38 protein-coding genes (2 of these 38 running past the window's edge) are annotated in these 57671 nt (G+C 70.5%); 23 read left to right on the top strand and 15 right to left on the bottom strand.

The annotated features are described in order from the left end of the window. From WME79_RS37490 to WME79_RS37480, 3 genes are all read left to right on the top strand, one after another. Positions 1–612: the 3' portion of an ATP-binding protein gene (locus tag WME79_RS37490; RefSeq protein WP_437525051.1), read on the top strand. 2136 nt of this gene lie to the left of the window's left edge; only the last 612 of its 2748 coding nucleotides appear in the window; the start codon falls outside the window, past its left edge; the stop codon is at positions 610–612. A 400-nt stretch (positions 613–1012) separates the two neighbouring features. Next, positions 1013–2269 carry a hypothetical protein gene (locus tag WME79_RS37485; RefSeq protein ID WP_437525050.1) on the top strand — a complete coding sequence of 419 codons (1257 nt, stop codon included), beginning with the start codon at positions 1013–1015 and terminating at the stop codon, positions 2267–2269. Positions 2270–2381: 112 nt separating this feature from the next. Next, positions 2382–3650 carry a hypothetical protein gene (locus WME79_RS37480; RefSeq protein WP_437525048.1) on the top strand — a complete coding sequence of 423 codons (1269 nt, stop codon included), beginning with the start codon at positions 2382–2384 and terminating at the stop codon, positions 3648–3650. A 204-nt stretch (positions 3651–3854) separates the two neighbouring features. On the opposite strand, the gene WME79_RS37475 is transcribed toward WME79_RS37480, so the two are convergent. After that, positions 3855–5456, bottom strand: a complete 1602-nt coding sequence (locus tag WME79_RS37475) for an ATP-dependent DNA ligase (protein WP_437525046.1) — start codon at positions 5454–5456, stop codon at positions 3855–3857. Between the two features lie 775 nt (positions 5457–6231). Between WME79_RS37475 and WME79_RS37470 the strand changes: the two genes are divergently transcribed. Beyond that, entirely contained in the window at positions 6232–7269 is a 1038-nt protein-coding gene (locus tag WME79_RS37470) for a D-alanine--D-alanine ligase (protein WP_437525044.1), read from the top strand. 84 nt (positions 7270–7353) lie between these two features. Here the strand turns inward: WME79_RS37470 and WME79_RS37465 are convergent, their stop codons facing one another. From WME79_RS37465 to WME79_RS37440, 6 genes are all read right to left on the bottom strand, one after another. Continuing rightward, positions 7354–8004 (bottom strand): hypothetical protein, encoded by a 651-nt coding sequence (locus tag WME79_RS37465; RefSeq protein ID WP_437525042.1) that lies wholly within the window; start codon positions 8002–8004, stop codon positions 7354–7356. Between the two features lie 146 nt (positions 8005–8150). After that, positions 8151–8879, bottom strand: coding sequence for a ferritin-like domain-containing protein (locus WME79_RS37460; RefSeq protein WP_437525040.1), 729 nt, complete (start codon positions 8877–8879; stop codon positions 8151–8153). Next, a complete protein-coding gene (gene tssC, locus WME79_RS37455; RefSeq protein WP_437525039.1) occupies positions 8876–10186 on the bottom strand; it encodes a type VI secretion system contractile sheath large subunit in 1311 nt (436 codons plus the stop codon). Before tssC ends, WME79_RS37460 begins: the two co-directional genes overlap by 4 nt. 68 nt (positions 10187–10254) lie before the next feature. After that, on the bottom strand, positions 10255–14331 hold the full coding sequence (locus WME79_RS37450; RefSeq protein WP_437540019.1) for a kelch repeat-containing protein: 4077 nt from the start codon (positions 14329–14331) through the stop codon (positions 10255–10257). Positions 14332–14409: 78 nt separating this feature from the next. After that, complete coding sequence (locus tag WME79_RS37445) at positions 14410–14895, bottom strand: hypothetical protein (protein WP_437525037.1); 486 nt, start codon at positions 14893–14895, stop codon at positions 14410–14412. 154 nt (positions 14896–15049) lie between these two features. Next, positions 15050–17428 carry an alpha-amylase family glycosyl hydrolase gene (locus WME79_RS37440; protein ID WP_437525035.1) on the bottom strand — a complete coding sequence of 793 codons (2379 nt, stop codon included), beginning with the start codon at positions 17426–17428 and terminating at the stop codon, positions 15050–15052. A 386-nt stretch (positions 17429–17814) separates the two neighbouring features. On the opposite strand from WME79_RS37440, the gene WME79_RS37435 reads away from it, so the two are divergent. From WME79_RS37435 to WME79_RS37420, 4 genes are all read left to right on the top strand, one after another. Next, the gene (locus WME79_RS37435) at positions 17815–22977 is read left to right on the top strand and encodes an AAA family ATPase (RefSeq protein ID WP_437525033.1); all 5163 of its coding nucleotides are present in this window, start codon (positions 17815–17817) and stop codon (positions 22975–22977) included. A gap of 91 nt (positions 22978–23068) precedes the next feature. After that, positions 23069–23455, top strand: coding sequence for a hypothetical protein (locus WME79_RS37430; RefSeq protein WP_437525031.1), 387 nt, complete (start codon positions 23069–23071; stop codon positions 23453–23455). Between the two features lie 71 nt (positions 23456–23526). Then, positions 23527–23685: a hypothetical protein gene (locus tag WME79_RS37425; protein ID WP_437525030.1), complete on the top strand. Its 159-nt coding sequence runs from the start codon at positions 23527–23529 to the stop codon at positions 23683–23685. Between the two features lie 277 nt (positions 23686–23962). After that, the gene (locus tag WME79_RS37420; RefSeq protein ID WP_437525028.1) at positions 23963–25015 is read left to right on the top strand and encodes a sialate O-acetylesterase; all 1053 of its coding nucleotides are present in this window, start codon (positions 23963–23965) and stop codon (positions 25013–25015) included. A gap of 216 nt (positions 25016–25231) precedes the next feature. On the opposite strand, the gene WME79_RS37415 is transcribed toward WME79_RS37420, so the two are convergent. Next, positions 25232–26326, bottom strand: a complete 1095-nt coding sequence (locus WME79_RS37415; protein ID WP_437525026.1) for a sigma 54-interacting transcriptional regulator — start codon at positions 26324–26326, stop codon at positions 25232–25234. A 389-nt stretch (positions 26327–26715) separates the two neighbouring features. On the opposite strand from WME79_RS37415, the gene WME79_RS37410 reads away from it, so the two are divergent. The 7 genes from WME79_RS37410 (at position 26716) to WME79_RS37380 (ending at position 36617) form a co-directional block, all read left to right on the top strand. Continuing rightward, complete coding sequence (locus tag WME79_RS37410; RefSeq protein WP_437525024.1) at positions 26716–27045, top strand: DUF2934 domain-containing protein; 330 nt, start codon at positions 26716–26718, stop codon at positions 27043–27045. 292 nt (positions 27046–27337) lie between these two features. Continuing rightward, positions 27338–31213 (top strand): protein kinase domain-containing protein, encoded by a 3876-nt coding sequence (locus tag WME79_RS37405; RefSeq protein ID WP_437525022.1) that lies wholly within the window; start codon positions 27338–27340, stop codon positions 31211–31213. A 119-nt stretch (positions 31214–31332) separates the two neighbouring features. Next, complete coding sequence (locus tag WME79_RS37400) at positions 31333–31719, top strand: GxxExxY protein (RefSeq protein WP_437525020.1); 387 nt, start codon at positions 31333–31335, stop codon at positions 31717–31719. A 378-nt stretch (positions 31720–32097) separates the two neighbouring features. Further along, on the top strand, positions 32098–33342 hold the full coding sequence (locus tag WME79_RS37395; RefSeq protein ID WP_437525018.1) for a pectate lyase family protein: 1245 nt from the start codon (positions 32098–32100) through the stop codon (positions 33340–33342). Positions 33343–33592: 250 nt separating this feature from the next. Beyond that, entirely contained in the window at positions 33593–34030 is a 438-nt protein-coding gene (locus tag WME79_RS37390) for a CBS domain-containing protein (RefSeq protein ID WP_437525017.1), read from the top strand. Positions 34031–34120: 90 nt separating this feature from the next. After that, positions 34121–35056, top strand: a complete 936-nt coding sequence (locus WME79_RS37385; protein ID WP_437525015.1) for a hypothetical protein — start codon at positions 34121–34123, stop codon at positions 35054–35056. An 85-nt stretch (positions 35057–35141) separates the two neighbouring features. Further along, positions 35142–36617: a hypothetical protein gene (locus WME79_RS37380; RefSeq protein ID WP_437525013.1), complete on the top strand. Its 1476-nt coding sequence runs from the start codon at positions 35142–35144 to the stop codon at positions 36615–36617. Here the strand turns inward: WME79_RS37380 and WME79_RS37375 are convergent. Beyond that, positions 36604–37683 carry a GlxA family transcriptional regulator gene (locus WME79_RS37375; protein WP_437525011.1) on the bottom strand — a complete coding sequence of 360 codons (1080 nt, stop codon included), beginning with the start codon at positions 37681–37683 and terminating at the stop codon, positions 36604–36606. The two genes, WME79_RS37380 and WME79_RS37375, sit on opposite strands and share 14 nt — an antisense overlap. An 88-nt stretch (positions 37684–37771) precedes the next feature. On the opposite strand from WME79_RS37375, the gene WME79_RS37370 reads away from it, so the two are divergent. Further along, a complete protein-coding gene (locus WME79_RS37370) occupies positions 37772–38458 on the top strand; it encodes a DJ-1/PfpI family protein (protein WP_437525009.1) in 687 nt (228 codons plus the stop codon). A gap of 170 nt (positions 38459–38628) precedes the next feature. Beyond that, positions 38629–39099, top strand: coding sequence for a cupin domain-containing protein (locus tag WME79_RS37365; protein WP_437525007.1), 471 nt, complete (start codon positions 38629–38631; stop codon positions 39097–39099). Positions 39100–39314: 215 nt separating this feature from the next. Here the strand turns inward: WME79_RS37365 and WME79_RS37360 are convergent, their stop codons facing one another. Then, complete coding sequence (locus WME79_RS37360) at positions 39315–40208, bottom strand: sigma-70 family RNA polymerase sigma factor (RefSeq protein WP_437525005.1); 894 nt, start codon at positions 40206–40208, stop codon at positions 39315–39317. Positions 40209–40344: 136 nt separating this feature from the next. Here WME79_RS37360 and WME79_RS37355 point away from each other — a divergent pair, with 136 nt between their 5' ends. Both WME79_RS37355 and WME79_RS37350 read left to right on the top strand, forming a co-directional pair. Continuing rightward, positions 40345–40824 (top strand): carboxymuconolactone decarboxylase family protein, encoded by a 480-nt coding sequence (locus tag WME79_RS37355; RefSeq protein WP_437540017.1) that lies wholly within the window; start codon positions 40345–40347, stop codon positions 40822–40824. A 223-nt stretch (positions 40825–41047) separates the two neighbouring features. Then, the gene (locus WME79_RS37350; RefSeq protein WP_437525003.1) at positions 41048–42004 is read left to right on the top strand and encodes a hypothetical protein; all 957 of its coding nucleotides are present in this window, start codon (positions 41048–41050) and stop codon (positions 42002–42004) included. 73 nt (positions 42005–42077) lie between these two features. On the opposite strand, the gene WME79_RS37345 is transcribed toward WME79_RS37350, so the two are convergent. The 4 genes from WME79_RS37345 to WME79_RS37330 form a co-directional block, all read right to left on the bottom strand. Further along, positions 42078–43001 (bottom strand): DUF6999 family protein, encoded by a 924-nt coding sequence (locus WME79_RS37345; RefSeq protein WP_437525001.1) that lies wholly within the window; start codon positions 42999–43001, stop codon positions 42078–42080. A gap of 1 nt (position 43002) precedes the next feature. Then, a complete protein-coding gene (locus WME79_RS37340; RefSeq protein WP_437524999.1) occupies positions 43003–43701 on the bottom strand; it encodes an iron-containing redox enzyme family protein in 699 nt (232 codons plus the stop codon). A 28-nt stretch (positions 43702–43729) separates the two neighbouring features. After that, positions 43730–44860, bottom strand: a complete 1131-nt coding sequence (locus tag WME79_RS37335; protein ID WP_437524997.1) for a beta-ketoacyl-ACP synthase III — start codon at positions 44858–44860, stop codon at positions 43730–43732. 184 nt (positions 44861–45044) lie between these two features. Continuing rightward, entirely contained in the window at positions 45045–45938 is an 894-nt protein-coding gene (locus WME79_RS37330) for a LysR family transcriptional regulator (protein ID WP_437524995.1), read from the bottom strand. A gap of 150 nt (positions 45939–46088) precedes the next feature. On the opposite strand from WME79_RS37330, the gene WME79_RS37325 reads away from it, so the two are divergent. Beyond that, positions 46089–47369 carry an MFS transporter gene (locus WME79_RS37325; protein WP_437524993.1) on the top strand — a complete coding sequence of 427 codons (1281 nt, stop codon included), beginning with the start codon at positions 46089–46091 and terminating at the stop codon, positions 47367–47369. Between the two features lie 67 nt (positions 47370–47436). Here the strand turns inward: WME79_RS37325 and WME79_RS37320 are convergent, their stop codons facing one another. Next, positions 47437–48732, bottom strand: a complete 1296-nt coding sequence (locus tag WME79_RS37320; protein WP_437524991.1) for an MBL fold metallo-hydrolase — start codon at positions 48730–48732, stop codon at positions 47437–47439. Between the two features lie 179 nt (positions 48733–48911). Here WME79_RS37320 and WME79_RS37315 point away from each other — a divergent pair, with 179 nt between their 5' ends. The 3 genes from WME79_RS37315 to WME79_RS37305 all read left to right on the top strand — a co-directional run. Next, a complete protein-coding gene (locus WME79_RS37315; protein ID WP_437524989.1) occupies positions 48912–49883 on the top strand; it encodes a LysR substrate-binding domain-containing protein in 972 nt (323 codons plus the stop codon). Positions 49884–50179: 296 nt separating this feature from the next. Then, a complete protein-coding gene (locus tag WME79_RS37310) occupies positions 50180–56146 on the top strand; it encodes an AAA family ATPase (protein ID WP_437524987.1) in 5967 nt (1988 codons plus the stop codon). Then, positions 56143–57671 carry the 5' portion of a response regulator gene (locus tag WME79_RS37305; protein ID WP_437524985.1) on the top strand. It continues 616 nt past the right edge of the window, so 1529 of the gene's 2145 nt are visible here — the first part of the coding sequence; the start codon lies at positions 56143–56145; the stop codon falls past the right edge of the window. The genes WME79_RS37310 and WME79_RS37305 overlap by 4 nt, the downstream gene beginning before the upstream one ends.

Genomic DNA, 57671 nt, shown 5'->3' with positions numbered 1-57671 from the left:
GTCGACCTCGCGCTCGCCCAGGCGGCGCGCCGCGCGGGGCGGGGGGAGGAGGCGGCGGCGCACGCGGGCGAGGCGCGGCGCAGGATCGCGCGCGCCCGGGAGGGATCGCCGTCGAGCGCGAGCCGATCCGACGACGTGCGGCTGCTGCTCCGGATCCTGGAGCGCAGCCTGGCGGCGCTGGGCGGCCTGCCCGAGGCGCGGGCGGAGGGCGAGCGCGAGCTCCTCCTGACCGAGGGGGCGCGCTTCGTCCGCCCGCCGGGCAGCGGCTGGCACGACCTGCGCGAGCGCCACGCGGCGCGGCGCCTGCTGCACGCGCTGGCCGAGCAGCAGCGGTGTGCGCCGGGCCGAGGGCTCTCCCTGGCCGCGCTGAAGGAGGCGGGGTGGCCCGGCGAGCGGATCTTGCCGGAGGCGGCGGCGAACCGGATCTACGTGGCGATGAACCAGCTGCGGAAGCTCGGGATGAAGCCGTGGCTCCGGAGAGACGCAGAGGGGTACTCGCTGGATCCGGCGCTGCCGGTCCACTACGTCGCGGTGGAGCCGGCCGCGGGGGGAGGGGGCGATTCGCGCGGGGGGGAGACGGGCGACGGCGAGGGCGGGGGGAAGCGGCGGTAGGGGGCTACTCGCCGGCCGCCTGCGGAATGGATAGGAGAACAAGGGCGCGGGGAGAGGGAGCACGCGAATCGCTTTAAGATGGGATTAAGGGGCGGTCCCGCGGCCGGAACGTAGCCTGTCGGGCGGAGGTCACGCCATGCGCATCATCGCTTCTGCTCTACTGATCCTTGCCCCTGCCATGATCCTCACCGGCTGCAGTGCGATCCATGAGACCGAGCCGGCCGCCAATTCGAGCGGCACCACGAGCGCGGGATCGGGGGGATCCGGCGGAGGCGCGGGCGGTGACGCCGTGGGGAGCGGAGGCGCGGGTGGCAGCGGAGGCGCGGGTGGGGGCTGGGGATCGCCTCCGGCCGAGGGGGCCTGGCATCGGCAGATCTCGGGACCCGATAGGGAGGATGCCATGGCCCTCGCGATCGATGGCGGCATGAACGTCGTCCTGGCCGGGAGCTCGCGGGGAGCGGCGGACTTCGGCGCGGGCGCCACGCCGCTCGCCGGCTTCGAGGACCTCTTCGTCGCCACCTACGCGGACGACGGCGCCCTGCGCTGGGTACAGCGCTTCGATGGCAGCCGGGTGACGGCCACGGGGGTCGCGGTCGACGGAGACGACGGCATCGCCGTCGTCGGCCATTACTCGCGCGGTCCGCTCGAGGCCGGCGATCTCGTCCTGGAAGAGCCGGAACGAGGCGACCCGCTGCTCGCCACGCCCGACATCTTCGTCCTTGCGCTCGATCCGGACGGCGCCCCGCGCTGGATGCACCGCCTGGGCGGCGGGGGCTTCGATTTCGGAGGCCGTGTGGCCGTCGGTCCCGGCGATGACATCGTCGTCGCCGCAGAGTCCGGGTACCGCCTCACCCTCGCCAGGTTCGCCGCCGACGGCGCAGCCCGCTTCGCGACGGACCTGGGAAGCCTGTCCGGATACGCCTCGTCTTTCGCCCCGATCGGCGGGGTGGCCGTGGACCTCCACGGCGATATCCTCGTCGCCGGGAATTTCTCCGACGACGCCGATCTCGGCGGGGGCGCCATCACGGGGCTGAACGGCGATCAAGCCTGGGTGGGGAAGTACTCGGGGGAGGACGGCGCCCACCTCTGGTCGCGGCACTTCGGCGCCCCCAAAGACTACGGCGGGGGCCAAGGCGACAAGGCGCAGACGCTGCTCGTGGACGAGCGAGGCGACGTGCTGATCGCCGGCCAGTTCGCGCCGGGCGCCGACCTCGGGGAGGGGCCCATCGACGGTACGCGCGGCGCGTTCCTCATGAAGCTCGCCGGCGAAGACGGCGCGATCCGGTGGGCGAAAGCGTTCCCGGCCAGCCAGGTCGCCTCGACCAGGCTCTCGTTCGCGCCCGACGGCCGGGTCGCGCTCATCGCCTCGCTCGGGGCGCCCTTCGACCTCGGCGGCGGCTCGGTGGACGAGCGGGGGACTTACGTCGCCACCTACGAGCCAGGCACCGGGGCGTTCGTCGCGCAGCGGCGGATCGTCGAGATCGGCAGGATGATCATCGACACGCAAAACGGGTTCTTCGGCCTCGGCGCCTCCGCGCTCGACGCGAAAGGACACCTGTCGATCATGACGAGCTTCTACGACGAGGCACAAACCGCCTTCGGCGCCCTGAAGAGCGAAGGCTGGGGCGACATCCTCCTAGCGCACTTGCCGCTCTGAGACGGACGGCTCGCCCGTAGCTCAAGGAAGTGTCACCGCAGCTCCCGGTCAGAAGTGTTACCAGGGCTCCGCTCGTACAGCCCCGCGAATACCCTCTCCGCGGGCCTGCGGAATGGATGAGAGGGCAAGGGCGATCGCGGCCGGCAAGCAGCCGGTGGTGTTCCTCCACGTGGCTCCCGGCGGGACGGACGCCGCGGGGTGCGGGACGGAGGAGGCACCGTGCTCGACCCTCGCCGCGGCCGTGAGCGCGGCGACTCCGGGGACGGCGGTGCGGATCCACGCCGGCACGTACGAGCCCGAGCAGATCAGCGACGTCGCCGGCACCGCCGAGGCGCCGATCTGGATCGGCGGTGCACCGGGGGAGGAGCGGCCGGTATTCGTCGGTGGGGACCCGGTCCTGCACTTCTCGCGGCTGCGCCACGTGGTGGTGCACGACCTCGAGATCACCCAGACCTTGCCCACCAGAGATGTCCCCGCGCTCATCGTCGATGACGGCGAGGCATACGCCGATCCGACAGCGACGCAATTCGTCGCTGTCGAGCGCGTGTCCGTACGCGACATCTACACGTATTCCGCCAAGGCTGTGCGCTTGGCCGGACTCCACGACTTCTGCCTGCTGGACAGCGAGTTCATGGACCTGGACAAGACTGAAGGGCTCGAGATCATGGGTTCGCACCGCGGCGTGGTCGCCGGCAATGCGCTCGGCAAGGGCGTCGTGATCGGGGGCGGCAGCTCGGACGTCGAGATCCGCAACAATCGCATCTTCGATATCATCGGGGCCTACGGGGTCCGGCTCGGCACGATCGTGTCGCCCGAGGCGTTTCGCCCGCCGGTCGCGCCGGGGGCCGACATCATCGAGGTGCAGGACGTACGCGTGCTCGGAAACCTGATCGTGGCGCCCGGCGTGGCGGTCTCTTTCAACGGCTGTGTGGGGTGCCTGGTCGCCAACAACACCATCGTGTTCCCGAACCACAGCCTGCTGTCGTACTTTCCCGGGTCGGGAGGCGTGGGCGGAGACCCCAGGGTTCGGGCGACGGCGGACAATCGCTTCGTCAACAACATCACGTACTATCGCCGCAGCGACGTCGGGGCGACGGAGTATTATTCCCCGTCGTTCCCGACGCTGGCGACGAATTCATTGCACACGAACCTGTGGTACGCGGCCGACGATCCGGAGGCGTCGAGTCCGGTCGGGTTGCCGCTCACGGACGACGGCGCGATGGCAGGGATCGATCCGGGGTTCCTCGACGTCGCCGGTGGGGATTATCACCTCAAGCCGGACAGCCCCGCCGTGAGCAGCGGGACGCCGCTCGCGGCGCTGTCGACCGATCTCGACGGAGCTTGCTTCGACGACCCGCCCTCGCGCGGCGCGCTTCAATAGCAGCAAGGGCGAACCTCGCCCGCAGACGATCGAGAGCCCCCGGAAACGACGGGAGGCGCGGTTCCCGGGAGGCGCCGGGTACGGACGCGAAAGGACACCTGATGACCGTGATGAGCCTCACCGAGGGACAGAAGAGTGAGGGCTGGCTCGGCTTCCTCCTCGCGCGCCTGCCGCTCTGAGACGGACGGCTCGCCCCGACGAGCATCATCCGTCCCCCTCCAACTCCTCTCCTCCACCCTCCGCCTGCCCTTTCTCGGCCGCCTCGCGCGCGAGCGCTCCCGCATGGATCGCCCGCACCTCGTCAATCGTGCTGATCTTCTCTGCAGGCTTGTCAGGCCGGTATCTCTTCACCCGCGCAGACCGCAGCGCGATCCCCCCGGGGTACCGCGGACTCGCCTGTACGCCGTCAAAGGCGACCTCGACGACGATCTCCGGCCGCACGTACACCGCGTCTGCGTCACGGCCGATCTCGAGCTCCAGCAGCCGCTGCGTCTGCGACGCGAGCACCTCGTCGCTCATGCCCTTGAACGTCTTGCCGAGCAGGACGAAGCCCCCGGCCGCGGGATCGCGCGCCCCGAGGTGCAGGTTGCTGAGCAGCCCCCGGCGCCGGCCGGTCCCCCACTCGGCCGCGAGCACCACCAGGTCGAGGGTGCGCGCCCGCTTCACCTTGAGCCACGAGCCGCGGCGCCGCCCCGCCTCGTAGGGCGCGGCGAGCGACTTGGCGATCACACCCTCATGGCCACGGGCGAGCGCGTCGGCGAAGAACGCCTCGGCCTCGGCCGCCGTCGGCAGCTCGATGCGCGGGACGCGCAGCGACCGGTCGAGCACCTGCCGGAGCGCGGCCGTGCGCTCGCTGCCGGGACGGTCGAGCAGATCCTCGCCGTCGAGGTGCAGCACGTCGAAGAACAGGGCGCGCAGCGGCAGCTCGGCGCGCAGCGCGGCCGCGTCGTGCGCGCGGCCGAAGCGGCGCATCGTGACCTGGAACGGGTGCGGCGCGCCGTCCGCGCGAAAGGTGAGCGCCTCGCCGTCGAGCACGACCGAGCGGGCCGGGAGCGCCCGGACGATCTCGACAATCTCGGGGACCGCCTTCGTGACCGGGCCGAGGCCGCGGCTGAAGACGCGCACCTCGTCGCCAGCCTTGTGCGCCTGCACGCGCACGCCGTCGAGCTTCCACTCCAGCGCCATCGCGCGCAGCTCGCTCAGCGCCGCCGCGATGTCGTCGGCCGACTGCGCCAGCATCGGCTGCACGGGGCGGAACAGCTGCAGCGAGAAGCGCTGGAGGCCGAGCGCCCCCTCGAGGAGCGCGGCCTTGGCCACCTCCGCCGCGTCGCCGGCGAGCATCACCGCGCGCCGCAGCGAGGCTGGCGGCACCCGCGCCGCGCGCGCCACCGCGTCGATCATGACCGGCTCGAGCCTCTCCTGGCGGAGCTCGCCGGCGAGGAGCCGCGCGAAGAAGTCGCGCTCGAGATCGGTGGCGCGCGCGAACAGCCCCGCCAGCGCCGCGCGGCGCTCCCCCCCGGCCCCCGGCCCCGAGGCGCGCGCGATCTCCGTGAAGACCGCGTCGGCGTCCCCCAGGGTGAGCGCAGGCTGGGCGACGGAAGGAGAGGCCCGGCGGGCCTCGGCGACCACCCCAGGCCCAAGGCCGAGCCGTCCCTGGCGCAGCCGACCGGTGAGCCAGTCGACGCCGAGCTGCACCTCCGCGGGCGAGAGGCGGCGCAGGAGCGCGGCGAGCGCGCCGATCTTCTCGACACGGCGAGAGAGCGCGGCGACACGCTCGGAGGTGGCGACAAGGTCGGAAACGAGCACGCGGGCAACCCTACCCTGGCACCTCGAGAGCTCACGCTCGACGGGTCTTTTGATGAGGCCGCTGCAGGGTGTCCGCCGCAACCGAGCCGGGGAACTCCGCAGGATCGAACCTGGCCCACGGGCGCCAAGTGTTCTCCGCATGGGCCAAGAGAGCCTACCAAAGGGTGTAAGGCGGCGGAGCAGAAAAGCGCTCTCACGCGCCGGAATGATGGTCACTTCCGATTGCAACCCCTTGCGGGGAGGGGCGAAGAATTATCATGTCATCTGCGGTCGAGTGCCTCGCTCGGTCGCCGCCGGCGCCGCGAGCAGGCGAGAGCGCGATCGCCTTTCAGAGGATCTCGTGTGCCGGATCTCGGGCGCTGCTCGCCATCGATTCACCAGGTGCGAAGCGCCTGACGCGCCTGCGCCGCCGCGCGGGGGGGAAGAGCGCGCGGAGCTGCCCCGCCGTGGCCGCAGAGTCCCGAATACGCCGCGAGATGGCCCCTGCCGCGCCCGTCTCCTCCGACGGCGCGATCGCTCCGTTTAGTTGACCTCCGCCGCGGGCCTTGATACCGGATTGGCGGTCGGCACGCCGTGGGCAGGTGAACACGGCGGGCGGGCGCGGTTTTCCTCAACAACATCCCAGGAATAGCGCCCTCCGCTGACAAGGCCGTCGGTTCTGGCCTTGGGAGCAGCTGGCTTGGTTTTTGCGCAGCACCTCTCCGGCAGCTTGACTGTACTGGAAGGCGCTGACGTGGTGTTGGTGTCCGCACGGGAAGGCGACGGAGGTTCTTCGATGGTGGAGCGGCAAGGCCGGAAGCGGGTGGGCGTCGTGATGGGCGGCTCGTCGGGTGAGCGCGACGTGTCCCTGCGCTCGGGCGCGGCCGTCGCCGAGGCGCTCGAGGCGCGCGGGTACGATGTCGTGCGGATCACACTCGGGGACAGGTTTGGCGCGGAGCTCTGCGCGACGTTGCTGCGCGCGCAGCTCGACGCAGCGTTCCTGGCACTGCACGGACGTCTCGGTGAGGACGGGTGCGTGCAAGGCGTCCTGGAGCTTGCCCAGATTCCGTACACGGGGTCGAGCGTGCTCGCGAGCGCCCTCGCGATGGACAAGCTGAAGGCCAAGGAGATGTTCCGGCTGCACAACGTGCCGACGCCTCCCTACTACACTGTGGGTGCGAATCAGGAGCTCGAGGAGCTCGATGCCGTCCATGGCTCGTTCGGGTTCCCCGTCATCGTCAAGCCGCGCGGCGAGGGGTCGAGCCTCGGCGTGACCAAGGCCGGGTCGCTCGAGGAGCTGAAGTCGGCGCTCTCGCTGGCGTTCGAGTTCGACGACGCCGCCATCGTGGAGCGGTTCGTGGCGGGGACCGAGGTCAACGTGGGCATCCTGGACGGGAAGGTCCTTGGTGCGATCGAGATCGTCCCGAAGAAGGGGCTCTATGACTACGAGGCCAAGTACACGCCGGGCATGACCGAGTACCACATGCCGGCGCGCCTGCCGCCGACCCGCTACCGCGGCGTCCTGAACCTGGCGGAGCGGGCGGCCCAGGCGCTCGGGTGCACGGGCGCGGTGCGGGTTGATCTGCTCGTGACCGGCGGAGAGAACGAGTACGTGCTCGAGGTGAACACCCTGCCGGGCATGACCCAGACAAGCCTCCTGCCGAAGATCGCGGAGGCCGCAGGCTACGAGTTCGGCGACCTCTGCGAGGCCATCCTGGCGAGCGCCAGGCTGCACCAGCCGGTGCGGCGCCGCGCGCCCGCCGCCTCGGAGCTGCGGCTCAGCGAGCGGGGACAGGCCGAGAAGCGGCTGCGCCTCGTGAAGTCGGCGATCTGAAGCGAAGGCGAGCGCGGCTCCGGGGCCCGCACCGGAGCCGGAGCGCGGCCAGCAAATCCAAGCGTAACCCGAACAGTCAAGCTCTCAAGGCACCCGCTTCATCGTGATGAAGTCGGTCGCCATGCCCTCGACGATGGGCTTGAGCTTGAACACGTCGCCTTCACAGCGGTACTCGAAGACGGTCCCGGGGCGGTCCATGCCAGAGAAGGCGTTGGTCGCGGGCACGGGCATGTCGCGGCCGCCGAGCGTGGCCTTGGTCTCGACGCGCAGTCCGCTCATGTCGGCGCGCGTCGTCTTCCAGCGGCCAGGGCCCGCAGGCTCGAACTCCGCGCTCGAGCGGCCGTTCATCTTGACCGTGATCCTCAGCGCCATCCCGGCTGTAGGCGCCTCGAACACGTTCTCGACGCCGCCCTCGCTCGTCTCGCACACGTAGCTGCCACGCTCGTTGCCGTTGAACGTGCAGATGTACTTCCCGCGCTCGCTGACGACGCGCGCGCCCGACGAGTTGCGCGCCAGCGTCTCGAGGAACATATCGGCATAGTCGTATTCCCACTTGCCCGCCGGGCAGCTCGCCGCCGGCGCCCCGGCGGCCGCGCCGCCCGGGGCAGGCGCAGCCGGCGTGGTCGCGGCGGTCGCGCCCGCGGACGCAGGCGCGCTCGCGGACTCGGAGCGGTCACAGGCTGCGAGCGCAGCGATCGACACCAGGGTGAACGGGAGCAGGTGCGGACGTGCCATGCGCCGAGAGTACGCGCCCAGGCGCGCAGTTGCACGCATCCTCCCCGGCGGGGGCACGTCGCCCTAGATGCAGACCCCGAGCCCGTCGCAGAGGGGGCCTCGGCAAGCGGACATCATCCTGCGTGGACCGAGCGTCTGGGAAGAGCTCACGCCTCGAGATCGCCCGGTGCGAGCCTCGCTCCGAGCTGTCGCCCCGGGCCGCCCACGGCCCGAGCGAGCGCCTGTTCGCGCAGGTGCCGCCGCTCCTCGGGCAGGCGGGCGTGCAGGCGTGCCTGTACCCCCGCGAGCTCGCTCTCTGGGTACGAGCGCTCGAGCAGCGCCACGAGGGAGCGCCCGGCGGCGGCGTGGCGCACCTCGTCACGCAGCAACGACTCGAAGACCCGCCGGATCGACGGCTCCTCGGCTGCGCGAACGTGAGCGCGGAGCGTCCTCACCGACTCTTCCTCGACGAGCACGAGCTCACGGGCGGCGATCTCGAGCGCCCTGGCGGCCGGAGGATCGCCCGTGCGGGGCATGCGCTGTCCCCCGAGGTCGAGGTGGAGCGACTCCCATCCTCCGAGCCATCCGACGACCTCCGCGCACTGGCGGCTGTGGCGGAGCTCGTCCCCGATGATCCGGTGGACGGCGGCGAGCGCGGGGTACGGCGCCTCGGCCTCGGCGAGGGCGGCGAGCAGCTCGGTGTAGATCACCACCCCGCGGTACTCGCCCAGGACACGGTGGCTCCAGGCGAGCTGGGCGTGCTCGATGTCTTCTGCGGAGAAGCGCTCGAGATCGGGCCTCACGCCGAGCCCATCATCGACGCCGATCGTCGCCTGTGCGTCGAGATCGCGAGCGAAGCGGGCGAGGATCGGATCGTCCGTGGCGAGCTCGATCATCTCTTCTCGATCCGGCTGGACACGCTCAGCGTGAAGAACGCGCCCATGTACTTGAAGTGAGGTCTGAGCTGCACCCCGAGCCTGTACCAGTCGCCCTCGTGCTCGGTGTCCAGGACGAGCACTCTCACCTTGCGCAGCGGTCTCCGGGCGCGCGACGCCGCCGTCACCACCTCCCGGTCCGCGACGTACTGAGACACCCAGTCGTTCAGCTCTTTCTCGGCTTCTTGCGGCGTCTCGAAGGCGTGCTGGTAAGAGCGGTAGATGACCTTGAGATAATGAACGATGCGGGCGAGGACGAAGAGCCAGGGAAGCTGGGTCCCAAGCCTGTAATTCATCTCGGCGGCCCTGCCCTCGTCCGTGTCGCCGAAGGACCGTGGCGCTTGCAGGGAGTTCGCCGAGAAAAAGCATGCCTGCCCGGGAGCGACGGCGAGGAGTGGGATCAACCCGCGCTCTGCGATCTCGGCTTCTTGGGGAAAGGACAGCGCCACCTCGGTGGGGGTCTCGAGCATGCCCGCTCCCTCGGGCCGCGGTAGCCCCTCGATCAGCCCGCCCCCTCCGGGACCGATGATGTTGGGACACCACCGGTAACGCGCGAAGCTGTCGGTGAGCCGGGTCGCGAAGGCGAAGCTCGCGTTGCCCCAGCAGTAGCTCTCCGGGTCTTCGGTGCTCTCCTCGTAGGCGAAGCTCGCCTCGACGCGCTCGCCGCGACCGAACGGCGCGCGCAGCAGAAAACGCGGCAACACCAGCCCGAGCGCGCGTGAGCACTCCTCCGTGCGCAGCTGCTGCAGCGCCTCGGAGCCCTGGGCTCGGTCCGCATCCCCGAGGGCGTGGTAACTCTCCACCCCGAGGAGGCGCGGCGAGGCCCCCGCCACGAAGGGCGCCTGGGCCAGGAGCGCCACCGTCGCGCATCGCTGGAGCAGGGCTGCGTCCTCCGGCTCCGGGCCGAACTCGAGGTTCGCGAGGATGGCGCCGTACGGCTCGTGCCCGCGCCCGATCGCGCGCGCATAGATGATGCCGTGGAGCCCGCTCCTGTCGGTCGCACCCGCGGATGCGAAGTCGTCCCGCAGGTCGTCCTTCGAGCAATTGAGCAGCTCGATCCGGATGTTCTCGTCGAAGCTCGTCCTCTCGACCACGAACCAGAGCCCACGCCAGGCCCGCTCGAGACGCTGAAAGAGCGGGTGGTGGAGGATCTCGTCCACCTGCGCGCCGATGCGTCGATCGATGCCCGCGATCAGCTCGTCGAGCCGCTCTGGGATCAGCTGGACGAGCCGCTCGTCGTCGACCGGCAGGCGAAGCGTGGTGGTCATGGTGAACGAGTAGAGGCGCAGCCGTCGCGAGCCGCAAGAGCGTCTGGCACGCAGCGAGCGGTGGTGGGTCAGGCTGCCTCGCGGAAACGCCTGGACCGCGCGGCGAGCAGCGCGGCGAGGAGGAGCCAGGGCACGGATGAGCCGCCCTCGTCAGGGCCGCCTGCGCCGCGCGCCAGGGCGCAGCCGTTGCCGTGCGCGCGCGGCGGGGCGCTCCCCTCCGGAGCAGGCGCCGGAGGCGCGCCACCGGCGTCGCCGCCGGAGCCGCCGGAGCCATTCGCGGCGGCGTCGCCGCCGTGACCCTCGCCGCCCTGGCCGCTGCCGCCCTGGCCCCCGCCGCCCTGGCCCCCGCCGCCCTGGCCCCCGCCGCCGTCGCCCTCTCCGCCCTGGCCCTCGCCACCCGCGCCGCCTCCGGAGCCGCTGGCGGCCTCCGCGAGCAAGCAGCCCCCGGCGATGCACTCGCCGCCTGGACAGGGCGCCCCGTCGAGCTTGTAGCGCCTCTCGCAGGCGCCGGTGGCAGGCGCGCAGACGGCGCGCCTGCAGGTGGAGGTGTCGGGCTGCGGGCACACGAAGGGATCGCTGCCAACGCAGGCGCCGTTCTGGCAGGTATCGGTCTGCGTGCAGGCGTTGCCGTCGTCGCAGGGGCTGCCGTCGGGCTTGCGCGGGTTGTCGCAATCGCAGGCGTCGCCGACCCCATCGCCGTTGACGTCGGCCTGGTCGGGGTTCGCGACCAGAGGGCAGTTGTCCGCCGTATCGCGGTCGCCGTCGGCGTCGTCATCGTCATCGCAGGCGTCGCCGAGGAGATCGCCCGCCGGCAGGCCACCATCGGTGTTGGCCTGAAGCGTGTTCGGGACCGCAGGGCAGTTGTCCTCGCTGTCGGCGATGCCGTCCTCGTCGCTGTCGAGCTCGCAGGCTCCGGCCCTGCACTGCCCGCTGAGGCACTCCTTCGGGAGCGAGCACGCGGCGCCGACGGGCTTCTTCGGCAGGCAGTCGCCGCCGGTCGCCGCGCAGTAGGCCGAGTCGGCGCACTGGGTGTCAAAGGTGCAGCCCGTGAGACAGGCGCCCGCGACGCAGCGGTAATCGGCGCAAGATCGGGTGTCGCCCTCGGCGCAGATCCCGCGCCCGTCGCAGAGAGGGGCCTCGACCAGCTCGGAGGCGTCCTTGCACGAGGCCGCGCCGCAGGGGGTGCCCTGCGCCCGCAGCTGGCAGCCGCCGCGGCCGTCGCAGAGGCCGTTGGTGCCGCAGGAGGAGGCAGGCTCCGCGGCGCAGTCGCCGTCCGGATCGGCGCCGGCCTGGATGGGCCCGCATGCGCCGTCGGGGCCGGCGCCCTTCTTCGCGGCGGAGCACGCCATGCACACGCCTGCGCAAGGGGCGTCGCAGCAGACGCCGTCGACGCAGGAGGTGCCGGCGCAGTCCGCGTCGGTGTCGCACGGGTCGCCGGGGAAAGCCGCGGTGTAGAGCTCGGCGCTGGCGAGATAGCTGCCGGGGCCCACGCCACCGGTGACCAGGACCTTGCCATGGCGCAGCAGGATCGCCGCGTGCTGAGATCGCTCGGAGTACATCGTCCCTGCCGGAGACCAGCTGTCCGTGGCCAGGTCGTACACCTCCGCGCTCGCGCTGCCATGGCCATTGACAGTGGCATTGCCCGCGACAAGGACCCGCCCGTCCAGGAGCCGCGTCGCCGTGTGGTTCTGGCGCGCGGCGCTCATGGGAGCTCGCGTCGTCCAGCGATCGGTCGCCGGGTCGTACAGCTCCGCGCTCGCGAGCCCGCTGATCCCCTCCACGTCCGGCGAGCCGCCGGTGACCAGGACCCGCCCATCGTCCAGCAGCGTCGCCGCGTGCGCCCGGCGCATGGCGATCATCGGTCCTGCCGGTGTCCCGGTGCGCGCGTCGGGGCTCCAGATCTCCGCGCTCGGGGCGTCACCGCGGGGCCCGTAGCCGCCCGCGATAAGGACCCGCCCGTCGCCCAGCAGCGTGGCCGTGTGCCCCTGGCGCGCGGCGATCAGCGCCACCGCTGCGGTCCAGGTGCCTTCCACCGGATCGTAGATCTCCGCGCTCGCGAGGTTGACGTAGTCGGCCCCGACGCCGCCTGTGACCAGGACCCGCCCGTCGTCCAGCAGCGTCGCCGTGTGGGCCTGGCGCGCGGCGATCATCGGCGCTGCCGCTGTCCAGCTGCGCGTCGTGGGGTCGAAGAGCTCCACGGTCGCGAGCGCGCCCTCCGCGCGGTTCGCGTATCCGCCCGCGATAAGGACCCGCCCGTCGTCCAGCAGCGTCGCCGTATGCGCATAGCGCGCGTCGCGCAGCTCCTTCACCCCGGCCCATGTTCCGTCGGCCGGGTCGTAGATCTCCGCGGTATTGAGGTCTGTGTAGTCGGCCCCGTAGCCGCCCGCGACCAGGACCCGCCCATCGTCCAGCAGCGTCGCCGTGTGCGCGTAGCGCGAGTCGCGCATCGGCGCGGTCTCCGCCCACGGGCTCGTGCCCGGCGGGTCGTAGACCTCGGCGTTCGCCTCGACGCCTTGATTGCCGCCCGTCACGAGCACGCCGCCGCCCGGGAGCAGCGTCGCCGTATGAGCGCTTCGGCCGACGGCCATCGCCGGCGCGTTCGACCAGGAGCGCTCCCCCAGGTCGTAGATCTCCGCGTCCGCCAGGTGGAGGTACGACGAGTAGAGGCCGCCTGTGACCAGGACCCGCCCGCCGTCCAGCAGCGTCGCCGTGTGGTCAAAGCGCCCGAAGCTCATCGGCGCCGCCGGCGCCCAGCCGCCATTCACCGGGTCAAACAGCTCCGCGCTCGCGAGGAACGTGCCGTCGCTCGTCAAGCCGCCCGTGACGAGGATCTGCCCGCCGTCGAGCAGCGTCGCCGTGTGCCCTCGGCGCGCGGTGCTCATCGATCGCGCTGGGGTCCAGGTGTTCGTCGCCGGATCGTACACCTCCACGGTCGGGACCTCGCCCTCCCGCCCGATGCCGCCGGCGACCAGGACCCGCCCGTCGGCCAGCAGCGTCGCGGTGTGCCCATAACGCGCGGTGCTCATCGGCGCCGCCGTGGTCCAGATGCCCTCCCGCGGGTCGAACAGCTCCGCGCTCGGGAGGAACGTGCCCTCGCTCCAGCCGCCCGCGACGAGGATCCGCCCGCCGTCCAGCCGCGTCGCCGTGGGGCCCTGCCGCGCGACGTTCATCGACCGCGCTGGCGTCCAGCGGTCCTCCGCCGGGTCGTACAGCTCCGCGCTCGCCACCGTCGTGCCCGAGCCGTCGGAGCCGCCCACGACGAGGACATGCCCGCTGTCCATCAGCAAGGCGGCGTGATCTTGGCGCGCTGCGCTCATCGGCTGGGCTGGCGCCCAGCTGTCGTCCGCTGGGTTGTACAGCTCCGCGCTCGCGAGATAGGTTTCGCCACCCCAGCCGCCGGCGACCAGGACCCGCCCGTCGTCGCCGCCCAGCAGCGTGGCCGTGTGCCCGGCGTCCCGCCTCGTGGCCATCGCTCCGACGGCGCGCCACAGCGGATCCACGAGCAGCAGCTCCCCCGACGCCTCGACCAGCAGCGCGATCTCCGCCCCGCGCGCCTCGAGGCGCGCCGCGATCGGCCGTCCGCCTTCCGCGAACGCTCGCGGCGCGGTGACGCGCAGCCGCGGCATCCCCGCCGCGTCCACCACCTCGACGGCCTCGCCGCGCTGCCGCAGCGCCGCGCCGTCGACCTCCCAGACGGCCGCGGGCTCACCCGCCGGCACGGCGCCCGGCGCCACGGTGAGCCATTCCTCGATGCCCCCGGCGGCCGCCCGCCAGAACGACGCGCCGCCCGCGCGGCCGTAGATCACCGCGCCGTCGACCACCGCCCCCTGGCCGGACGCGCCGGCCTCCCGCACCCGCACCTCGAAGCCGCCAGCGCCCGAGAGCCGCATCCAGCCGCCGCCGTCGCGCGGCAGCTCGGCCTGGAGCCGCGGCCCGCGCCCCGCCAGGCCAGGCGCGCCCAGCGCGAAGCCGCTACCGATCGCCACCGGCGCGCCGGGGGCGCCGCTGCCCAGCACCTCGGCGGCCTGCGCCGGGAACCGGCGCTGGACGAGCGCCGCCGCCGCCGCGCCGTCGTGCCCCGCCGCGCACCCGAGCGCGCCCATCCACCCCACAACGGCCAGCACCAGGACGGCCATGGCCAGCACGCGAAGACCCGACCCAGCTCGCATGCTGGCGAATGTCTCACGCGGTTACGCCCGCAACAACAGCGCCGCGAGCGCGGCTCACACGAGCGATGTGCAGATCCCGAACCGGGGATGATAGACCCCGATTCGGCGCTTGCCGCTCCGCGTCTCGGGCGTCACGAGGACCACCGCGCTCTTGTCGAGCGGCGCGTTCGCGCGAATCCGCACGTGCTGGCCGGCGACGACGACGTGCCAGATGTTCACCGTCCCGTACCTCGTCACGACGGCTCCCTCGAAGATCTGCGCCGCAGACGGCGCGCCGCGGAGCGCCAGGCGGCAGGCGGTGTAGCTGCCCAGCACCTGATACAGGAGCACGAACGGCATGATGCCGCACGAGACCGTGAGGAGCATCGCGACGAAATCGATGTGCCGGTAGAAGGCGCCGACCCCGAGCAGCCCCGCCCAGAAGAGCAGCGCGTACCCCACGCCAGTCAGCTGGTGCCGGACATGCCGCAAGGCCGCCCAGGGGCGCGGGGGCGGCGCGCAGAGCTCCTCGGGCAACTGGATCGCGTTGGGTGGCTGCATGTCGTACCGCTCCGACATACCCGGGGCGGCAGCGGAGCTCAACCGGACAGCGCGGGAGTCGCCGCGTCCTCCCGCGCTTGTCCAGACGCCACCTCGCCGCTCCCGCTGCGCCAGCGCTCGCCTCCGAGGCCCGCTCCTGCCCGCTTACCAGCGATCACGGCGCGAAGATCACCGCCCCGCCCGGCGGGACGCTCATCGAGAGCACGCCGGTCGCGGAGACGACCTCGCTTGCGCCGCCGAGCGCGTCCCTGAGCTCGGTGCCGGGCGGGAGGCCGAGCGCCTGAGCGACCTCGACCGAGATGTGCTGCTCCGTCCCCGCGCGCGTCAGCGCCACCACGGCGGACTCCCCCCGGCCGTGCCGGCGGCCGAAGACCAGCGTGTCCTCCGTGGCGGTGAGGTTCACGTACGCGCCGCGGCGGAGCGCGGGGATGTCCCGGCGCGCGGCCCCGAGCGCGCGCACGAAATCGAGCGTCTCCAGCTCGTCCGCCGTGAGATCCTCCTCCGGACGCCACACGCTGCGGTTGTTCGGGTCGGCGCCGCCCCACGCGCCGTACTCGTCGCCGTAATAGAGCAGCGGCGCGCCCGGGAGGCCCAGGAGCCACGCCATCGCGAGGCGCGCCCGCGCGTACACCTCAGGCGACTCGGGCGCTCCCGCGGTGTCCGACCACTGGCGGCCCGGGACCTCCCGGCCGCGAGGCCCCGCGTCGTCGCGATAGTCGGCGAGCGTCGCGAACCGGGCCGTGTCGTGGCTGCCGATGTACGGCGTCATGATCGCGCCCTCAGGCCACCGCCGCTGCCCGTGCTCGACCCAGTACGCGGCGTGGAGCATGCCCTCCTCGCCCCAGCCGAACGTCCGGTAAGAGACCCCGTGATAGAGGACGAAATCGAGCTGGCCGTCGAGCCCCTGAGGGCCGATGTACCTCGCGATCGTCCCGTAGTTCTCGTCGTTGCACGGGTCGGCGCAGTCGCTCCAGCCCATCGCCGTCTCGCCCATCAGGAAATAACGTGTGCCGGCCGGCTCGAACGCCTCCCGGACCTCCGCGGCGAGGTTGCGCGTCGCGATCTCCTCCACGTGCTTCACGGCGTCCACTCGGAGCCCGTCGAGATCGAACGCGTCGAGCCAGTAGACCGCGTCCGCCACGAACGCGGCGTTGGCCTCGGGCACCGTGTGGTCCACGTCGGGGAGATAGCTCGCGAACATGCAATCGAGCGCGTGCGACGTCCAGTCGCAGCCGTCCGTCCCGCACACGCACCCCGTCCTGAACCAGCCCGGGTGAGACGAGACGTACTCGTGATCTTCGTGCACGTGGTTCACCACGAAGTCCTGGAGGACGCGGATCCCGTGGCGGTGCGCCTCGGCCACCACCGCGCGGAGCGCCCCGGCGCCGCCGAGCCGCGGATCCACCTCGCGCGCCTTGATGGGCCAGTAACCGTGATATCCGGTGACCTGGTGGACTCCATCGCTCGCCAGGAAGGCGCCGGCAGGGTTCTCCTGGAACGGCGTGAGCCAGATGGCCCGCACGCCCAGGGCGTCGAGCGTGCCGTCCTCGATCGCCTGCCTCAGCCCCTCGAGATCCCCGCCGGCCCAGTCGCCCCGCGGATCGGCGCCCGGCGTGGCGGGCGGGTTCAAGGCCGGATCGCCGTCGCGGTAACGATCGGTGACGACCATGTAGATGAGCGCGTCCTCCCAGGAGAACGGCTCGGCCTCGACCCAGAACACCAGCCGGAGCGGCTCACCGGCGCGGCCGCTCCGGGTCGCCCCGCGGAGGGTGACGCGGTATTTGCCGTCGCCGAGGCCGCCCAGCCGGATCCGCACGTCGCCGCGCGCGTCGACCGAGAGCTCCTGATCCGTGAGCGGGCGCGCCTCGCCGTCCTGGTCCTGTAGAACCGCCTCGAACGCGGCCGCCTCCGGGCCCGCGCCCTCGATGCCGTCCCGGTACACGAGCCGAGCCTCGAAGGCGCCCTGTCCGGCGGCAGGCCGCGTCGCCTGGCTCGACGCGACCGAGAACGACGGGAGGCGGCAGTCAGGGACCTTGACGGCCGAGTTCTCTACCCCGTCGACGTACTTGCGGCGCCCCTCCGCCGGGTCGAGCACCCACGAGACCTCGCCGCCGGACCGATAGGCGATCTTGTAGCCGTGCAGCCCCGGCGGCAGGTCGACGGTGGCCACGAGCCGGCCCTGCGTACCGCCCTGCAGCTGCGGGGCAGCGCCGAGATCGAAGCCGTTCCACTCGCCAGGGACGCGGACATCCGTGGCCCCGGGAGGCGCGTTGAACGTGAACGAGGTCGGACAGAGCACGTTCCCGTACTGCGCACCGCCGCCAGCCCCGCCAGCGCCAGCTCCGCCAGCGCCAGCGGCCTCGCCGCCTGACGCCCCGGCGCCAGCGGCCTCGCCGCCTGACGCCCCGGCGCTGTTCGTGCCCTTCCCCTGGCCTGCGTCGATCTCGCGATCGCTTCCGCACGCGAGCGGGACGGCGGGCAGCACGACGGCGCAGACAGCGGCCATCACGAGGGCAGAACGGCGGCGCGACATGGCCTCGAGCAGTATCCGATCGCGAGAGGCATGTCAGCGCGCGCGTCGCGCTGAATCAGCGCAGCCGCCGCGGAGAAAAGCGACGCTCCGCCCACGCTGTCGCGTCGCCAACAAGGGCGGCCCTGGTGTCCTCCGGCGATCGTGGTGATCTTCTTGCTGTTCAAACCATCGTTGGAGCTCATGGCACCCTGAGACGAGCGGCTTCGGCCGAGACGGCCTGGCGACGGCGTCCTCGGGAACCGCGCGCGGCCGAGCCCGTCGGCTGACGCGAATTCGCGCCGGATCGCCCGCAACGCTGGCCATGATGCGGGGGCGGGGAATGGTATACCCTATCGGGGGAGGGGGCTCCTGCTGCCACTGCCGAGGCTGCCTTGCCCAGCGCCTGCATGACGAGCCCGTCCCCTCCCTTCCCCTACACGATCTCCGAGACCATTTACGAGGGCCGCGGTACCGCGGTGTACCGCGCTGTTCGAAACGCCGACGGCCATCCGGTGGTCCTCAAGGTGCTCGACCCGAGGAGCTGCCGGCCGAAGGACCTCGCCCGGCTCAAGAGGGAGTACGAGACGGGCAAGATGCTCGACGTGGGCGCCGTCGTCAGGCCCCTCGCCCTCGAGATGTACGATGGGGCGCTCGCCCTCGTCATGGAAGATTCCGGCGCTGAGCCGCTTGATCGACTGCTCGGCGCGCCGATGGCGATCGGCAGGTTCCTCGAGCTCGCGATTCGCATCGCGGATGCCGTCTCCGACATCCATCAGCGAGGCGTCGTTCACAGAGACCTCAAGCCCGCGAATATCCTGGTCATCGCTGCCACCGGCGAGGTGAAGATCGCCGATCTCGCGCTCGCCTCGCGGCTCTCCCGCGAACAGCACGACGACGCGGAGCCAGCGGGCCTCATCGAGGGGTCCCTCCCTTACATGTCGCCCGAGCAGACAGGGCGGATGAACCGTGGGATCGACAGCCGCAGCGATCTGTACTCCCTGGGGGTCACGTTCTACCAGATGCTCACGGGGAAGCTCCCATTCGACGCCCGCGACCCGCTCGAATGGATCCATTGTCACGTCGCTCGCGCGTTCGCGGCGCCATCCGAGGTGGTCCCCGAAGTGCCCGAGGCGGTCGAGCGCATCGTGATCAAGCTCCTCGCGAAGATGCCCGAGGAGCGCTACCAGACGGCCCGCGGCCTTGGCCATGACCTGAAACGGTGCTTCGAATCGTGGCGCGGCGGCGCCAGCGTCGCGGCCTTCCCGCTCGGCGAGCAGGACGCGTCGGGCCGCATGCAGATCCCGCAGAAGCTCTACGGGCGCGACGAGGCGGTCGCGGTGCTGCTGCGCGCCTTCGAGCGCATGGTCGACACCGGAACGCCAGAGCTCGTGCTCGTGTCGGGCTACTCTGGCATCGGCAAGTCGACGCTGGTCCACGAGCTGGACAAGCCTGTCGCCCGCGAGCGGGGGTTCTCCGCCTCGGGAAAATTCGATCAGCACAAGCGCGATATCCCTTACTCCACCATCGTTCAGGCCGTTCAGGAGATCGTGCTCGAGCTCCTCGCCGACAGCGAGAAGATCGCCGCCTGGAAGCAGCGGCTGCTCGAGGTCCTCACGATCAACGGGCAGCTCATCGTGGACTTGATCCCGCAGCTCGAGCTGGTCATCGGCCCGCAACCGCCGGCGCCCGATCTGCCGCCGGTCGAGGCGCAGAACCGGTTCCGGATCGTCTTCCGGCACTTCATCGGGGTGTTTGCCCGGAAGGAGCACCCCCTCGTGCTCTTCCTCGACGATCTCCAGTGGGCCGACTCGGCGAGCCTCGCCCTCTTGCAGGATCTGGTGACGCACCTCGACATGGGCCACCTCCTCGTCATCGGCGCGTACCGCGACAACGAGGTGACCCCCTCGCACCCGCTCATGACGGCGCTGGACGAGGTGAGGAGGGAGGGCGCGCGCGTCCGGGATATCGTGCTCGGCCCGCTCTCCCGCGAGCACCTGTCCATGCTCGTCAGCGATATGCTTCAATGCCGCCCCGAGGACGCCGCGCCGCTCTCGGCCCTGGTCCACGAGAAGACGGCCGGCAACCCCTTCTTCTCGATCCAGTTTCTCCTGGCCCTCCACGAAGAGCAGCTGATCGAGCTCGACCCGCACACGGGCGCCTTCCGGTGGGACATGGCGAAGATCCGCGCCAAAGGCTTCACCGACAACGTGGTCGACCTGATGGTCGACAAGCTCGCGCGGCTCCCTGCTAGTACCCAGGAGGCGCTGAAGCAGCTCGCCTGTCTCGGGAACGCCGCGGAGGTCGGCGTCTTGACGATAGCGTGCGACCGCTCGGAGGAGGCGCTGCAGGCGGATGTCTGGCAGGCCATCCTCGCCGGGCTCGTCCTCTGCCACGAAGGCACCTACAAGTTCCTGCACGACCGCGTCCAGGAGGCGGCCTATTCGCTCATCCCGGCGGCTCGGCGCGCCGCGGTGCACCTCGAGATCGGCCGGCGCCTCGTGGCTCATCTGCCCAGCGGGGCGGTCGAGGAGCGGGCCTTTGACGTCGCGACCCAGCTCAATCACGGCGCCCACCTCATCACCGATCCACGCGAGAGGGAGGCGCTCTGCAGGCTCAACCTCCTGGCGGGGATCAAGGCGAGGGCCTCGGTCGCCTACGCTTCGGCGCGCAACTACCTGGCGCAGGCGACGTCCCTCTTGCCACCGGACGCCTGGAGCGCGCGGTACGAGGACACGTTCAGGCTGTACATGGAGCTCGCCGAATGCGAATCCATCGCTGGCAATTTCCAGCCGGCCGACGAGCTGTTCGATCTGATCCTCCAGAACGCCCGCTCCAGGCCCGATCGGGTCAGGGCCCACCGGCTGCGCATGCGGCTCTACCAGATCGCCGGGCGACACCGCGACGCCGTGGCGGTCATGAACGACGCCCTGCGGCTCTACGGCGCGACGCTCCCCGACGCCGACGAGGAGATCCAGGCGGCCATGGAGGCCGAGATCCGGCAGGTCCCGATCTTCCTGCGCGGGCGCCGCATCCCCGATCTCGTCGACGCGCCCGTGGCGACCGACGAAGACGTGCGGGTGTTCATCGCCCTGGTCGCCGAATCGTGCCCGCTCGTCTACGGTGTGCGACCGGCGCTCTGGCCGCTGCTCACCGCCAAGGGGGTGAACGCCTCCCTGCAACACGGACACGCCGAGGAGTCCTCCTTCGTTTATAGTTGTTATGCCGGGGTCATGGCGTCCATCCTCGGGGACGTCCCGCGCGCGTTCCAGTTCTCCGAGATGGCGCTCAAGCTGAACGAGAAATTCAAGAGCGTCACGGCCGTGTTGAAGGGGAGGCTGCTCTTCCACCACGCGGGCATCGTCAATATCTGGCACAGGCACTACGCGACGAGCATTCCGCTCATGGATAAGGCCTTTCGCGATTGCCTCGAGGTCGGAGATTTCATCCTTGCCGGCTACTTGACGTACAACATGGTGTGGGTTGTTCTGGAGAACGGCGACCCGCTCGATCACGTCATTGACGTCGCGCGCAAATACACCGCCTTCGCCCGGCAGACCCACAACGACGTGGTGTACCACATGGTCCGGCTCGAAGAGCAGCTCGCGGCGAGCCTGAAGGGAGCGACGCGGGCGCCCACGAGCTTCAGCAGCGGCGCCTTCGACGAGGCGAGCTCCCTCGCGGCCTTCGAGAAGGCGGGCTTCAGCCTCGGGATCGCCGCATATCATATCATGAAGCAGGTCGCGGCGTTCACGCATGAGCGTCACGCCGAAGCGCTGGAGTCCGCGGCCAGCGCCGCGCTGATGCAGGATCAGGTGGCGTCTCTGGCCATCGAGGCGGCGCACCACTTCTACCACGCGCTCACGGTGACGGCGCTCTCCCCGCAGACGCCGCAGGCGCCGGCCGAGCAGCGGCAGCGATTCACTCAGGCGATCGAGAAGCCGCTACAGAAGCTGAGGCGCTGGGCCGCCAACTGCCCCGAGAACTTCCGGAGCCGCTACGCCCTGGTGTCCGCCGAGGTCGCCCGCATCGAGGGCCGGGACCTCGACGCGATGCGCCTCTATGAAGAGGCCATCCGCGCGGCGCGCGAGAGCGGCTTCGTCCACATTGAGGCGCTCGCCTACGAGCTCGCGTCTCGGTTCTATCGGGCGCGGGGGTTCGAGCGCTTCTCCGATACGTACCTGTGCGAAGCCCGCTCGTGCTACGTGCGCTGGGGGGCCGACGGAAAGGTGAAGCAGCTCGAGCAGCTCTATCCGCAGCTCGTTGAGCGGCGGCCGCTCGCGCCGACCGCCACGTTCGCGGCGCGCACGGAGCTGCTCGACGTGCTCGCGGTCGTCAAGGCGTCGCAGACGATCTCGGGCGAGATCCTGTTCGAGAAGCTCCTGCGAACCCTGCTCGAGTTCGTCCTCGAGCAGGGAGGTGCCCAGAAGGGCTGCCTCGTCCTCGTGCGGGACGGCGAGCTGACGATCGAGGCGGAGGCCGCGATCGAGGAGCGACAGGGGACCGTGACCAGGGTTCTCCAGTCGTTGCCGGTGTCGTCCTCCCCGCTCCTCCCTGCCTCGCTCCTCCACTACGTGCGGCTCACCAAGGAGCGCGTGCTCCTCGATGACGCCGCCGCGAAGGCGGGCAGGTTCTCGGGGGACGAGTACATCGTCCGGCACACTCCGAGGTCGGTCCTCTGCGTTCCCATCTTGCGGCAGGCCGAGGTGCTCGGTCTGCTGTACCTCGAGAACAACGTCACCACGCACGCGTTCACGCCCGATCGGCTCCTCGCCCTCGAGCTGCTCGCCACGCAAGCGGCCATCTCCCTCGAGAACGCGCTCTTGCTCGCCAGGGAGCGCGAGGCGCGGGCGGCGGCGGAGGCCGCGGAGCGGCGCACGGCGTTCCTCGCCCACGAGCTGAAGACGCCGCTGACAGGCCTCCATCTGAAGCTCGACGCGCTCGCGCGATCGATCAAGCAGCAAGAGACGGTCTCCTCGTCGTGGCTGTCGTCGTCCCTCACGTCGTTCAAGCGCCAGCTCGGTCGGCTCAACCTGCTGATCGACAGCCTGCTCGATCTCTCGCGCGTCCAGAAGGGGCGGCTCGCCTTGACGCGTGAGCCGGTGGACCTGGCGGCCCTCGTGCGGGACGTCGTCGGGCGGCTGAGCGAGCAGGCCGAGCTGGCTGGATGTGCGCTCCACGTGCAGGCGGAGCGCGCCGTCGTGGGCCAGTGGGATCGGCTGCGGCTCGAGCAGGTCGTGACGAACCTGCTCACGAACGCCATGAAGTACGGCGCTGGAAAGCCGGTCCGGATCGTCACCGACGGGGACGGGGCCGTCGCTCGCCTCACGGTCTCCGATCAGGGCATCGGGATCTCCGAGGCCGACCAGCGGCGCGTGTTCGAGGCGTTCGAGCGCGCGACGGGGCTTCATCAAGCGCAGAGCCTCGGGCTCGGGCTGTACCTTGTTCGGGAGATCGTGCGAGCGCATGGAGGGCGCGTGGAGCTGCAAAGTCGGCTGGGCTCAGGGACCACGTTCCTCGTCGAGCTGCCCGTCGAGCCGGAGGGAGAGCTCGGCCTCGCGCAGCCGTCCTGAGGAGAGGGGCGCGCGGGCCGCCTGGTGCCAACTGGGCCTTGCGGCGCGGCGCCGAGTCGTGAGACGTTTTGTGGGGGAGGTTGCAGAAGGCGTGGAACAGCTGCTCTCGAGCGATATCTGGGTGCTGTACGCGATGCTGCTGGTCGCGGGCGACGGCAGGGCAGAGCTGCCCAACGTGATCGCTGCTGCCGACATGGTCAACCACGCGATCGTGACCTGGGATGAGCTCAACGGCGCGCTGGTGCGGCTCCGGCAGCACCGTCTGGTCTCGGATGTCGATGTGTTTGTGCCCACCGAGTTGGCCCGAAATCTCCCGCAATCGGGCGGCCACCTGAAGCGGGTGGAGCGCCTCTGCAAAGCGCTCAAGGTCAAGGACGGGAGCTCCGGTGCGCCCTATCGCTTCCCACAGGATGTCGAACCGTTGATCTCCGAGGCCGACTACAGGCGTGCGGTGGACTCGTACTTGACTCGTACTTGAAGAGGATGGATGGGCCCGGATGACAGATCGCTGAACCTGACACGGGGGAGAGCGAGGGGTAGCTGTCAGGCATGAAGATCGACTCGTTTACAGGCACGCTCGAGCTGGAAAGTGGTCTGGTGTTGTCGCCGGCGCTGAGTCGTTCCCAGTTCCTTGCGCCATCGGTGGGCATGGCGAGCACCGTCTTGGTCAGAAACGAGCCGCCTCCGAACGCTGACCTCGCTGGCTGAGCGGCGCCTGGGCGATGTCGGGGGAGGCGAGCCACGAGCCGGCCGATTTGTATTGACGCGGGCAATGTGAGCGTTCACATTGTTCTCGGGGCATCCTTCCGCTTTGCCCTGGATAGCGTCATGCGCACCGGGCCCTTCGTCCTCGGGATCGGGAGCGATCTCGGCGCCGACCCCGTTCGCGAGCAACGGCGCAGGGGCATCGGTCGCGCCGTACCCGCGCCGGGCGCGAGATCTCCACTCATCATGGATCAGCGGCAGCTGTCGGGGAAATTCTCGCATGAAAACGAACCTTCGATGGTCTCCCGGGCTCATCCCGTCGCGCATCGCGTTCTCGCTCGTCGGGCTCCTTGCCTGCGGTGAAGCAGATGTCCCGGCCGGCGCGTCCGGACCCGTGGGCACCGGCGGGGCAGGCGGCGCGCCTTCCAGCGTCGTGTCCTCAGCGTCGACAGGGGCTCTCGCGGGCGGAGGGCCCGCAGAGGGGGTCGCTCAGAGTTCAGGCGCGGTGGGCGGAGAGCTCTCGGGGGCAGGCGGCGCGGATGACGCGGGGGCAGGCGGCGCGGGTGAGCCGGGGGCAGGCGGCGCGGGTGACCCGGGCACCGGCGGGAGCGGCGGCGGAGGATCGGCCGCGCCGGTGTTTCATGTCTTCCTCCTCCTCGGGCAATCGAACATGGCCGGGTACCCGAAGGCCTTGGCCGCAGACAAGACCGAGAATCCCCGCATCAAGGTCCTCGGCTTCGACGCTTGCGCCGCGACCGGGCGCGTCGAAGGCGCGTGGGACGTCGCTGCCCCACCGCTCCACGAATGCTGGAACGGAGCGATCGGGCCCGGCGACTACTTCTCCAGGACGATCCTCGACCATTACCCCGCCCAGGACAGCGTTGGCCTCGTCCCCTCCGCCATCAGCGGGGAGAAGGTGGAGACGTTCATGAAGGTGGGGGGGAGCAAGTACAGCTGGATCCTGTCGCGCGCGAAGGCGGCGCAGGAGATCGGGGGCGCGATCGAAGGGATCCTGTTCCATCAAGGCGAGTCGAACTGCGGCGACCCCGCGTGGCCCGGCAAGGTGAAGACGCTCGTCTCGGACCTGCGCGCTGATCTCGGGATCGGCGACGTGCCGTTCCTTGCAGGAGAGCTCCTCCATTCGGGGTCGTGCGCAAAACACAATTCGCTCGTGAACCAGCTCCCAGGGCTGATCCCCAAGGCCTACGCCGTCTCGGCAGAAGGGCTCGCGATCGATCCTGCGGACACCTGGAATCTCCACTTTGGCCACGACGCGCAGGTCACCCTGGGCACCCGCTACGCCGAGAAGATGATCGGCGCCCTCGGCCTCTGAGCGCTTCCTGCGCGCCGCGCGGTGGCGCGTTCAGGTACGGGTCCAGGCGGGATCCCTGACGCGCGGCCCCAGAGCGATAAACAGGTTAAAATCGCCTAAGAAGAGCAGAATTTCGAACCGCCAAGGCGCCATGAGACGCCAAGATTTTTGTGTTTTTCTTGGCGTCCTTGGCGCGCTTGGCGGTTCGTCTCTCGCTTGATCAACGCGATCGGTGCTCTAGCGATCGCTCAGCGGCTCCTTGTCGCGCGCGTCCGCGGCGAGGTACTGGCGCAGGTGCCGGCGGAGAGAGACCCGCGTGATCCCGAGCGCGCTCGCCGTGCGGGTCACGTTGCCGTTCTGGGCGGCGTAGACCGCCAGGATGTGGCGGCGCACGGCCTCCCCGAGCGACGCGCTGCCGCGCGCCGGCGGCGACGGCCGCAGCGCGCCCGGCGGGCCCGAGCGCGGCGGCGACGACGGATGCTTCGCCGCGCCGATCTCCGGCGGCAGGTGCTCCAGATCGAGCGGCGCGCCGTGGGCCCGGAGGAAGGCGCGCTCGACGATGCTCCGGAGCTCGCGGACGTTCCCCGGCCAGGGGTACGCCTCGAGCTGCGCGAGCGCGCGCGGGGAGAGCCCGGCGCTCGTGAGCCCCGTCGCGCCGCTCTGGCGCTGGAGGAAGTGCTCGACCAGCCTGCGGACGTCGCCGTCGCGCTCGCGCAGCGGGGGGAGCGAGAGCCCGAGCCCGCCGACGCGCCGGTGGAGCGCCTCGTTAAACGACCGCCCGAGGACGCGCGCGGCGAGATCCTGGCTCGTCGCGGCGATGACCCGCACGTCCGCGACCAGCGCCTCCCCGCCGCCGATCCGGCAGAGCGGCTCCCCGTCGAGCACGGCCAGGAGCCGCGGCTGGAGCTCGAGCGGGAGCGCGCCGATCTCGTCCAGGAAGAGCGTGCCCCCCCGCGCGAGCTCGAGCAGCCCGGGGCGCCCCGCGGGCCGCCCGTCGGCCCCGGCCGCCACGCCGAAGAGCTCCTCCCGGAGGCGCTCGGGCGGCAGCCGCGCCGCGCTCACCGCCACGAACGGGCCGCCCGCGCGCGGGCTCGCCGCGTGAAGGAGCCGCGCGCAGAGCTCCTTGCCCGTGCCAGGCTCGCCCGTGATGAGCAGCGGCGCGCGCTCGTGCTCCGCCAGCCGGCGCAGCTGCTCCATCGCGCGCGCCCAGCGCTCCGAGGCGCCGACGAGCCGCACCTCGCTGTCGTCCTCGACCCAGACGACGCGCGTCATCCCGCCGCCGGACGAGCAGAGGTGTTCCGTGCGCCGGGAAGGGGCCGCGCTTTCTTCCACATCGCATCTCCTCGATTCATGGGCAGACGGCGAGCGACGCGCCTGCCGTTTTCTGGATTACCGAGCTGTCCTCAGCGCAGGCGGCGACCAGGGATGGGCCGCCGTGAACGAAGATGGGAACGACGGTGGGAACGAAAGATGGACGATGGATGGACGATGGCGGATGAACGTCGGCCACGAGGTGGCGACGAACAACGAGGGATGATGGCTGACACATGCCGGGTGATCTCACCCGGTCAGCGACATCCACTCTACCGCGAACCACGGTCTCTTGGAAGGGAGATCCCGACCGGCGGCGGCGGGGCGCCGAGAAACTACGTGCTCAAAATTTGTGCGTACGCGCGGACTTGGGTTAGTCGACCCGTGTACCCGAAAGGAGAGACGACGAGATGAGCTCGAAGCGCAAGACCCCGGCCCGCACGAAGACCACCCGGGCCACGAGCCCGGTCGCCTCGGCGCAGCCCGAGAGCGCGGTCTCTGCCCCCGCCGCCGTCGAGATGCCCTCTGCGGCCGTGGAGCCCGCCGCCCAGCGCGCGAGCGCCGATGCCCCGAAGGCCGCGCCGCCGCGCCCGCGGGTGTCGCGCGAGGAGCGCCACGGCCTGATCGCCAAGGTGGCCTATGGATATGCCGAGAGGGCCGGCTTCCGGAACAACCCCGTTGAAGACTGGCTGAACGCCGAGCGCGAGGTCGACGCGCGGATCGAGCGCCTCGCCAGCTGAGGTCTCCGCCGCGGCGGCGCAGGCGGCGCGAGGCCGCGTGCCCCTGCGAGCGCGCCCCTGCGAGCCCGACAGGCGCGCTCGCGTGGACGTGAGCGGCCCCGTCGGCCGGCGAGGGCGGGCCGCGGCCGCGCTCCCGCCGGCCCGGCGGCTGCGCCCGCGGGCCTTCGAGGCTCGTAGCCGCGCCGCGGGATGAGTATCCTCGCGCTCCGCGTGGGCGGTGGGCCCACGGTTCGCGATCCACGCGCGCCCCGGCCGCCTGGACCGCGGAGGTCTGCACACCGATACTTGAGCCATGCATTCAGGTCACGTCCTCGCCAACCGCTTCCAGCTGGAACGCCTCGCGGGCTCCGGCGGGATGGGCGCGGTGTGGCGGGCGCTCGACCGGCAGAGCGGCCACGCGGTCGCGCTCAAGGTGATCTTCAACCAGGGCAGGGAGCACGTCGTGCGCTTCCAGCGGGAGGCGCGCCTGCTCGCCGAGCTCGAGCACCCCGTCGTCGCCCGCTACATCGACCACGGCGTCACGGCGGACGGCCTCTACTACCTCGCCATGGAGTGGCTCGAGGGCGAGGACCTCGGCGCGCGGCTGTCGCGCGGGCCGCTCGGGATCGAGCACAGCCTGATGCTCGTCGGCCGCGTCGCCGAGGCGCTCGCCGCCGTCCACGCGCGCGGCATCGTGCACCGCGACCTCAAGCCGACCAACGTGTTCCTGCCCGGCGGCGACATCGGGAACGCGAAGCTCATCGACTTCGGCATCGCGCGCCAGGCCGACGCGACGTACGAGCTCACCCTCACCGGCTCGGCGATCGGCACGCCCGCCTACATGGCGCCGGAGCGCGTCCGCGGCGACGTCGACGTCGACGCGCGCGCCGACCTCTACTCGATCGGGTGCCTGCTGTTCGAGTGCCTCACCGGGCGGTCGCCGTTCGTCGCCCAGCACCCGCTGTCCGTCCTCGCCAAGGTGCTCTTCGAGGCCGCGCCGCGCCCGAGCACCTTCTGCCCGAACATCCCGCCGTCGCTCGATCTGCTCGTCGCCCGGCTGCTCGCGAAGAACCCCGCGGAGCGCCCCGCGGACGCGGGCGAGGTCGCCGCCGAGCTCCGGATGCTGAGCGTCGTGGAGGGCAACATGTCGACCGGCAACGGCCTGCCGACGCCCGCGCTGACGAAGAGCGAGCGGCGGCTCGTCAGCGTCGTGCTCGCCGCCGAGATGAGCGCCGGCAGGCGCGGCCCCCCGTCGGCCCGCCCGCAGGCGATCGCGGGCGCCGAGCGGGCGAGCGACACGATGCTGTCGGGGCACCACGCGACCGTCGTCTCCGGCAGCAAGGACGCGCTGCCCGAGGGCCTGCTCGCGCCGGCGCCGCCGGTGAGGCCCCGGCCCGCCCCGCCGCCGACCACGCCGTTCCACGAGGTCCGGCAGGCCGCGCAGGCGCACGGCGCGGTCCTGGAGGTGCTCGCCGACGGCTCGGTCGCCGCGGTCGTCGCCGGCGCGGGCTCGCCGACCGATCTCGCCGGCAAGGCCGCCCGCTGCGCGCTCTCGATCCACGCGCTCCTGCCCGGGGCGTGGGTGGCGCTGGCGACGGGCTGGGACGTCATCGCCGGGACGCAGGCGGTGGGGCAGGTGATCGACCGCGCGGGGGCGCTGCTCGACGCGCGGGTCCGCCACGCCGCGGAGGATCCGTCCTCGGGCCGGCCGGTGCTCATCGACCAGATGACGGCCGCACTGCTCGTCGACCGCTTCGAGATCGCGGCGGGCAGCCAGGGCCCCACGCTGCTCGGCGCGCGCGAGCCGCAGGACGGAGGGCGCAAGGTGCTCGGCAAGCCCACGACCTGCGTGGGGCGCGAGCGGGAGCTCCGGGCGCTGGAGGACGTGCTCGACGAGTGCGCGGCCGAGGGGGTGGCGCGCGTGGTGCTGGTCACGGCGGGGGCGGGCGTCGGCAAGTCGCGCCTCGCGCACGAGCTGCTCCGGCGGGTCGAGGCGCGCAGCGAGCCGGTCACGGTGTGGCGCGCGCACGGCGATCCGATGTGCGGCGGGGCGCCGCTCGGGCTGCTCGCGCAGACGGTGCGGCGCGCGGCGGGCCTGCTCGACGACGAGCCCGCCGAGGCGCGGCGGGAGAAGCTGGCGGCGCGGGTCGCGCGGCACGTCGGCGAGGCCGCGCGGGAGCGGGTGACGGAGCTGCTCGGCGAGCTCATCGGGGTGCCGTTCCCGGAGAGCCCGGCGCTGCGCGCGGCGCGGCAGGATCGCGCGGTGATGGAGGAGCAGGCGCGGCGGGCGTGGCTCGATTTCCTGCGGGCCGAGTGCGACGCGCAGCCGGTGCTGATCGTGCTGGACGACCTGCACTTCTGCGATCGCGCCACGGTGGACACCCTCGACGCGGCGCTCCGGTTCCTGCGGCACCAGCCGCTCATGGTGCTGGCGCTGGCGCGCCCCGGGGTGCGCGAGGCGTTCCCGGGCCTGTGGGAGGATCGCGAGGCGACGGAGATGCGGCTCGGGGAGCTGTCGCGCCGCGCGTGCGAGCGGATCGTGCGGGAGGTCCTTGGCGACGCGCCGCCGGAGGCCGAGCTCGCGGCGCTCGTCGACCGGTCGGCGGGGAACGCGTTCTTCCTCGAGGAGCTCGTGCGCGCGACGGCGGAGAGGCGGGCGGGGGAGGTGCCGGAGACGGTGCTCGCGATGATGCAGTCGCGGATCGCGGCGCTCGAGCCCGAGGCGCGCCGGGTGCTCCGGGCCGGGGCGGTGATGGGCGAGGTGTTCTGGCGGGGCGGTCTGGAGGCGATGCTCGGCGGGGGCGGGCAGGTGCCGCAGCTCGAGTCGTGGCTCTTGACGCTCGAGAAGCGTGAGCTCCTCGAGCCTCGGCCGGAGTCGATGTTCCGCGGGGAGCCGGAGTTCGCGTTCCGTCACGCGCTCGTGCGGGACGCGGCCTACGAGATGCTGACGGACGCGGATCGGGCGCTCGGCCACTGGCTCGCGGCCGAGTGGCTGGAGCGCGTGGGCGCGGACGATCCGGCGGTGCTCGCGCTTGTCGACTGCCACTTCGGCCGCGCGGCGGACGGGGCGCTCTCGCTCGGGAACGCGGACGGCGCGGCGGGGCACCTGGCGCGCGCGGCGGGGGTCCGCGTGCGCCGCGGCGAGTTCGACGCGGCGATCGCCGCGATGACGCGGGCGTTCGAGCTCTCGGACGTCGCGCGGCGCGATCCCGACGAGCTCGGCCGGTGGGTGGGGATCCTCTCGAAGGCGGTCGGCCACGCGCGCCGCGCGCCGTCGTTGCCGGCGGCGTCGGACCGCATCCTTGGGCGCGTCGATGCGGTCGGCTCGCTGGAGCTCCGGGTGAAGCTGCGCATCGAGCTCGCCCGCGCGCTCGGGGCGACCAACCTGTTCCGGCTGTCGCACGACCTGCTCGACGACGTGGTCGAGATGGCCGTGGGGCGCCGCGAGCTCCTGCAGGAGGCGCTGACGGTGGACGTGGAGGTCTCGTGCCTTCAGGGGCAGTTCGCGCGCGCGCGGCGGGCCGCGCTCGATCTCGCCGCGCTCGGGCCGACGGACGATCCGCGGGCGCTCCAGTCGATCGCCCTGGCGCGGGCGACTTCGGGTGATCGAACGGGGGCGCTGGAGGCGCTGTCGCGCTGGGAGGCGGCCGCCCCGGGCGATCGGGTCGCGGAGGCGGTGCGGGCGAAGCTGCTGGTGACGATCGAGCTCTACGCGGGGGATTTCCGGGCCGCGGCGGGGGCATGTGAGCGCGCGATCGAGCTGGACCGGGCGCTCGCGCTGCGGTTTGACGGGGTTGTGAACCTTCACAACCTGGCCTATGCGTGCGTGCGGCTGGGCGAGCACGAGCGGGCGCGGGCGCTCTTCGCGGAGTCGCTGGAGCGGGCGAACGAGGCGGGGTACGACCGGGTGGCCGCCTCGAACCGGATGTACCTCGCGTACCTGGACGGGGTGGCGGGGGCGGGGGACGCGCGGGAGCGGCTGCAGGCGCTCATCACGCGGGCGGAGGAGCAGGGTTACTGGCACGACGTGCTGCAGGGCCGCTGGGCGGCGGCGATGCTGCTGAAGAACGCGCGCAACGACGCGCTCGCGCGGCGGGAGTTCGAGGATCTCCTGGAGCTGTCGGTGCGGCTCGGGGATCCGCTGCTGGAGAAGGACGCGCGGGCGTGGCTCGACCGCGCGGAGCGGTGAGGGGAGTCGTCCCCGGCATGCACTGCGGGCATGTTTCGGGCGCGTTGTCGCGTCTCGCGAGAAGAGAATTAACGCAAAGGCGCAAAGGCGCAAAGGCGCAAAAAAGAGATGTGGGTTGAATGGAGGAGAACGGGATAGCCAAGGTGGTGGTGGACGCGGCGATCGAGGTCCATCGCACGCTGGGAGGGCCTGGGTTGCTTGAGGCCGTGTACGAGGAGGCGCTCGCCTTCGAGCTCTCGTCGCGAGGGCTGAACGTGCAGCGTCAGAAGGCTGTCCCGCTCGTTTACAAAGGGAGACGGCTGGCCACCGACCTCCGCCTCGACTTGCTCGTGGGTGAACGTGTCATCGTGGAGTGCAAGTCGACCGCTATCTACAACCGCCTGTTCGAAGCGCAAGCGCTCACCTACCTGAAGCTCTGTGATCTCAAGCTCGCACTCGTCATCAACTTCGGCGAGCGCCTCGTGAGACAGGGCATCCATCGCGTCGTCAACGGTCTGCAGCCGTGAATGTCCCGCACCCTATCTCCGCCTTTTTGCGCCTTTGCGCCTTTGCGCCTTTGCGTTAATTCTCTTCTCGCGAGACGCGACAACTTGCCCGGAACTTGCCGGGGGCACCGCTGCCGGGAGGATGACAAGCACGCGCGCCTCAGGCTGGTGTGCGATGGCGCACGCTCTCGGGTGGAGCGCGCCCCGCGCCCGCCCGCGCGCAGTGGCAAGGCGACGGTGAGCACCCGCGGCGCCCCCTGGTTGCAAAGGCCGAGCTCGGCCTTCCAGGATTCGACGCGGATCTCGGTTCCGGAGCGTCCCGGCGATTTCTGACGGCTGGCGGGGGCGCCGCGCAACCTGAGGGAAAGAAGCTTGGCTTCCATCACCGGCAGAGGAACCATGACCCACTCGTATCGACTCGCCTCCTTCTCGATTCTCGGCTTGCTGATCGCTTGCAGCTCGACGGATCCCGATGTCACGCCCGGCCCCGGCGCGAGCTCTGGAGGAACCTCCAGCGCGGGGGCGACGGCCACGGGCGGTTCCGGTACCACCACGGGTGGAACAGGTGATGCCGGAGCCACCACCGGCGCAACGAGCGGCGTCACCGGGGGCGCGGCCGGCACGGGTGGAGCGGGCGCTGGTGGAGCGGGCGCTGGTGGCGAGGACACGGGTGGAGCGGGCGCTGGTGGCGGGGGCACTGGCGGGTCGACCCCGGTTGGGGACCTTCGCATCACGGATCCGGTTCCGGGCTTCGCGAGCGTCGGTGGCGGCACGACCGGCGGCGGCACGGATCTGAGCTCGGCCATCACCGTGGACTCGATGAGCGAGCTCCAGAACGCGGCGAAGGGCTCGACCCCGGCGATCATCCTCGTGAAGCCCGGGAACTACAGCGGGACACTCGCGCCAGGCGCCAACAAGACGATCATCGGCATCGGCCCCGGGGTGACCATCGCGGGCAACATCCGGATGAGCGGCGCCGACGTGCACAACATCATCATCCGCAACCTCGCCGTGCGGGGCGCGCGTTGCGCGAGCTACGACGAGTGCAAGGCCGGCGCAGACGCCGTCTACACGGGGAACGGCGCCCACCACGTCTGGCTGGACCATCTGGACATCTCCGACGGCCAGGACGGCAACTGCGACATCACCCAGGGCGCCGACTACGTCACCGTTTCCTGGGCGCGCTTCTACTATACGTACGACAAGGAGCACCGGTTCTCGAACCTGATCGCCGGTAGCGACGACGAGCCGGCGAGCGAGGGCAAGCTGCGCATCACGTACATGAACAGCCACTGGGGCGAGCGCGTCGATACTCGCCAGCCTCGCGGGCGGTACGGCAACGTCCACATGCTCAACAACTACCACAACACCGGCGGCGGGCAGATCCACGGCGTGGGCAAGGACATGGCGCTCATCGCCGAGAACTGCGTCTACGATGAGAACAGGGCGATCTGGACGGACATGGGCAGTCCAAGAGGTTGGAAGGGGATCGGTAATCAGGGGACTGGCGACGACCTGAACGATTCGAGGGGCACCGTCTTCGAGATCCCCTACCGCTATACGCCGATGCCGGCGTCCCAGGTCGTCGCAGCGGTCACCTCCAAAGAGTGCGGAGCCGGCAACACCTGCACGCTCGCCTACTGATAGCTCCCCCCGGCTGGTAGGCCGGAGAGGGCCTCATCGATTCGTCGAAAAGAGCAGTGCCCTCGGTCTGAAATATCCATGCAACAATGGGCGGCCGCCTCAGCCCGGCCGCATCCTCCACGCCGAGGCGAGCCCGGCCGTGAAGCGCGGGAAGCCAGGCGTCCAGGTGAAAAGCAGCCGAAAAAATTGCGCATGAGCACGCCACACGCGCGATTTTTTTGTCATGATTCCCCTCAGGAAGGGGATGACCATGGATAGCATTGGCGAAATCCTCAACAGGAAGGGTCGGAACGTCTACACCATCTCGCCGGAAGCAACGGTCTTCGAGGCTGTGCAGTCGATGTGTGTGCGGCGTGTGGGCGCGCTGCTCGTGAGCATCGACGGGTCCCCGAGCGGGATCATCAGCGAGCGGGACGTGATGACGCGGGTGATCCTGGCCCGACGCGATCCGGCGGACACGCCCGTGGCGGAGGTGATGACCTGCGGGGTCGTCTGCGTCGAGCTGAGCACGTCGGCGCGGCAGGCCATGGCCGTCATGACCGAGCGACGCTGCCGTCACCTGCCCGTCGTCCAGGATGGGCGGGTGGTCGGGATGATCTCGATCGGCGACCTCGTGCACTGGGTGAGCCGCGAGCAAGAGGCCGAGATCAAGATGCTGACCGAGTACGTGCAGGGGGTCTACAGCTGAGCGTCCGGCAGGCGGCGGCCTCTCCTCCGGGCTGCCGGTGCGATGGCCCCGCTGGATGGCCCCGGACGGAAAAAAAGATACGCTGTCCGCATGCGCCAGCTTGCTTCTTCCCTCGCCACCCTCTCCCTCCTGCTCTCGTTCACCCCGCCAGCGCTCGCCGAGGAGACCGTCACGGAAGGTCAGTGGGCGAAGTCCTACGGCTTCCGTCTCGGCGTGGAGGCGGACGTGCTCACCAGCACCATCGAGGCGAACATCCCCGACTGGGAAACCGTGAGCAGCGAGGGGACGAGCGGCGCGTGGGAAGGGAACTCCTTCGTGGCGTCCTTCGCGGCGGTCGCCCAGATCAAGCTCATCGGGGGGCTCCACCTCGACGCCGAGCTGCCTTTTGCGTACGGGAGCAGCCAGGCGAACGAGCCCGGCGCGGGGGAGCAGGACGCGACGACCGTCGCGCCGGAGCTCGAGGGGTTCTTCTTCGGCAATCCCTCGATAGGACTTCACTACGCCGGGAACATTTCCCCCATGCTGATGCTCGTCGGCGGGCTCTCGGCCTCCATCCCCATCACGCAGGATCCGTCTGACGACACGAAGGCGGCCGCGGCGGCGGCGCTGGCCGTGCGCGGGTACTTCGACACGCAGCGGGCGCTCCTGGAGCACGTCCCGCTGCGGGCCCGGGGCGGCATCGAGCTGCGCCCGATCGAGGCGCTCTATGTGCGGAGCGATCTCGTGGCGATGTTCGCCATCCCCACGGGCGGCGGAGAGACGGAGTTCTTCATCGAGCAGAGCAACGAGGCGGAGCTGCGCAGCGTGGGCGGGTTCGGGGTCGGGGCGCGGCTCCAGGCGGCGTTCCCGCTCACACAGACCGACAAGCTGCAGCTCGCGGCCGAGCCCTTCGTCGGGGTGGAGCCACCCTCGTCGGGCCTGTACTTCCGGGCCGGACTGCTCGTGGCGCTGGACGAGCCGCTCGGGTTCGGCCTGGAGCAGGGCAAGCTCGCGACGCTCCGTATCGCGGTCGGGGCCAGATTCTGAGTTGGCCGCGGCCGTGTGACGCGAAGGCACAGGGCCTGCGGGACGGACCTGTGCTGGCACGGGGGTCTGCTAAATCTCACTGTGAATGAAGCGACGGACAGCCGAGCTCAGCGCAGAGGATTTGCAAGCGCTCGCGCGCTCCCCAAGCGAAGGTCTGCGCGTCAAGGCGGCGCTGCACCCGCACACGCCGCTCGCGACGCTCCTCTCACTCGCCACCGACCAGGCCCTTGGCGTTCGTCGCGCCCTCGCCCGCCGCATGGGCGCTCCTCGCGAAGTCCTCGCGCAACTCGCGCGTGACCCGACGCGCGCCGTGCGGTGCGCTGTCGCCGCCCATCCAGGATGTGACGAGTCGCTCCGCCGTCTGCTCTGGACCGACAGCGACGGCAACGTGCGCGCGGTCGCACAACACGCCGCAGCGATTCCGCATCACTTTGGCGAAGACCTCGCGCGAATCCTACGCAACGAGTCGGTGCCCGCTTCGCTGCTCGCCGAGTTTGCCGAGCTCGGAGGCCGGGCACGCCGTGCCGTCGCTTCGCATCGCGAGTGTCCGCGCGACTGGCTCGAGCGCCTCCGTCACGACGCCGACGCAGCCGTGCGGCTCGCCGCCGAGACGCGCATGGGTCTCTCGCTCGACACACTGCGTGTCTTCGCGCGACACCGATCGCCTTCTTATCGCGCCGCCGCCGCCGCGTCGCTGCCGTGGGACGACGCGGAGATGCCCGGTCTGCTCGCTGATTTGAACGAACCGGTCTTGCTCGTGCTCTTGCGACGCCCGGACTTCCCCGCCGCGTTTTACGCCCAGATCTCAGACAATCCGCCGCCCGCCGTGCGTCTCGTGCTCGCAACCCACGAAGCGCTCGATGCCGCGCACTTGCAGCGCTTGCTGCGCGACCCGCGCGCGGATGTTCGTCGGCGTGTGGCGCAGCGCCGCGCGCTGAGCGCCGAACAGTTCGAAGCCCTTGCGAACGACGACGACGACAAGGTGAAGCGCGAGCTCGCGAAGCGACCCGATTGTCCCGAAGCGTGGCTACGCCAATGGTGCCTTGCCCCGAGCGAATGGTTGCGTCGCGCCGTGTTCACGCATCCAGGCGTGACGCCGGACATCCTCGCCACCGCGAGCGCCCTGCCCGACAACCATGAGGAGATCGCAAAGCACCCGCTCACACCGGAGCAGAACCTCATCCAGCTGGCCGACTCCGCCGACGTCTTCGTTCGCGGCGCGGTCGCGCAGAATCCGAGCACGCCCGAGCGCGTGCTGTCGCAGCTCGCGCGTGACGCCGATTCGTTTGTGCGCTTGCAGGTTGGCAGGAACAAGACATGTCCACTGTCCCTGCTGCTCGACCTCGAACACGACCCAGACTTCGTCGTGCGCCGTCACATCGTATGGCGCGCCGACTGTCCGCTCGACATCCTGGAGCGGCGCGCCGCCGACGAAAACGCGCACGTCCGCTACGCCGTCGCGGACCACCCGCGAGCCACAGCCGCCGTGCTGTCGGGGCTTGCGCGCGACGGAGCGATGTTCGTGAGAGCGCGCGCCAAGGAGCGTCTCAGCGGCTCCTGACGACGCCGTTGGAGCGGGGGTGGGGCGAGTCAGAGAGGGCGCGTGCTGATTCGATCGGGGCGAGCGGGACGGGGGGAGCGCGCCGCGGAGAGGGGGCGGGGGCGCGGGCGGGGCCGGATGCCGGTATCCGTCCCGTCCGGCGCAGCGCCGACGGCGGTGCTCCAAAGAGCCGGATGAAGGCGCGGCGCATGCGCTCGATGTCGCCAAAGCCGGTGCGGTCGGCGATGTCTTGCAGCGACAGCGCCCCCGCGTCGAGCAACGAGCGCGCCGCTTCCACCCGAAGGCGCTCCACGGCCTTGGCGGGGGTGACGCCGGTCTCCGCCACGTAGGCGCGAGCGAAGGTCCGGGGGCTCATGCTCACGCGGGCGGCCAGCTCCGAGACGCCGAGCTTGCTGCCGAGCCGCTGCCGGATCCAGCCATGCAGCTCGGCGAAGCGACCTCCGGCGGGCCCGAGCTCCAGCAGGCCAGAGTGCTGCGTCTGCCCGCCTGGCCGCTGCGCGTACACGACCAGCTGGCGCGCCACGTCGCGGGCGACCGAGGCGCCCAGGTCTTCCGCGATCATCGCCAGCGCGAGATCGATGCCGGCGGAGATGCCCGCCGAGGTCCAGAGCGCACCGTCCCGCACCCAGATGCGGTCGCCCTCGACCCTGACGTTCGGAAACTCTCTCCGCAGCTCGGCGACACGGCACCAGTGCGTGGTGGCGCGCTTGCCGTCGAGCAAGCCGGCGCGAGCGAGCAGCAGCGCCCCCGAACAGACGCTCGCGATGCGGGGGACGCGCGCGCCGGCGCGACGCAGGAACGAGAGCAGCCGCGTGTCTCGCTGCGCCTCTCGCACCCCGTCACCTCCAGCGATCAGCAGGGTGTCGACCTGCGGCAAGCGCGGCAGCCGCTGCGCCTCGAACGCCACGCCCGAGGACGAACGCACGAGTCCGGGCTCTACCGCGCAGAGCCCGAGCACGTACGCGCCGGGGACGAAGCCCGCCGCGATCTCGAACGCCGCGATCGGGCCCGCCGCGTCGAGCAGCTGAAACCCCGGAAAGATGACGACGCTGATCGCGTGGGGCATGGGCTTGGCAGGAAAGGAGGACTATTTGTCCTTTCTGCCAATGTGCCATTGTGTGATGCTTCGGTCAACTCCGGCAGAGAGGCGCGCCATGGACAGGCCGTTCACGATCGTCTTCATCCTGTTTCCCCAGCTCACGCAGCTCGACTTCACGGGCCCATTCGAGGTGTTGCAGCGCCTGCCTGGCGCGCGCCTCGTGGTGGCCTCCCGCGAGGGCGGCTCGCTGTCCGCCGACAGCGGCCTCACCTTCACCGGGCTCGCCCGCCTGTCCGACATCGCCGAAGCGGACGCGATCTGCGTGCCCGGGGGCTACGGCCTCACGGCGGCCCTCGGTGACCGGGAGCTCGTCGCGCATGTCCAGCGCCTCGGTCGCGCCGCGCGTTACGTCACCTCGGTGTGCACGGGCTCATTGCTGCTCGCCGCCGCGGGCCTGCTCGAGGGCAAACGCGCCACCTGCCACTGGGCGTTCCGGCCGCTGCTCGCCGAGGTCGGCATCCAGACCGAAGCGGCGCGCGTCGTGCGCGACGGCAACGTGATCACGGGCGGCGGGGTCACCGCCGGCATCGACTTCGCGCTCACCCTCGTGGCGGAGATCGCCGGCGCGGACGTCGCTCGCTCCATCCAGCTCAGCATTGAATACGATCCGCAGCCTCCCTTCGACTCCGGCTCCCCCGAGACCGCGCCCGCCGAGGTGCTCACCCGCGTCCGCGATCGCGCCCTGCTCCAGGTTCCCGAGCGCCGCGCCGCGCTATTGGCCGCGCGCGCCGCGCGCGCCTGACCGGCGTGGCTGCGCTGCCGAGCGCCTGCTCCCTCTCCCTCCGGGAGAGGATCGGGGTGCGGGGCTGGTCGTGTGCCGCCGCGATCCCCTTGAGCCCGGCGACGCTCGCCTCCACGCTCATGCCCACACCACGCGGCCGCTGAGCGCAGCCGCTTTGCTCGGAGATGATCATGCCCCTCAAACGCCCTGCCCTGGACCCCAGCGATCTCGAGCCCCGCACCAGCTCGACGTACCCCGCGCCGCTTCGCGCGCGCGTCACGCCGCGCGAGAAGCGCGCGCTCGGCGACGCGCTCGGTCTGACGAAGATCGGCGTCAACCTCACCACGCTCTTCCCGGGCAAGGAATCGGCGCTGCGGCACTCCCACTCTCACGAGGACGAGCTCGTCTTCGTGCTGGAGGGCGAGGTGGTGCTGCGCACGGACGACGGCGAGCAGGTGCTCACGGCGGGTCAGTGCGCGGGCTTTCCGGCCGGCGCGCGCGACGGGCATCACTTCGTCAACCGCAGCGCCACGCCAGCGCGTTACCTTGAGATCAGCAACCGCGATCCGGAAGACAGTGCCGAGTATCCCGACGAAGATCTCGCCGTCCGCAAGGTGGGCGGCAAGTACGTCTACACGCGCAAGGACGGAACACCTTACTGAGTGGAGGAGGTGGTGAATGACCGCCGCGAGAGATGGGCTCGGGTCCACGTGGCGCCGGGACGCAGCGCAGAGCTGATCGGGCGGGCGGCGAGCTCGGCGCGGCGTAGGGCTGCGGCGTCGAGCCGCCGCACCCGAGGAGCGCGAGCGCTCCGGTCAGGAGCAGGCTGCGGGCGAGCACGCCTCCCAGGAGAGCGCTTCATCCACAGAGGGCTTGTCTAGATCTCCGGGTGCGGCCCGCCGTCGAGGACCAACAGGTCGAGATCGCGGAGCTGCTCGGGGTCGCCCACGACGTCGATCCGGGCGATCTTCCCCTGCGCGAGCGTGAAGCGGAGCACCCGGAAGAGCCGCCCCTGCGGGGCCACGACGATGCCCACCGTGCCGTCCACGAGGGCAGGGCGGGCGAACCTGGCGCCGCGCGCGGCCGGGATCGCCTGCTTGGCCCAGGCGCGCGCGCCGCGGACCTCGCTCCCGGCCGGGGGCTCGGCCTTGGCGTCGGCGTGGACCACGACGTCCGGATCCAGGATCGCCACGAGCGCGTCGACGTCGCCGCCGCGCATGGCCGCGATGAAGGCGTCGACGACCTCGCGCTGGCGGCCCACGTCGGCGTCCGGAGACGGGGGCGCGCCCTGCACGCGGCGGCGGGCGCGGCTCGCGAGCTGCCTCGCCGCGGCCGGGGAGCGGCCCACGATGGAGGCGATCTCCTCGAAGGGGACAGCGAACAGGTCGTGCAGCACGAAGGCGAGCCGCTCGGCGGGGGTGAGCGTGTCGAGCACCACGAGCAGCGCGAGGCCGACGGAGTCGGCCAGCACCGCCTCGCGCTCGGGGTCGGTCCCGGCCTCGCGGTCCGCGGCGGGGTCGGGCGCGGCCATCGGGTCCTCGCGCCGCGCCTTGCGCGAGCGCAGCATGTCGAGGCACACCCGCGCCACGACCGTCGTCAGCCACCCACCCAGGTTCTCGACGCCGCTCGTGTCGGCGCGGCTCAGGTGGAGCCAGGACTCCTGCACGGCGTCCTCCGCCTCGCTCAGGGAGCCGAGCATCCGGTACGCCACGGCCTGCAGATGGGCCCGGTGCGCCTCGAACCGCCCCGCCAGCCAACTATTTTCATCCATCGGTCACACTCCCTCGTCGTGCTTCGTCATGGCTGTGACGGACGAACCCTAGCCGATGTGACGACGCGAACGGGCGTTCAGCGTCCGGTCACGGTTGGCGAGCACACCCGAGCCCCTCGGGAGGAGCACGAACATGCTGAAAGCACGGATGAAGAACCCCGCGATGGTCATCCCCGACGTCATGCAGCCGATCTATGCCCTGATCGGCGCGGTGAAGAAGAGCGGCGTGCCGGCGCGGACGCTCGAGCTCGTCCACCTGCGGGCGAGCCAGATCAACGGGTGCGGCTTCTGCGTCGACATGGGCGCGCGTGAGATGAAGAAGACGGGTGAGACCGACGAGCGCCTGTTCGCCGTGGCGGCCTGGCGCGAGGCGCCCTATTTCACCGACGCGGAGCGCGCCGCGCTGGCGCTCGCCGAGGCCGCGACGAGGCTCAGCGATCGCGCGGACCCGGTGCCCGATGACGTCTGGGAGGAGGCCGCAAGGCATTACGACGAGCCGGCGCTCGCCGCGCTGACCCTGCACATCGCGCTCACCAACTTCTTCAATCGGGTCAACGTCACCACGAGGCAGATCGCCGGCTCGGTGAAGTTCGAGGCGCGCGCGGACAAGCGCTGAGGAGGCGGAGCCTCGTCCAGGATGGTGCGCTGTTCGGCGCGCTGGCGCGCACCTTGCGCGCAGCGCCGCCCAAGTTGCGCGGATTCCTGCGCAACCTGCGCAGGACCAGCCCGCGCTCGCGCCGCTCGGCATTGCGGCCGCGAAGCACCTGGCCAGGTCATGGGCCCTCGACGCGAGGCGTGGCACGGAGCGTGATTACCCCGGGGCCACAAAGGATCCACCCATGACCGACAGAATGCACCGGCTCCTCACCAACAATTCTCGCCGAACGTACCGCGCCGCGTCTCTGCTCGCCGCGGCGCTCATGGTAGGCTGCAGCGCCGAAGCGACTGAAGTGGACGACGCCACCCCTCTCGAGCAGGGCTCGGCTGCCGACGGGTTGCGCTTCGCGAGCGAGCATGACGCCCTCGGCTGGGTCGCCAGGCGGGCCGAAGAGCTCGACATGGGCACCACGACGGTCGAACGGGACGAGAGCGGCCGGATCACCAGGGTGGCCGGCGTGTCGATCGGCTCGCCCGACGAAATCGCCCTGACGAAGGCGCAGTTGATAGGCGAGCTGGGCGGCGAAGGCCATGCGGTCGAGATCGCGGGGGAGCGCTTTCTCCTGGACGGCCAGGAGCCCATGGTGATGGCCCTGGCCACGCACTGCAACGGCGGCCTTTGTACGCAGGAAGAATCGTTCAAGAACGACTACTTCGTGTATCGAGAGCTCGGCAGCCGAACCTCGGTGACGTCAGGCGGGTTCGAGACCCAGCGCAGGACGATCCAGGGCACCGGGGAGTACGAGTGCGTGGACCTGCCGGGGCCCCTTCCCGTCACGTGCAACGGCTACTGCACGTATTCGGCCGGCTGCCCTTCGGGCTTCACGAAAGAGAGCTCCGTCGGTTACCCCACGTGCAGGACGACCTGCGTCGGCCAGGTACGAAACGTGTCGCTCTCGATTTCCATCGTGGGCTTCGAGTTCTTCGAGTCGAGCGGCATTCTCGTCCCCTCCATTCCGGAGCGAAGCGGCTCGACCCACGATTCGAGCCTCGAGGTCAAATACTGGGAGTATGGCATCGGCATCGACTCCGTGATCTCCGACGCCGACGGCCTGTGCGGCTCGCATTCGACGTCGGGCCCGGACGGGTTCGTCGTCGCCAAGAGCCACTGGGGCAGCGTGCCCAATGGTTGCCTGTAGCGGCGGAAGCGGGGGCGTGGGCGGAGCCGATGGCGGCGGCACGGACGGCGCGTAGAGATCTCGCGTCGCACCTTCAGGATTCAGGAGATCGTCCCGGCGCGATGGCTCCCGGGGCTGCCGCTCCCTTCGCTTCTGCCTTCAGCTTCCTCAGGTGTCCGTGCAGGGTCTCGGAGTCGAGGCCGTGTAGCGTCAACCGGAAGCCGGCCTCGAGCGTCGATCTGGGCACCATTGGATGATGGTTGTGCACCAAGGCGACAGGCAGCGGATCGTTCAGGATCTTGCCGACATAGAGCGCGATGATCTCGTCCAGCTGCAGCGAGTTGCTCGCCCGCCAGAAATGGTGGTCGGACAGGAACAGCGCATAGAGCGGCGTGTAGATCTCGATGGCGGTCTGCAGGTCGACGACGTTCAGCCAGGTGTTCGGGAGGTCGTCGACGCTCGCGTCGTCATCGGTGATGGCAGAGAAATCGATCGCTTTCCGGGGCTCGATCTCACGCCCCTCTGCGCGAAGCTTCTCGTTCAGCTCGATGATGAAGTTGTAGAAGGTCAGATCGTGGATCGTGAACGTGTTGTCCAGCAGATCCTCCAGCCTCCTGGTCCTCAGCGGCGTGGTCGTCTCGAGCTCGATGCCCGGGATGTTGTCCTCGATGAACTTCAAGATCTCCGTGCCGATGGTGAAGTGGCGCAGGATGAGGTAATTGGCCTCCGGGGCGACGAAGAGCCTCAGACCCCAGTAAATGGACCGGTGCAACAACCACGGAGACTGCCAGCTCGTCGGGACAAGAATCTTCATGAGCTTGATGCCGGAGATCGACAGGCGGGCGAACGGCTTGATGATCGGCATCACGACCCTGCGTGTATAGCTGCGCTGGCTCTTCAAGAGGGCGGCCTTGGCCCTCTCGTCGATCGGCAAGGACCGGTCCAGGTACAAGGCCAGCCACGGATCGGGATCCCTGGGGTCGTGCTTCATCTTCCTGAAAAAGTCCTGAAAATCCATGTCAGTAGCTCCCGATCTCCTCGAGCTGGAGGCGGTAGAGCCGCGCGGTGACCCGGGCGGTCTTGAGGATTCGCGGCGCCATCTGCGGGAGATTCAAGATACCACTGCGGAGCGCATCTTCCAGCTCGCCCAGGTGATCTTCGTCGGCCTTCGCATGATAGAGATAAAAGCTGACGGCCTGCGCCTCCAGGTGAAGGGCGGACCGCACGTGCTCGGCCCACTGGGCCGCGACCCGCTTGCCGAGGCCTTCGATGATGTACATGGCGCCGAGGAGATCGAAGGGGTTCGGCTGATCGGCTCGATGGAAGATCCAGGCAGACAGGGCCTCGCTGCCGATGTTCAGCTCGCGCCGCGCGAGCCCGGCCGGGTCGCCGCCGCTCCTCAGGTAGTCCTGCTCCAGCATCAGGTAATCGCGGTGCTCAGCGGCCGCGTGGCGGATGAAGCGCGAGCGCAGCTCGGCGAACTCGTGGCCGACGTTGGAGGCGGCGCGCGCGATCCAGAGCGCCCCGTTCATGACCTGCGCCCGGTGGTTCAGCAGGAGCTCGTGGTAATCGGCCAGGCGAATACGACGCTCGATCACGCGCCGCACGATCGGGATGTGATGCACCTGGGACTCGAAATCCAGCCAGATGGACGACAGCCCGCGCAGGACGGCCTGCGGTGAATCTTCGTCTCGAGGCGATGTGCGTTCCGGAAACATCCTGAACCTCCCTGGTGATGACGGCGGGTCACACGACCGTGAGCAGCATGAAGGCGATGACGCAGCGGCCGCTCTCCGGGATGAAGCCGAGGACCTGCTGGCCCGGCTGCAGATCCCGCTCCTCGATCAGCTGGTGCAGCATGAGGAGAATGGATGCGGCCCCCGTGTTCCCCTGGGAATAGAGGTTCGTGAACCAGCGAGCTTCGGGCACCATCGCGCCGGTCTTCGCGAGCAGCTTGACCATCTCTCCGCGGAGAGAGTGGGACGAGTAGTGCGCGATGAAGTGGTCGATGGCTCCGGGCCGCAGCTGCCGCCGATCCACGAGCTCGAGGTAGTGCTTCGCCCACACGGGGAACATGCGGTAGAGCAGATCGAAGTCCTGCTTGAGGACGACGGCGCCTTGCTGCGCTGCGAGCGCAGGGCTCTCGTAGTGACTCCAGGGCTTCATCTCACCCGCCCGGTTCCTGACGGTGCCCGCGTACATGCAGGGGTCGAAGCGGTCGGCGTAGGAGCAGAGCTCGATCCATTCCACCCTCAGGGAGCGGCGCCCCTCGTTCGGCCGGGTCTCCAGGAGCCAGGCGCCGGCCCCGTCGGAGAGGGTCCAGCGGAGGAACTCGGTCTCCATCAAGGCGGAGGAGTCCTCGCCTTCCTGCTCCCGACCGGCATAGAAGCCAGGTCGGAAGAAGCGGCTGGAGAACTCGGCCGCGCAGGCCACGCCGCAGTCGTGCTCGCCCGCCTTCAGCTGGAGGTAGACGGACTTGAACGCCATCATGCTGCTGGCACAGACGCTCTGAAAGCTCGCGATCTCCATGGGCCGCAGGCCGAGCTCGCCGTGGACCGCGCTGGCAAAACCGGGGACGAGGAGGTCGCCCTGGGTGGTGGCCGCCGCCAGGAAGGAGAGCCGCTCCGCGGCGATCTCGCTGCGGGAAAGCGCGTCCCGGATCGCGCGAGCCGCCATGTCTGCGCTGCTGTGAAGGTACACGCCGTCCGGCGTCAACGCATAGTGACGTGTCTTGATGCCGTTCTGCCGGAGGACGAAGCGCCCGAGCCTGGAGCGTCTGTCGTTGATCGTGCCGATGTACTGCTCCATCTCCTCGTTGGGGACCGGCTTGCCAGGCAAGAAGGCACCAGTGCTGGTGATGTAGACGGAACGATCCATGATCCCTCCCCGTGGCCGACATGGGCTTTTAGCTCGTCACGGCGGCCATCAACACTACCTCAGTCGCGCTCGCCGATCCGAGGCGTAACCACGTCGCGTCTCGCCGACCGGGCCGCGACACGCCGCAGAGCCCGGGCGCGCTGAGGCGATCCCGTCGCGGGCGGTTCGGCCCGCGGTCACCAGCTCAGCGCGCCCGGGCCGGGCGGCGGGCGAGATCCGCCTCGATGAGCGCCCGGAACGCCGCGACCGCGGGGTTCGGCTGATCGCGGCGCCACACCGCGCCGACGCGCCAGAGCGCCTCTGCCGGGGGGAGCCGCAGCGCCGCGACGCGCGTCGAGCGCCCCTTCACCGCCGACGCCGGCACCAGGGCGACACCGACCCCCGCAGCCACGAGCGCGAGCACGGTGGCGAGATCGCGCGCCTCCTGCGCCACGCGCGGCCGGAAGCCGAGGTGCGCACAGACGCGCAGCACGTGGTCGTAGAAGCTCAGCGATACGGCGCGGGGCACCAGGACGAACGGCTCGTCGCCGAGCGCCCGCAGGCCGGCCGCCTCGATCGCCGCGGCCCGCCCACGGGGCACCACGGCCACGAGCCTGTCGCGCGCGACCGCGAGCGACGCGAGGTCGGGCGGCGCCGGCAGCCGCACGAAGCCGAGGTCGAGCGCGCCGGTGCGCAGCGCCTCGAGCTGGGCGGGCGTCGACATGTCCTGGAGCTCGACGTGCACGTCCGGAGCCCGCTGGCGGAAGCGCACCACGACGCGCGCGACGAGCGCGGCGGTCGCTACGCCGAAGCCGAGCCGCAGCGCGCCGGCCTCTCCGCGCGCGATCCGCCGCGCGCGCGCGAGCGCCTGGTCGGCGTCGCGCAGGAGCGCGCGCGCATCGTCGGCGAACTGCCGGCCCAGCGCCGTGGGCGCGACGCCGCTGCGGCCGCGCACGAAGAGCGCCCCGCCCAGCTCCTCCTCCAGCTGCTTCAGCTGCTTGCTGAGCGCCGGCTGGCTGATGTGCAGCGCCCGCGCGGCGCGCCCGAAGTGCAGCTGCTCGGCCAGCGCCGCGACGGCCCGGAGGTGGTGGAGGTCCATTCGATTCCTCCAGGTTATCGAACATGGCGCGAGATGTCATTGGACGCATCGAACGCCAGACCCCACCTTCCGGACAGGCAGAGTTCCCGGGGGAGCCGCGACCAGCCGCCACTGCCGCGCGCGAGGGGCCTCTCACCGCCGAGGAGACCTATGGAACCAGGGTTCTTGTTCGAGACCGATGGCATGCTTGCGCCCGCGCCTCGCGGCCGGGGCGGCGCGGCGCCTCGCCGCCGTCCCGGGGAGGCGCCGGCGCGCGCCGCGCCGCCCCACCTGCGCGCGGCCCGCATCGGCGTCGGGGCGACGTTCTTCGCCTACGGCGCGGCGTTCGCGAGCTGGATCGTGCGCATCCCCTCGGTGCGCGAGGATCTCGCGCTGAGCCCGGCGGCGCTCGGCGGCGCGCTGTTCGGCGCTTCCGCTGGCGCGCTCGTCGCGATGCCGCTGGCCGGCTGGCTCGCCGAGCGCGCCGGCAGCCGTGCGCTCATCCGGGTCGCGCCCCTCGCGCTCGGCGCGGCGCTCGTGCTGCCCGCGCTCGCGTCGAACCTGCTGGAGCTCACGATCGCGCTTGTCACGATGGGCCTCGCGGGCGGCGCGCTCAACCTCGCCGTCAACGCGCAGGGCACCGCGATCGAGCGCGCGTACGGGCGCCCGATCTTCGCGTCGTTCCACGGGCTCTACAGCCTCGGCGGGCTCGCCGGCGCGGCGCTCGGCGGCGCGCTCATCGGGCGGGGCGTCCCGACGCTGGCCCACCTCGCGGCGACCGGCGCGGCGATCGCTGCGCTCGCGTGGTGGGCGACGCGGCACGCGCTCCACGCGGCTCCCGCGCCGGAGGCCGGGCCCGCCGCCGCCGGCAGCCGGCCCGGCTTCCGCGCGCTCGCGCCGGTCGGCTTCATCGCGTTCTGCGTGCTCGTCGGCGAGGGCGCCGTCGCCGATTGGAGCGCCGTCTACCTGCGCGACGTCGTCGGCACCTCGCCCGCGGCCGCCGCGGCCGGCTACGCCGTGTTCTCGATCGCGATGACGAGCGGCCGGCTCGTGGGCGACCGGCTCGACGCCGCGCTCGGGCCGCGCCGGCTCGTGTACCTCGGCGGCCTCGCCTCGGCGCTCGGGCTCGGCCTGGCGCTCGCGGCCCCGGGCTTCTGGACGGTGCTCATCGGCTTCGCAGGCGTCGGCGCGGGGTCGTCGGTGGTGTTCCCGATTGCGCTGCGCGCTGCGAGCCGCGACGGCGGCCCCGGGTCCGATGCGGCCATGGCGGCGGTCTCGACTGCAGGCTTCCTCGGCTTCCTGATGGGCCCGCCGCTCATCGGCCTCACCGCGTCGTACGTGTCGTTGCGCGGCGCGCTCGTGTGGGTCGTCCTCGCGAGCGCCGTGGTCGCCGTCCTCTCTCCCGCCGTGCAGCGGGCCAGCGCGGCGACCCGCGTGACCCAGGTGAGCTGATTGGGCGGGCGGCGAGCTCGGTTTCTTGACGCCCTTGGCGTCATGGCGGTTCGCTTCCCCCTCCGACTTAGCGACCAGAAGGGGCGCCTATGTCCCGGCGCGCGGTGAGCCATGCGGTCCCCGCGGCGGCCAAGAGCGCGGCGGCGCCGACGAGATAGAGCCGGCGCAGGGCGACCCCCGTCTTGTCGGGATCGAAATCGGTGAGCGAGCTCCGCGCGCCGCGCGGCAATACCCAGGCGTCGCTCCCGCCGCCGATCGCGCGCAGCGCGCGGCCGAGCGTGCGCTCGGGCGCCATCCGGCTCTGAACGTACAGGATCCAGCGGCTCAGCGGAGTATTCCCCTTCGGCTTCTGCTCCATCGACGTGATGACGCGGCGTAGCTCGGCGGCCGTCTCGGCCGCGCTCCCTTCGCCCGGCAGGCGGGCCCATTCCCCGTGACCCGGCAATACCCACGCGAATCTCAGCCAGCCGGCCTCGGCCGCCGCGAGCAGATACCGCACCGAGCGGGTCTGGCGCTCCCAATCCTCCCAGCATTGCAATCGATGGGCCACGAGTTGACCCAGGAAGCGCGAGTAGCTCAGGTGATCGCCGGTGAACAGGAAGCGGCCTCGAACCAGGAGGCATAACGAGCCCGGCGTGTGCCCGGGCTGCGGCAATATCACGATCTCGGCCTCTCTGGCCGCCTCTCTCGAGAGCGACTCCCCCTCGGGCGAGAGCGGGCCGAGCTCGTTCCCGAGCTTGATCTCCACGTCGCTGGTCGAGGGCATGTACTTGGTCTCACGGAGGTTCACGTCTGCGGCGCCGAGGATGCGGCGGCAACCCGGGAAGCGGCTGGCGAACTCGGCGTGATGGTGCGTATGATCCCGGTGCGTCAAAAAGAGCCATCGCACGCCGCCGTGCTCCGCGAGCCAGCGGAAGACCTCCTCGCTCGGCTTCGGGGGATCGATCAGCACCCCGCCTCCGTCCCGCTCGATGAAATACGACAGGGCGCCGATGTTCTTGATGGATGGCTGTCCGATGACCCAGACATGATCCTCGATGGGCCGCGGAAAACCGCGCCAAGGTGATCCAAGATCGCCCCGACGAACCCGCGCCGCGCCCGGCTTGAGCTTGATGGCGCCGAACGGGCACGCCGCGACCGCCGTCCGCGCCGCCATCAGATCTTCCTTGCTCCGCGGCTGCCGCAGTACACCCGTGAAGGCGCCCTCCTCGTAGGAGCCCGGCAACACCGAGAGGCGGCGGCCTCCCCGGAGGTCGCTGGCCGGTACCACCTCGCCCAGGAGCTCCGGCGCGTAGTTCCGGCACGTGGCGGCGCCGCAGCACTTGCGCGTGACGAATAGCTCTCCCCAATCCTCAACCTGCATTTCGTCTTGCATCGCGGTACCTCGTGGATGGCAATCGCTGGTGGAGCATCTCTCTGCCGAGCTCGGAGTTATCTATTTCGTCGCTGCCAGTCGTGGCAGTGTCAAGAACGACGGTAGCTTTTCCCGCTGTGCTTGACCAGGCAGCGACGGGCGAATAGCCTGTTCGACCAGGCTGCACAATGTTCGACTTCGACGCGATGGCGACGTTCGTGGAGGTGGCGCAGCTCGGGAGCTTCAGCGCGGCGGCAAAAGCGCTGCGGCTGCCGCGTTCGACGGTCAGCGAGCGTGTGGCCCGCCTCGAAGCGTCGCTCGGCGTGCGGCTCCTCGAGCGCACGACGCGCGTGGTGCGACCGACGAGCGCCGGCGCCGCATATCACGAGCGCTGCGCGCGCATCCTGTCCGAGATGGAAGAGGCCAACGCTGCGGTGAAGGACCTCGAGTCCTCCCCACGCGGCGTGTTGCGGGTGGCAACGCCGCTCCTGTTCGGTCAATCGTTCCTCGCCAGCGTGGCAGCGGCCTTCACGCAGAGCCACCCCGCCGTGGAGATCGAGATCGTCGCCTCGGAACATCGCGTGAACCCGATCGAAGACGGCTTCGACGTGGCCATCATGCTCTTTGCTTCCGACGACGACTCGAGCCTGATCGCGCAGCGGCTGAAGGGAGGTGACCTGTGGCTGTGCGCGACGCCGTCGTATCTCGAGGCGCGCGGCAGGCCGAAGTCGCCTGCCGGCCTCGACGAACACGCGTGCATCGTCTACGGCGAATCGCGAATGACGCGCTGGACGTTCGAGCGCGGGCGCGAGGTGCGTCGCGTCGACGTCCGCGGAGCGCTCTCGATGAACTCGTTTGGCATGCTGCATGAGGCCGTTTGCACCGGTGTGGGGATCGCCCCCGTGCCCAGCATTCTCTGCGCCGAGGATGTGCGCAGCGGGCGCCTCGTCCGTGTGCTCGCTGACTGGTCGATCGATCGCAAGGATCTGCGCGTCGTCTACCCCAGCAACCGCCACCTCTCGCCGCGCGTCCGCCTGTTCGTCGACATGCTCGTCGCCGAGTTCCGCAAGCGCGAGGCGGCGACCGCCGAGCCTCCCGCCAGCGACAAGCGAAGCGCACGCGCAAGGCGAACGACGAAAAGAGGCGCGCGGCGAGAGTAGCCGTGTGGCCTGAGCGCGACCGAACGAGCTCGGTGAACACCGATGCCTTCGGCCGTCTGGCTCGGTCCGGTTTCGTTCGGCGCTCAGGTGCCTGACAAGCTGACTGGTGCGGGGGACAGCTCGCGAAGGAACCCGCTTGGTCGCCGGAAAGCGCGGGGACGACCACGGCCTTGTCGTGCAGCAGAGGTTGCCCGAAAAATTCCCCGGAGGGAGGATCGCCGGTCGCATTCCGTCCTGCTCGACACTACGATGATGCTCCGACAGCAGCGCCCCTGAAGGATGCGAGGGGGGCAACGATGGAGCTGCGGGATTACACGCTGGAAAAGGTAATCTACGACGGCAACGAGACACGGGTATGGCGCGCGGTCCATGTCCCCTCGGGGGCGCGCGTTGCAATCAAGATCCCGGTGGCCGAGGTGGCCAGTCCGCGCGTGATGGGTCGGCTGATCCACGAGCACCAGGTGCTCACGCAGCTCGCAGAGGTGCCCGGGGTGGCGCGCGCACGGGCGCTGGAGCAGCGGGGCGGCACGGCGGCGCTGGTGCTGGAGGATCCTGGCCTGGGGTCGCTCGATCGCCTGCTCGCCAAGCAGGGGCGCGTGCCGGTCGGGGACGCGCTGCGGCTCGGCCGGCTCCTGTCACGGGTGCTCGAGGGGGTGCACGCCGCTGGCGTGATGCACAAGGACATCAAGCCGCAAAACGTGCTGGTGGACGAGGCGTGCGAGAGGGTCACGCTGCTCGACTTCGGCATCGCCTCGCTCTTGTCCCAGGAGGCGACCGAGGCGAGCATCCCCGAGGCGCTGGAGGGGACGCTGGTCTATATCTCCCCCGAGCAGACGGGGCGCACAGCGCGCGCGCTCGACACGCGCACGGACCTGTACTCGCTGGGGGTGACGCTCTTCGAGGTGATGTCGGGGCGGCTTCCCTTCACGGAGCGCGATCCGCTCTCGCTGGTGCACGCGCACCTGGCCAAGGACCCGCCTCCGCTCGACTCCGTCGCTCCGGAGGTGCCGAGCGTCGTGGCAGCCATCGTGGCGAAGCTCCTGGCCAAGGATCCCGAGCGGCGCTACCAGACGGCCCGCGGCGCGGCCGAGGACCTGGAGGAGGCCTTCCGTCAATGGGACGAGCGGGGCACGGTGGAGCCGTTCGGCCTGGGAAGAAAAGACTTCTCGCGCAAGCTCCGGTTGCCGCAGGTGCTGGTCGGGCGGGAGCGCGATGTCGAGCGGGTGGGCGAGTCCTTTGCGCGCGCCGCGCAGGGCATGACGGAGCTCCTTCTCGTCGGCGGCCCCTCGGGCATCGGCAAGACAGCGCTGGTGCGCACGGTTTACCGCGATATCGCGCAGGCGGGGCGCGGGCTCCTGATCGCGGGCAAGCACGATCAGCTCGCGCGGTCGACGCCTTACGCGGCGCTGGCGCAAGCGTTCGGGGCGCTGATGCGCCAATGGCTCTCCAGCTCGGAGGCGGTGCTCGAGGCCTGGCAGGAGCGGATCCGGCGCGAGGTCGGGGACAACGCGCGGCTCATCGCGGACGTGGTGCCGGAGCTCGACCTGGTCATGGGCAAGCTGCCGCCGGTGCCGCCGGTGGAGGGCGAGCAGGTGCTCAACCGGCAGAAGCTCACGTGGCTGAATTTCGTGCGAGCCGTCACGGCGCCGAACCCGCCGCTTGTGATGTTCCTGGACGACATGCAATGGGCCGACAGCGCCACGCTGATCATCCTGCAGACATTGCTGACGGACGTGGAGCGCAAATCGCTGCTGGTGATCGCGGCGTACCGCGACAACGAGACGCCGCCCGAACACCCGCTGTGGAAGCTCGTGGAGGCGGTGGAAAAGAGCGAGGCCAAGGTGTCGCGAATGACGGTGGGCCCGCTGTCGGGAGAGCAGGTGCAAAAGTGGTGCTCGCGGGCGCTGGAGAGCGAGCCCGCGCGGGTGGAGCCGCTGGCGCGCGTGCTTTCGCGCAAGACCCGCGGAAACCCCTTCTTCCTGGAGCAGCTGCTGCTCTCCCTGCACCGGCAGAAGCAGGTGGTGAGGGATCCGGAGAGCGGGGCGTGGAAATGGGAGCAATCGTCGCTGGAGAAGGCGGGCGTCACCGATAACGTGGTGGCGCTCCTGACGGACAAGGTGCGTGAGATGCCCGAGCCGACGCAGCAGCTCCTGGGGCTCGCGGCCTGCGCAGGCCACACGTTCCACCTGCAGGACCTGGAGCGGCTCAGCGGGTGGGAGCGCGCCCGCGTGACGGGGGCATTATGGCCGGCGCTGGACGCCGAGCTGGTGGTGCCGGTCGATGGGGCTTACCGCCCCGCGCAGGCGCTCGGGGTCATTGGCGCGGCGGCGATGGACGCGGCGTACCGGTTCCTGCACGACCGCGTGCAGCAGGCGAGTTATGAGCGGATCTCGCCGGAGCAGCGGGTGCTCGCGCACCTGGAGATCGGCCGGCGGCTCGAGGCGCGTTATCGCGCCGAGGGGGGTACGGCCCAGCAATTCCTGGAGCTCGTGCGGCACCTGAACCTGGGCGCGGCGCGGCTGGAGGCCGTGGAGGAGCGCAAGGCGCTCGCGGGGCTGAACCTGGAGGCCGCGCGCGCCGCGAAGGCGGCGAGCTCGTACCGGTTGATGGCCAACCTGCTGGACAGCGCGCAGGCGCTCCTCGGCGAACGGGCCTGGGAGCAGGAGCGCGCGCTGTCGGCGGAGCTCGGGCTGGAGCGCCTGGAGGCCGCCTATCTGCTGCGGGAGTTCGACGACGTCGAGGCGCGGGCGCTCTCCTTGCTGGACAGGCCTCTGCCGGAGGTCGCCTGGCTCTCGGCGCAGGAGATCCGCACGCGTTGCTGTGTCGCCACGGGCCAGTACACGCGGGGGATCGGGCTCGGGATGGCCGCCCTCGCGAAGCAGGGCATCACGTTCCCCGACACGGATGAAGCGTGCCAGGTCGCGCTCCTGCATGAGTCCAACGAGCTGGATCAATGGCTCGAGCGCGACCCGGACGGGTTTGATCGAATGCAGGTCGATCCGTCGCTGGAGCACCGGCTCATCGATGCCCTGATGACGCAGGCGCAGCTCTGCGCGATCTACGGGGGCCGGCCGATGTTGTATACGCTCGTCATCGCCCGCATCGTGTCCGAGGCGATACGGCGGCACGCGCTCACGCCCGCCGCCACCCTCATGATCTGCAGCTTCGCCAACGCGTGGTCGGTGGCGACGGGCATGTATCGCCGCACCATGCGCTGGCTCACGCCCGGGGTGCGCGCCGCAGAGCGCGTGGGCTCCGCGATGCTCCCCGAGTGCCTCGCGCTCAAGGGGATCTACCTCGGCTACTCGAGGCCCATCGATGAAGCGTCCCCCGTGTATGAGCAAGCCATCGCAGCCGGCCTGAAGATCGGGTCGTTTCAAGGCACGAGCTGGGGGCTCCTGTGCGACTTGCTCTACTACCGGCTGTGGCGTGGCCTGCCGCTCGGCCAGGTCGACGCGCAGCACAAGGCGCGCTGGGAGCTGGTGCAGCGCGCAGGGGACGCCGTCGGGCGACACCACTTCGAGCTGGTCGCGTCCTTTTGCGAGGTCTTGATGTCTCCTGACGGCGCCAAGCACCTCGTGGAGGAGGAGCCGTTGCCACGAGGTTCTCGCTCCCTCCTGGCCGATGGGGACAGGTACACCGGAGGGTTCGCTCGTGCTCTGGAAGGGTATCTGTTCTGTGCCATCGGCAAGTGGGAGCGGGCGCTGTCGAGGATGCGGGAAGCGGAGCAATTCCAGGCGGACATCCTTGGGATTCCGATGGTGACAGATATCGCGCTCTTTCTCGCGCTCGCAGCAGCGAAGTGCTGGCCCGACGCCGTGACGAACGAGGAGCAGGCGCGGCTGCGGCAGCACATCGAGCACAGCCTCGCGCGATTGCGCTACTTCACCGAAGGTTGCGAGGCCAATTTCCTCCACAAGCTGCGCCTCGCCGAGGCGGAATACGCCCGCGTCCTGGGCAGGCCCGATGAGGCAGCGGCCAGATACGACGAGGCCATCGAGCTGGCCCGCGAGCACCGCTTCCTGCACATCGAGGCCCTGGCAGCCCAGCTCTCCGCCGAATTTCGGCTGGAGGCGGGCAAGAGCCACGTTGGGGCGATCTACCTGCGCGAGGCGCGCGATGCCTATGCACGCTGGGGTGCTGACGCGGTGGTCGCCCATCTGGGCGCGAGGTACCCCGCCGTGCTCAAGGCGTCCATGCACGAGTCGGCCTCCGAGCGCACGACCGTGACGGCGACCACCACGACCTCGGGCGGGTCCACGGGCGCGAATTTCGACGTGAAGACCGCGGTGCGCGCCGCCCAGGCGCTCTCGGGCGAGCTCGACCCGGGGCGCGTGGTGGGCCGGCTGATGGAGCTCACGCTGGAGAACGCGGGGGCGCAGCGCGGCGCTCTGGTGCTCAGCGAAGGCGAGGCGCTCTCGGTCGTCGCTCGTTTATGGGTGGAGGGGACCCGCATCGAGGCGGGGCTGTCGGAGCCTCTCGGGCAGAGCCACGACGTGCCGGTGGCGGTGGTGCAATATGCGGCCCGCACGGGCGAGCCGGTGGTGACAGGCGACGCGAGGTCCGACGCGCGCTTTGCCGGCGACCCGTACCTGGCATTGCACGCGGTGCGCTCGCTGCTGGCGCTGCCCTTGACGCATCGGGGCCACGTGGTGGGCGTGCTGTACCTGGAGCACCGCGATGTGCCGTCGGCGTTCCCTCCCGCGCGCGTGGAGCTCTTGTCGGTGCTCGCCTCGCAGGCCGCGATCGCCGTCGAGAACGCGGTGCTGTACCGGGACCAGGAGGCCAAGATCCAGGAGCGGACGGCGCAGCTGCGGATCGCCAAGGAGGCGGCCGACCGCGCCAATCGAGCGAAGAGCGATTTCCTCTCGAGCATGAGCCATGAGCTGCGCACGCCCCTCAATGGCATCCTGGGCTACGCTCAGTTCCTCATGCGAGCGCCCGAGCTCTCGCCGAAGAGCCGCGAAGGGGTGCAGATCGTGAAGAGATCGGGTGAGCACCTGCTGGCGTTGCTCAACGACCTCCTGGACCTGGCGAAGATCGAGGCCGGCAAGATGGAGCTCGTCCCCCGGAGGTTCGACTTTCCCTCCTTCGTTCATAACGTGGTGGATCTCTGCGGCGTGCGCGCCGAACAGAGGGGCGTCGCCTTCATCCACGAGGTGCGGGGCCCGGCGCTCGCCGCTGTGAACGCGGACGAGAAGCGCTTGACGCAGGTGCTCCTGAACCTGCTCGGCAACGCCATCAAGTTCACCGAGCGCGGCGCGGTCACCCTGCTCGTCGACGTTCTGAACGAGGGCGGAGAGGGGCAGCGCGACGTGCGCTTCCGGATCGAGGACACGGGTACCGGCATCGCCCCGGAGCACCTCGCGCGCATCTTCGAGCCGTTCGTGCAGGTGGGAGACCAGAGGGCGAAGAGCGAGGGCACCGGGCTCGGCCTCGCCATCAGCAAGAGGATCATCGACCATATGGGCGGGACGATCGATGTCGAGAGCGAGCTCGGCAAAGGCAGCGCGTTCACCGTGACGCTCACGCTCGCCGAGGCGCTCTCCTGCGCGGCCGCCGACGAAGCCCTGGCGTGGGCCACGATCACCGGTTACCGCGGCGAGCGCCGCAAGATCCTCGTCGTGGACGACAACCCCGGCAACCGCGCTTTGTTCTGCGATCTGCTCGTCCCCATAGGCTTCGACCTCGTCGAGGCCGACGGCGGCGAATCTGCGCTGCGGCTCGCCCTGGAGCACAGGCCGGCGCTGATCTTGATGGACCTGGCCATGCCAGGCCTGGACGGCTATGAGACCACGCGCCGCCTGCGGCAGATGCCAGAGCTCGACGGGGTGGTGATCCTGGCCTCGTCGGCGAACGTCAACGCCGCCAAACAGCCGAAGGGGGCCCACGCCGGCTGGGATGACTTCTTGCCGAAGCCGGTGCATGCCAGCGTGCTCTTCGAGAAGATCGCGCGTTTCCTGCGCGTGGAATGGACGCATGAGCCGGTGAACGCCGCCGCCTCCACGGTGGTGAAGGGGGATAGCGCGCTGGTGCCGCCCTCGGCCGACCAGCTGTCGCTGCTATCGCGGCTGGTGGCGTCGGGCCGTATCCGGAAGGTGCTGGCGGAGGCGGAGCGGATGCAGCAAAACGAGCCGCGACTCGGCCCCTGGCTCGAGCAGCTCCAGGCGCTGGCGCGGACGTACCAGATGCGGAAGCTGCAGGAGTTCGTCGAGGACCACGCCGCGGTAGGCGCGGCGGTGGCCGGCGGTCAGCGATCATGAGCAGAGCCTCCGCGCCCGGCGCTCGTGAGGGCACGATCCTCGTCGTGGACGACATGCCCGCCAACCTGGCCCTGCTCGTGGATCATCTGGAATCCGCAGGTCATCAGGCGCTCGCCGCCGAGGACGCGGAGGCGGCCCTGAAGCGGGCCAGCCTCATGAAACCCGACCTGATCCTGCTGGACGTGGTGATGCCTGGGATCGACGGGTTCGAGACCTGCCGGCGCCTGAAGGCGGCCGAGGGCACCCGGGACATCCCGGTGATCTTCATGACCTGCCTGGGAGAAGTCGCGGACAAGCTCGTGGGGTTCGAGGCGGGGGGCGTCGATTACATCACCAAACCGTTCGAGATTGAAGAGGTGCTCGCGCGGATCAGGACGCACCTGAGCTTGCGCGAGGCGCAGAAGGAGCTCGAAGCGAAGAACGCACAGCTCCTGCGTGCCCACCAGGAGCTCGAACAACGGGTGCGAGAGCGCACGGCCGAGCTGGCGAGCTCGAACGCCGCTCTCGAGGCGGAGAACGCCGAGCGCCGGCGCGCGGAGGTCGCTTTGCGCGAGAGCCAGCACCTGCTTCAGGCCATCATCGACAACTCCACGGCGGTCATCTACGTCAAGGACATCGAAGGTCGCTACTTGATGGTCAACCGCCGCTACGAAGAGCTGTTTCATGTGACCGCGCGGTCGATCGCCGGCAAGACCGATTATGACCTGTTCCCTGTGGAGCGCGCCGACGCATTTCGCGCGTTCGACAAGCGGGTGGCGGCGTCCACGGGGCCGCTGGAGACGGAAGAGGTCGTGCCCCAGGACGATGGGCTCCACACATACATCTCGATCAAGTGTCCGCTCTTCGACGAGTCGGGCCGGTCGTATGCCGTTTGCGGGATCTCCACGGACATCAGCGATCGAAAGCGGACCGAGGCGGAGCGGGAGATGCTCCTCTCGCGCGAGCAGGCGGCGCGGGTGGAGCTCGAGCGTACCGGGCGGCTGAAGGATGAATTCCTGGCGCTGCTGAGCCACGAGCTGCGGACGCCGCTCACCGCGATCCTCGGCTGGTCGCAGCTGCTCCGCATGCGCGGCCCGTCGGACGAGATCCTGGGCCGGGCGCTCGGGACGATCGAGCGGAACGCGCGGGCGCAATCCAAGCTCATCGACGATCTCCTGGACATGTCGCGTATCATCGGCGGGCGGCTGAGCCTCGACGTGGAGGTGGTCGATCTGGTCGAGATGCTCGAGACGCTGCTGGAATCGGCGGAGCCGGCGGCGAAGGCGAAGGGGATCCGCCTGGAGCTCAGCGTCGAGTCGCCCGGAGAACAGGTCATGGGGGATCCGAATCGCCTCCAGCAGATCGTGTGGAATCTGGTCAGCAATGCGATGAAGTTCACGCGGCAGGGCGGGCAGGTGAAGGTATCGCTGCGCCGCGAGGGGTCGTGCGCGCGTCTCGCGGTGAGCGACACGGGGATCGGCATCGCACCCGAGTTTTTGCCGTACGTATTCGAGCAATTCCGGCAAGCAGACGCCTCGACCACGCG

It is taken from the genome of Sorangium sp. So ce726 (genome assembly GCF_051521405.1).
In the GTDB taxonomy this organism is placed as follows: domain Bacteria; phylum Myxococcota_A; class Polyangia; order Polyangiales; family Polyangiaceae; genus Sorangium.
Note: the sequence above shows the minus strand (reverse complement) of the source record. Positions and strands in the feature narration are given on the sequence as shown.

Excerpts from the sequence above, each read along its gene's own strand:
- WME79_RS37375 (WP_437525011.1), bottom strand. The coding sequence starts at position 37,683 with ATGCCCCACGCGATCAGCGTCGTCATCTTTCCGGGGTTTCAGCTGCTC.
- WME79_RS37480 (WP_437525048.1), top strand. The coding sequence starts at position 2,382 with ATGGATGAGAGGGCAAGGGCGATCGCGGCCGGCAAGCAGCCGGTGGTG.
- WME79_RS37385 (WP_437525015.1), top strand. The coding sequence starts at position 34,121 with ATGCGCCAGCTTGCTTCTTCCCTCGCCACCCTCTCCCTCCTGCTCTCG.
- WME79_RS37360 (WP_437525005.1), bottom strand. The coding sequence starts at position 40,208 with ATGGATGAAAATAGTTGGCTGGCGGGGCGGTTCGAGGCGCACCGGGCC.
- WME79_RS37485 (WP_437525050.1), top strand. The coding sequence starts at position 1,013 with ATGGCCCTCGCGATCGATGGCGGCATGAACGTCGTCCTGGCCGGGAGC.
- WME79_RS37340 (WP_437524999.1), bottom strand. The coding sequence starts at position 43,701 with ATGTTTCCGGAACGCACATCGCCTCGAGACGAAGATTCACCGCAGGCC.
- WME79_RS37370 (WP_437525009.1), top strand. The coding sequence starts at position 37,772 with ATGGACAGGCCGTTCACGATCGTCTTCATCCTGTTTCCCCAGCTCACG.
- WME79_RS37395 (WP_437525018.1), top strand. The coding sequence starts at position 32,098 with ATGACCCACTCGTATCGACTCGCCTCCTTCTCGATTCTCGGCTTGCTG.
- WME79_RS37335 (WP_437524997.1), bottom strand. The coding sequence starts at position 44,860 with ATGGATCGTTCCGTCTACATCACCAGCACTGGTGCCTTCTTGCCTGGC.
- WME79_RS37345 (WP_437525001.1), bottom strand. The coding sequence starts at position 43,001 with ATGGATTTTCAGGACTTTTTCAGGAAGATGAAGCACGACCCCAGGGAT.
- WME79_RS37380 (WP_437525013.1), top strand. The coding sequence starts at position 35,142 with ATGAAGCGACGGACAGCCGAGCTCAGCGCAGAGGATTTGCAAGCGCTC.
- WME79_RS37470 (WP_437525044.1), top strand. The coding sequence starts at position 6,232 with ATGGTGGAGCGGCAAGGCCGGAAGCGGGTGGGCGTCGTGATGGGCGGC.
- WME79_RS37435 (WP_437525033.1), top strand. The coding sequence starts at position 17,815 with ATGACGAGCCCGTCCCCTCCCTTCCCCTACACGATCTCCGAGACCATT.
- WME79_RS37330 (WP_437524995.1), bottom strand. The coding sequence starts at position 45,938 with ATGGACCTCCACCACCTCCGGGCCGTCGCGGCGCTGGCCGAGCAGCTG.
- WME79_RS37320 (WP_437524991.1), bottom strand. The coding sequence starts at position 48,732 with ATGCAGGTTGAGGATTGGGGAGAGCTATTCGTCACGCGCAAGTGCTGC.
- WME79_RS37440 (WP_437525035.1), bottom strand. The coding sequence starts at position 17,428 with ATGTCGCGCCGCCGTTCTGCCCTCGTGATGGCCGCTGTCTGCGCCGTC.
- WME79_RS37405 (WP_437525022.1), top strand. The coding sequence starts at position 27,338 with ATGCATTCAGGTCACGTCCTCGCCAACCGCTTCCAGCTGGAACGCCTC.
- WME79_RS37315 (WP_437524989.1), top strand. The coding sequence starts at position 48,912 with ATGTTCGACTTCGACGCGATGGCGACGTTCGTGGAGGTGGCGCAGCTC.
- WME79_RS37310 (WP_437524987.1), top strand. The coding sequence starts at position 50,180 with ATGGAGCTGCGGGATTACACGCTGGAAAAGGTAATCTACGACGGCAAC.
- WME79_RS37465 (WP_437525042.1), bottom strand. The coding sequence starts at position 8,004 with ATGGCACGTCCGCACCTGCTCCCGTTCACCCTGGTGTCGATCGCTGCG.
- WME79_RS37325 (WP_437524993.1), top strand. The coding sequence starts at position 46,089 with ATGGAACCAGGGTTCTTGTTCGAGACCGATGGCATGCTTGCGCCCGCG.
- tssC (WP_437525039.1), bottom strand. The coding sequence starts at position 10,186 with ATGACCACCACGCTTCGCCTGCCGGTCGACGACGAGCGGCTCGTCCAG.
- WME79_RS37420 (WP_437525028.1), top strand. The coding sequence starts at position 23,963 with ATGAAAACGAACCTTCGATGGTCTCCCGGGCTCATCCCGTCGCGCATC.
- WME79_RS37390 (WP_437525017.1), top strand. The coding sequence starts at position 33,593 with ATGGATAGCATTGGCGAAATCCTCAACAGGAAGGGTCGGAACGTCTAC.
- WME79_RS37425 (WP_437525030.1), top strand. The coding sequence starts at position 23,527 with ATGAAGATCGACTCGTTTACAGGCACGCTCGAGCTGGAAAGTGGTCTG.
- WME79_RS37350 (WP_437525003.1), top strand. The coding sequence starts at position 41,048 with ATGACCGACAGAATGCACCGGCTCCTCACCAACAATTCTCGCCGAACG.
- WME79_RS37365 (WP_437525007.1), top strand. The coding sequence starts at position 38,629 with ATGCCCCTCAAACGCCCTGCCCTGGACCCCAGCGATCTCGAGCCCCGC.
- WME79_RS37460 (WP_437525040.1), bottom strand. The coding sequence starts at position 8,879 with ATGATCGAGCTCGCCACGGACGATCCGATCCTCGCCCGCTTCGCTCGC.
- WME79_RS37445 (WP_437525037.1), bottom strand. The coding sequence starts at position 14,895 with ATGCAGCCACCCAACGCGATCCAGTTGCCCGAGGAGCTCTGCGCGCCG.
- WME79_RS37400 (WP_437525020.1), top strand. The coding sequence starts at position 31,333 with ATGGAGGAGAACGGGATAGCCAAGGTGGTGGTGGACGCGGCGATCGAG.
- WME79_RS37410 (WP_437525024.1), top strand. The coding sequence starts at position 26,716 with ATGAGCTCGAAGCGCAAGACCCCGGCCCGCACGAAGACCACCCGGGCC.